This window comes from Cupriavidus sp. 8B, assembly GCF_054589115.1.
The window spans coordinates 129,189-180,750 of record NZ_BAAILO010000460.1; the positions used below are offsets into that span (position 1 = coordinate 129,189).

The window sequence follows — 51,562 nt, forward strand, 5'->3', positions numbered from 1 at the left end:
AAACGCCGTCTGAGCCAGATGGCGCCGCATGTGGAAATGTGCGAGATATCCGAGAATGCATTCGGAAGCCCGCCTGCTGCGTGAACCGTAGCGCAGGCTTACCCTTTCGCTATCCCGGACCTCTCCCTTTCGGAGACCATCATGCTAGACCTGCTGATCCTAATGGCTTCCTCCCTGGTGCTGGCTGTGCTCATCTTCAAGGGATAAGGCTGAAGGACGACGAGGAAGCTCAAAGCACAAGCCGCCTCAGGCTGCGGCCAGGGCCGCCTTCGTGCCACCCATCGTGCCCTCCTCGCGCAAGCGCGCGTGCCAGGCCAGCGCCTCTTCGATGAGGTGCGGCGTATGCCCGCCGCGGCGCGTGGCGCGCGCCGCGTAATCACGCAACAACTCCCGATACAGCGGATCGGCGCAATTGGCGATGACCTGCTGCGCGCGCTCGCGCGGCGCCAGGCCGCGCAGATCGGCCAGGCCGTGCTCGGTCACGATGATGTCGACATCATGCTCGGTATGATCCACGTGGGACACCATCGGCACGATGCTGGAGATGGCGCCGGCCTTGGCCACCGACTTGGTGACGAACACCGACAAATGCGCATTGCGCGCAAAGTCTCCCGACCCGCCGATCCCGTTCATCATGTGCGTGCCGCCCACATGCGTGGAGTTCACGTTGCCGTAGATATCGCACTCCAGCGCCGTGTTGATGGTGATCAGCCCGAGCCGGCGCAGCAGCTCCGGATGGTTGCTGATCTCCTGCGGGCGCAGGATCACACGGGTCTTGTAACGCTCCAGGTCTGCCAGGAAGCGCGCATAGACGGCGCCGGTCAAGGTCACCGACGACGCCGAGGCAAAGCGCAGCCGGCCGGCGTCGAGCAACTCGATGGTGCTGTCCTGCAGCACCTCCGAATACATCGTGAGGTCGCGGAAGGGGGAATCGATCAGGCCATGCAGCACGGCATTGGCGATCGTGCCGATGCCGGCCTGCAGCGGCTGCAGCGACGGCGCCAGCCGGCCTGTCCGCACTTCATGCGACAGGAAATCGTTCAGGTGCCCGGCGATCTGGCGCGTCTCCTGGTCGGGCGGCAGCGCATTGGACGGGCTGTCGTCCTTTTGCGTGATCACGATGGCGGCGATCTTCGCGGGGTCCACCGGGATATAGGGCAAGCCGATGCGCTGGTCCACCGAGACCAGCGCAATGGGCTGGCGATGGGGCCGCGGTGTCGGCAGGTAGATGTCGTGCAGGCCTTCCAGGCCGGCCGGCATATTGAGGTTGATCTCGACGATCACCTTCTGCGCCAGCATCGCGAAGCTCGCGGAGTTGCCGACCGAAGTCGACGGCACGATGCCGCCGGATTCGGTGATCGCAACCGCTTCCACCACCGCCACGTCCACCGGCGCGATCTGCCGCCCGCGCAGTTGCTCCACGGTTTCGGACAGGTGCTGGTCGACGAACATCACCTCGCCCGCGTTGATCTTGCGCCGCAAGGTGGCGTCCACCTGGAACGGCAGGCGCCGCGCCAGCACGTTGGCCTCGGCCAGCATCTTGTCGGTGTCGTTGCCCAGCGAGGCGCCGGTCATCAGCGTGATGCGCAGCGGCTCGTGCGCCGCGCGCTTTGCCAGCGCTTGCGGCACCGCCTTGCAGTCGCCTGCGCGGGTGAACCCGCTCATGCCGACGGTCATGCCGTCCCGGATCATCGCCGCCGCGGCCTCGGCTGGCATGACCTTGTCGAGCAGGCTGGCCACCCGGATACGTTCTTTGTACATCTTATGTCTCCATGATGCCTGTCCCGGCCAGTGAGGCCGTGCCGCGCGCCGCGGCAAGGCCCGGCGCCCAGCTCGGCTCGCGCTTCCTACCGGCGGGTAAGGCGCAGACAGGCAGTGTAGCCACGGCAGGTACATTCCTGCGGCGATATAAAATCATGAAAACCAGTCGTAAATCTCATACACCCCGACGCCCGCGCAGCCTGGCGCGGGCAAGGCCAGCCGGCCCTGCCCTGCAGCGCACTTTGTGCGCGGTGCCCCCCTTTATGCTCTACAGTAGTTAGCACGATCATGCTGCCAGGGCGCAGGCACCGCGCGACGCGCGTCGCGCGGGCCAGCGCCGGCAACCGACTGCCAAAAAACAGCCGTCTGGGGGAGACACCATGCTTGCGGAAAGCGAAGCGCGACTGGCCCAGTTGCTGGCCGACCTGATGCAGTTCGCCCAGGGGCGCCTGCCCGGCGACATGTTCGTCCAGGCCGAGCCATTCCTGCGGCACTACTACGACCTGGCGGACGCCGACGACCTGCTCAAGCGGGACGTAGCCGATCTCTACGGCGCGGTCATGGCGCACTGGCAGACCGCCCAGCGCTTTGTCCCGGGCAATGCACGGCTGCGCGTCTACAACCCCAACCTCGAGCAGCACGGCTGGCACTCCGACCACACAGTGGTGGAGATCGTCAACGACGACATGCCGTTCCTGGTCGACTCGGTCACCATGGAGATCAACCGGCTCGGGCTGGCCCTGCACTCCGCGATCCACCCCGTGTTCCGGGTCTGGCGCAACGCGGACGGCACCATCGCCAAGGTGGGACTGGGCAGCGAGGGCGATGTCGCCGCGAGCGAGCCCGCCGGTGGCCCCCGGCTCGAATCCTTCATCCATTTCGAAGTGGACCGCTGCGGCGACACCGCCACGCAGGAAGCCTTGCGCAACGGCATTGCCCGCGTGCTGGGCGATGTGCGCGCTGCGGTGCAAGACTGGCCGGCGATGACCGCCATCACCCGCGCCACCATCGACACGCTGGCGCAGGGCCCGGAGGGCAAGCAGCCCGAGACGCAGGAAGCCTGCGCCTTCCTGCAGTGGATGCTGGACGAGCACTTCACCTTCCTCGGCCAGCGCGACTATGAACTGGTTACCCAGAACGACCGCTTCTACCTGCGCGGCGTGCCCGGCTCTGGCGCCGGCATCCTGAGCGAGAGCCTGCGCCCGCCCGAGGCGGAAACGCTGACCGAGCTGCCCGCGGCGGCCACCTCGGTCATCGAAGGCAGATCGCCGATCTTCGTCACCAAGGCCAATTCGCGCTCCACCGTGCACCGGCCCGGCTACCTGGACTACATCGGCATCAAGCTGACCGACGCCAACGGCAAGCTCTTTGGCGAGCGGCGCTTCGTGGGCCTCTACACCTCCACCACCTACATGATGTCGTGCGCGGACATCCCGCTGCTGCGGCGCAAGTTCGCCAACATCCTGGCGCGCGCGGGCTTCCTGACCAAGGGCCATCTCTACAAGTCGCTGGTGACCATCATCGAGCAGTACCCGCGCGACGAACTGTTCCAGGCCGAGGAAGACGAACTGTTCCACATCACGCTGGGCATCCTGCGCCTGCAGGAGCATCAGCGCATCCGGCTGTTCGTGCGGCGCGACCGCTTCGACCGCTTCGTCTCCTGCCTGGTCTTCGTGCCGCGCGACAAGTACAACACGGACCTGCGCCAGCGCATCCAGAAGCTGCTGATGACCGCCTTTCGCGGCAACAGCTGCGAATTCACGCCGCAACTCTCCGAGTCGCCGCTCGCGCGCATCCAGCTGATCGTGCGCGGCGAGCCCGGCACCATGCCCGAGGTCAACCCGGACGAGCTGGAAGAGCGCATCTTGCAGGCCGCCCGCCGCTGGCAGGACGACCTTGCCGCCGCCCTGCTCGACAGCACCGGCGAGGAGCAAGGCAACCGCTTGCTGCGCCGCTACGGCGACTCCTTCCCGGCCGGCTACCGCGAGGACTACCCGGCCCGCACCGCCGTGCGGGATATCGAGCTGATGGAGGCGGCGCAGGCCACCGGCGGCATCGCCATGAACCTGTACCGGCCCATCGAAGCCGCGCCCGGCGCATTCCGCTTCAAGGTCTACCGCGCGCGCGAGCCGATCGCACTGTCGCTCAGCCTGCCGATGCTCGAGCACCTTGGCGTGCGCGTGGACGAAGAGCGTCCCTACCTGATCGAGCCCAACGGCGCGGCGCCGGTGTGGGTCCATGATTTCGGGCTGGAAATGGCCGATGGCGTCGCGGCCGGCATCGACCTCGGGGCCGATATCGCGCGCATCAAGGCGCTGTTCGAGGACGCCTTCGCGCGCGCCTGGAACGGCGAGATCGAGAACGACGACTTCAACCGCCTGGTGCTGCGCGCCGAGCTGGCCGCGCGCGACGTGACCATCCTGCGCGCCTATGCCCGCTATCTTCGCCAGGTCGGGTCGACCTTCAGCGATGCATACATCGAGCGGGCGCTGACCGGCAACCCGGCCATTGCCTCCCGCTTCGTGGAACTGTTCGTGGCGCGCTTCGACCCCGCCACGCAAGCCGCCCGCGCGGCGCGCTGCGAGCGCCTGCAGCAAGCCATCGGCACGGCGCTGGACCAGGTGCCCAACCTTGACGAAGACCGCATCCTGCGCCTGTTCCTGGGTGTGATCAACGCCACGGTGCGCACCAACTATTTCCGCAACGGTCCCGACGGCGGGCCGCGCCCTTACCTGTCGTTCAAGTTCAATCCCGCGCTGGTGCCTGGCCTGCCCCAGCCGCGCCCGATGTTCGAGATCTGGGTCTACTCCCCGCGCGTGGAAGGCGTGCACCTGCGCGGCGGCCCGGTGGCGCGCGGCGGCCTGCGCTGGTCCGACCGGCGCGAGGATTTCCGCACCGAAGTGCTGGGGCTGATGAAGGCGCAGATGGTGAAGAACACGGTGATCGTGCCGGTGGGCAGCAAGGGCGGGTTCGTGGTCAAGCGCCCGCCGCCGGCGAACGACCGCGACGCCTTCCTGCAGGAAGGCATTGCCTGCTACCAGACCTTCCTGCGCGGCCTGCTCGACGTCACCGACAACCGCGTCGCCGGCACCCTGGTGCCGCCGCCGGAAGTGGTGCGCGAAGATGGCGACGATCCCTACCTGGTGGTTGCGGCGGACAAAGGCACGGCCAGCTTCTCCGACTATGCCAACGCCATCTCCGCGGAGTACGGCTTCTGGCTCGGAGACGCCTTTGCCTCAGGCGGCTCGGTCGGCTACGACCACAAGAAGATGGCCATCACCGCGCGGGGTGCATGGGAATCGGTGAAGCGCCATTTCCGCGAGATGGGTACCGACATCCAGTCCACCGATTTCACCGTCGCCGGGATCGGCGACATGTCGGGCGATGTCTTCGGCAACGGCATGCTGCTGTCGCCCCACATCAAGCTGGTGGCCGCGTTCGACCATCGGCATATCTTTCTCGACCCCACCCCCGACCCCGCCACCAGCCTGCGCGAGCGCCAGCGCATCTTCGAGCTGCCGCGCTCCAGCTGGGCCGACTATGACATGAGCCTGGTCTCCGCCGGCGGCGGCTTGTTCCCGCGCACGGCCAAGACCATCGCGATCACACCCGAGGTGCAGGCCTGCCTTGGCATCAGCGCCACGACGCTCTCGCCCGCCGAACTGGTCCACGCGATCCTGCTGGCACCGGTCGACCTGCTCTACAACGGCGGTATCGGCACCTATGTGAAATCCAGCCACGAGAGCCACCTGCAAGTGGGCGACCGCAGCAACGACGCGGTGCGCGTCAACGGCGCCGAACTGCGCTGCAAGGTGGTGGGCGAAGGGGGCAACCTTGGCTTCACGCAGCTTGGCCGCATCGAGTTCGCGCTCAATGGCGGGCGCATCAACACCGATGCGATCGACAACTCCGCCGGCGTCGATTGCTCCGACCATGAGGTCAATATCAAGATCCTGCTGGGGCTGGTGGTGGCGGATGGCGAGATGACCGAGAAGCAACGCAACAAGCTGCTGGCGGAAATGACGGATGAAGTCGGCTTGCTGGTGCTCGAGGACAACTACTACCAGAGCCAGGCGCTGTCGGTTGCCGGGCGCAACGCCGCCGCGCTGCTCGACGCGGAAGGCCGGCTGATCCGCTGGCTGGAGCGCGCCGGCCGCCTCAAGCGCGCGCTGGAATTCCTCCCGACCGAGGACGAGCTGGGTGAGCGCAAGGCCGCCGGGCTTGGCCTCACCTCGCCCGAACGCGCGGTGCTGCTGGCCTACAGCAAGATGTGGCTGTACGACGAGTTGCTCACGTCGGCGCTGCCAGAGGACCCGCTGGTGGCCGGCCTCTTGCCCGCCTATTTCCCGCAGCCGCTGCGCCAGCGGCACGCCGACACCATGCTGCGCCATCCGCTGCGCCGGGAGATCCTGGCCACGCACCTCACCAACACGCTGGTCAACCGCATCGGCGCCACCTTTGTCCACCGCATGCAGGAGGAAACCGATGCGCGTCCCGCGGACATCGTGCGCGCCTGCCTGATTGCACGCGACGTGTTCGGCCTGGACCCGCTCTGGTTGCGCATCGACGCGCTGGACAACCGGGTCGACGACGACGTGCAGGCGCGCATGTTCGTCGCCGTGGGACGGCTGCTGGAACACGCCAGCCTGTGGTTCCTGCGGCATCCGCACGCGGGTGGCCCCACCGATGGCAACAGCGCGCGCTACGCCGAAGCCGCGGCCTGGCTCACACCGCAGCTGCCCGCGTTGCTGGCCGGGCCGGAGGCCACGGCGCTGGCGGAACGGCGGCAGGCTCTGAGCCAGTCCGGCGTGGACGATGAACTGGCCCTGTGCGTAGCCGCGGGGGAAATCTCCGCGGCGGCGCTGGATATCGCCGAGGTGGCAGGGGCTACGCAGCGCAGTCTGGCACTGGTGGCGGGCGTCTATTTTGCGCTCGATACGGAGTTCAGTTTTGGCTGGCTGCGCGAACGCGCCCTGGCCTTGCCCGCCGACAGCCACTGGGACCTGCTGGCGCGCACCACGACGCTGGAAGACCTCGGGCGCCTCAAGCGCGCGCTGACAGTCAGCGTGCTGGCGCAGCCGCAGGAACTGGATACGCCGGCACAGCTGATCGAGGCATGGCGCGGCGGGCGCCAGGCGCAGATCGAGCGCTTCTCGCGCATGCTGGCGGATCAGCGTGCATCGGGCGCGGCCGGCTTGTCGATGCTGTCGGTGGCGGTACGGGAAATCGGCTTGCTGGAGCGCAGCCAGCAAGCCGGGTAGACGCAGGCGCGGCCGATTGGAGACAATGGGGGCCTTAGCCAGCGCGCTTGCACCGGACACCCGATGAACAAACCCGTCAAAGCCGCGATTGCCGCGGTGATCGTCGTTGCTGCCACCAGCTACGCCAGCCCTTACTGGGCGCTCTACCAGATGCGCTCTGCCATCGAAGCGCGCGATGCTGACAAGTTCTCCCGCTATGTCGACTATCCGGCCCTGCGGGAAAGCCTGAAGGCGCAACTGACGCTGAGCCTGCAGCAGAAGCTCGGCACGCCCGCCTTGCAGAACACGCCCTTTGCCGGGATCGGGCAGGCAATCGGCCTGGCGGTCATCAACACCATGATCGACACCATGGTGTCGCCCGCCGGCGTCATGGCGCTCATGGCCGGCGAGAAGCCCGCGTCGACGCCGCAGCCAAAGCCCCCCGCGCCGCCTGCCCCGGCGGAAAACAAAGGCGAACCAGCGAGGCCGGCCAAGAAGGAGGAGGAGGCCGCCAAGGACGCGCTCAAGTACAGCTTGTCCTATCGGGCACTGAACACCGTGGAGGCCTCGGCCACCAAGGACAATGGCGAACGTATTCTCATTGGCCTGACGCGCCAAGGCATATGGACGTGGAAATGGAGCAGCGTCGTGCTGCCGGAGCTTTCCAAGCCTTAGGCCTTGATTGGCCTAAGGCTTTATCTGGCTTAGGCTTCAATGCCAGGCTTCACCGGCCCCATTTCGCCTCGAGCAGCACCGCCGCCTTGATCGCGTCGATGGTCTCCTCTTCGGTCTTGAAATCGCCCAGCAGCCGCTTTGACTTGCCGCTGAGCACCGCCTCCTGGAGTGCCTTGCCGGATGCCTCCGACGTGCCGGGACTCCAGCAATAACGCGCCGTCCATGTGCCGTCCTGCAAGCGCTCCGCCACCCAGATGACGCGAAAATCCTCGAACACTACCCCGAAAGGTTCGTCTTCGTCCATTGCAACCTCCACGACACGCGATCGCTCCCCTCGAACACCACGGCCGTGCGCGCGCGTGCCGTGTCAGCATCATCGCCAGGTCGGGATCGGCATCGGACCGGGCAATACGTCGCCGTCAGTGCGGCAATCTGGTTGATCAGGGCTAGCGCCACGCTGTGCCACCACCCTGCTTTCGCGTGATGCTAGCACGCAGCGTGGCCGTCGTGGCATCTATGGCGCACGTGGCGCGCCTGGCGCACCACCGCGTGGACTCTGTCTGGCGGCTAGTCGGCTGGAATCTCGTGGTTGCCATGCGCCAGGAGGCTGCCCGGGCTGTCGCCGAGCATGCGCGGCCTGCGCGGCTGCAACTCCAGGCCCAGGCGGATGAGCAGCTCGAACGCATCGGCCAGCAGATGCTGCTGGCGCGGCAACAAACTGGCATAGGGCATGTCGTAGATGGACTGGTGCGAGCCACGCGCACCCTTGAGGCCGCGATCGCGGGCCATGTCGGACAACAGCGCGGCAAAGCCGTTCAGGTCCTCAGCGGCCAGGGCGGTATTGAGCACCGCGGCCAGCACATGCGGCGGCGACGAGCCCCAACCCATGGCATCGGCGTTTGCGGCGCATTCTTCGGAAGCATCGAATGAGTTCATACCCGGATTAACGACAGCGATCCCGCGCCATGTAGGCTAGCCCGCAAAACTTCTGCGCGAGCCAAAGTATGGCCAGGCAGGCCGCCCGGACCAATCAATCAGCCCGCGGCATAGGCAACATGGTCCACCGTCGCGTCGATCAGCCGACAAGCGCGGGCCTGGGCCCGGTCGGCGACTTCCAGCAGTTCGCCCTGCTCATGCCCCACCCACGACTGCAGCGGCGACGGATTGCGCACCGCGCCTTTGGCCTCCTGGACAATCGAGGCACTAACAAGGCATCCGCGCTCATGCTGCTGCACCGAGATCAAAATCACGTAGCCTCGGTAATGCTGTGTTCTGGATTCATTCATTGCGTCTCCCTTTGCCGGCCATCGTAGCATGCCGCAGCGTCCGGCCAGCAGCCGTGGAAGATGCCGGGCCTAGGTCCGGTCCTGCGGGCGATCCTGTGGGCGGCGCCCCATGCGCCAGACATTGGGCGGCTCGCCGTGGGCGGCATTCTGGAACATCCAGGCGCCGCAGACCGTGCACCGCCAGGGCCGGTCCACCCAGCGCGAGTTGATGTTCATGCCAAGTGCGCCCGCACCCGATGCGGCCAGATTCTCATGCGGCTCCACCGTGGTCGGCGCACCAACGAGAAGATGGCAGAGATCGCAAGCGTGCATGACTTACTCCAACGAAACGCTCACTCCAGCGAGGGCGGAGTGCCAAAGGGATCAGCGCTTTGCTGGCCCGGCACCTCGGTCAGGTCGAACTCGTCACGCGCCTTGTCCACCACGACCCGGATACTCCGCTCATAGCCTGCGGCATTGCCGAAGGCCTTCATATCCCAGTTGCGCCCACGCGCATCGCGTGCATGCGCTTGCGGCGCCGGCACCCGGATCTTCGCGCCGTCCTCCACAATGTCATCGATACGCTGGATGCGCCGGCTCACCTCGTCCTGCAAGGACCTGGCAGCGCGCTCGCGTTTGGCCATCGTGTACTCCTATCGTATGCGCAACACACGGTAAACGGCATCCGGCCAAACCAGTGCCCCGGGACCACGCGCACAGCAAACGTCTACCTGAAGAGACATGCACACCGCGCGGTCCATGGCTTGATTGTAGAGTCCGCCGCCGCTTAGCGACAAACCTGATTGATTGGCGAAGGCTTCGCTAGTCCATCACGTCATTGGTCACCGCGACCGCCACGGGCGGGTGCATCTCACCGAACACGGATAGGCGAATGGGCATGCCGGCCAGTATGTTGGCAATGTCCTGCTCCGTGGGCTGCCAGAAAGAATGCATCACGCCATTCAGCGTATCCAGGTGCACCGGCAGCCCTGAGAATTCGCCCTGCCTGGCGGCATCCCAGTCGAGGGGTTCTCCGACCATGAGGTTGGTATGCTTGGTTTTCACGGGCGGCATCATGGCGCTCTCCACTGTGGAGCGAACTCCGTGATGTCAGGAGCTGCTCAGACCCCGGTGGATCGCCAACCGCGGCCATCACCCAATGGTGAAACATTTCGTCGGCAACGGCATCGGACAGATGCATTAGTTCGTTTAGCGCTACCGGCGCGACACCACCAGCGCCGCAAGGCAAGCGAGGATGATCAGGCCGGATATCCAGAAGTAGAAATTCTTCGCCGGGTTCCGGGTGTAGCCAATGTAATTGGCTACAGCGTCGGAAATCTGCGCTGCGAGAAAAACTAGAAATTCCCCCATTCTCACTCGCCGGATGGTCTGGACGCCGATACGTTAGCACAGGCGACCGAGGGCCTGGCTGGACGCAAATAGTCCGGCTATACTGTATATCTATACAGTGTTTTTTGAGTGAGGCTATGTTCACCTGCGATCCGGGCATCATCTATCTCTACACCCACGAAACTCACAACACCCACAACATCCGCGACACGCACGGCGTGGCCATCACGTGCCAGACCCTGACCGTGGACGACCCACTGCTCACGGCGGATACCTGGAACCCGGAAGCCGAGGCCGCCGCGCAGGCCGCCGGTGCAACGCTCTATCTGATGGGCATCGACACTGCCGCACTCAAGGCCCTGCCCCGTCCTATCGACAGCCTGGTGATCGAGCACGATGGAGCGCGGCTGCGCTTCGCGCTCGCGCAAGGCATCGATTTTCTCGACGCGAGATCGCTTCGCGTGCGCACACGTGGCGAGCGCCACTATGCCACGCTCGAGGAGCCGGCCGATCAGTACTGGACGACGGGGGGCAAGGCAACTTCACCGGCTTGGCGTGACTCGCCGACGATGTAGCGAAGGGATGGCTGCGTGGAAGCGGTGGCTGCATCGATTCGACTCGAAAAGACTAACGCGAATTCGATGACGCTTGTTGCCGCGTGTTTTTGTCGGGCTAAATGCAGGCGTTTTGAACAGGTAACAAAAAACCTCACACAAAAAATGCTGTGCGGGTTTTGCTTAATACTGGTCGGGGCGAGAGCATTGTTATCTCCATCCACCAGCAACCAAAAGGAGACCGATATGTCACTCGAACCTGCCGGCTGCCCTCTGTGCAAATCACCTGCAGAGCGAGCGCCCCTCCGCTCACACGACGGCTATTCGTATGTCTGCCCCTCCTGCGGCTCGTACCATATCGACGGCCTTGCCTATGGTAAGGCCACGCGCGGCCACGTCGCCGCTCATGTTCATGTCGACGTGCGTCGTCTGCAAGCCGAAGGGGAGCTCCCGCGCATCGAATTCAATGCGCCCGATTTCGTGGTCAAGCCGGTTGCCCGCGGGAAGCAATAAGCCATGACCACCTACCGTCCCGCGACCATCTCCCTCGAATCCCACTTCCCGCGCTGCAACCGCAAGGAAGGATCGTCCCCCAACCCGGCCGACTACCTGTGCGAATTGCCCGAGGATGGTTCGCTGATCAACCGCGCAGCCATCGCATTCATCCGCACCATCGCTGTGCCGCTTCCTGCGGACAGCGAGGAAAAAAAAGTGCGATGCCACGCTCCACACGGCAATCGATAGCCTGAACGACTGGATCACTGCCAACGCTCCCGGCGGCTGGATTGATGATCTTCGCGAGGATGCTCAGCGCTATCGATGGGCGCGCAATACCCCGGTGAGCATCGGCCGCAACGGCATCCTTATCGAGAACACGGGCACCAAGTTGGATGCCGCTGTCGATGCCGCGCGGATCGCTGCCTGACGCGCGCAACTGGCCGAGTAGCTGGGCACGATGTACACCTCGGCGCCGTGCGCTGGCGTGGCCTACTCGCTGAGCAAGAAGGAGCGCGAATGATCCGCCGAGAGCCTATGCCCTCCCACGCCGCACTTACGCGCCAACGGACCGAAGTTTTGGCGCGTCGCTCAATAGCTGCGCTGATCACCCCCGCGCTTGTCCTGATCATCCCGGCGTTCGCGCTGGTCGCCGCGTTCCGTGCGCTGGTCGCCGCGCCCGTCCTGCCGGTAGCCACTGCCCTGATCATAGCGACCCGGCCGCGAATCGCCAGGCGCCCATACGCAGCCACCAAGTGCAACTGCGACCAAAACCAGAGGCAAATTCCGAGTACGTTTCATAGCACTCTCCTCGTCGAACGCTCCCATCACTGGAGCCACGGCTTGAAGTCTAGGACACCGGGTGCTGGGCTCTGTGGCCGTGTGATGGGCACCACCCTGCTGCTGGCCGAGCCAGGCGAGACGTTCATGCTGCCGGCCACGCCGGTGTGAGGGTGCGGCCGGTGGCCGTGGCGCTGTCGGTGGCGCAACCTGCGAAGGTGATGCAATGGGCTATTTGCCGGATAACAAGCCAGCCACTGCCACAAATGCGGAAACGATAGCTATACCGAAGGCCCATTTGGAAATGCGGAGTGCTTGTCGCGCAGTCTCGGCTTGGTCTAGCGCTGCTCCCGCCGCCTGTTGCGTCGCCAGAAGCACCCGATCCTCGCGTATCTCCGCTCGCTGGCCGTCGATCCTCTCGAGATACGCCCGAGCGTACTCTAAACGCCTGTCGCCGAACGTGTGGTGCTCTACGTACTGCCGGAATTCGTCCTCGCTGTGTTTAGCAATCCAATCGAGTATTTCGGCATCGGTTTCGAAGTTCGCCATGGCTCGCCCCCTATCGCTCCAGAGGATCGTAGCATGAGCGAGATCGAGCCATACCCGAGGTTCGCCAAGCGGGATCCCCAGGACAAGCGCCTATGCATGAGCGGTTGCCACCATATGCACCACGTTACCTGGGCATGCGTCATTGAACCCTGCTACGGCTGGCGCTACCCGGTGACAAAAGTCGGCAAGAAGGCCGCCGGCCGCCTACGCGACGGCGTGCAGCACACGATAGCAATCCGGACGCGCGAGGTGGCTCGGCATGAACTCGGACAAAGCTCTTTCCCACGTAGCTCTAGCTCGCACCGTCCTCAGCATCAATGAAGCCCAATGGGTGCTTCCTGTCCTTCATGTTGACGGCGACGATGACGGAGCTATGCGGCACAAGAATCGTGGAGCCATTTTTCTGCAGCTCGACCATCGCGCCACTTGCATCAAATCCATCACAGAACACCTGGCTCCATTCATCCATTCGGCTGTGTTCTTGGAACACCACGTTGGAAATATTTCGCCAGTGCGAGCCAGAAAGAACCACGAACCAATTCATGACGAGCTCCTGCAGTGGAAGATCAAGGAAATCCTAGCATGACCAAAGAACACCCCATCCTCTTCAGCGGCGCCATGGTGCGCGCAATCCTGGACGGCCGGAAGACGCCGACTCGGCGTGTGGCGAAGGGCTTCCCGCTGGAGCTGCTCGCGCCGGACGGCTTCACGCCTGAGTATGTCGCGGATCCCGCTAACTCATTGTGCTCCTACGGCAAGCCAGGCGACCGCTTGTACGTGCGCGAGACCTGGGCAGCGGGTCCCGGCCACAACGAGGGCGAGAACGATGCCAATGCGGGTTCCCCGGTCTCTGCCGGGCGCTGGGCATTCTCGGCGCTCTGGAACTCCACCGGCGGCGACTGGGATGCCAACCCTTGGGTGTGGGTGGTCGAGTTCAGGAGGATTCAACCGTGAGCATCGACCCACTCCTTTGCCCATGCGATCCCTGCTGCGACCGCTGTCTCGAACGACGCGTAGTAACCAAGTGGCTCAGAACCCTCAAGGATCCGGCCGTCTTTCTCAACGGCACCCGTCGCTTCGAACATCCCATCAACCAGTGGTTTCGCGAAGCCGCGAACTGTGTATTCGTTGTAGCTTTCGATGGCCATAGCGCTCCCCAAACGTTCCTAAGGCTCCCAGTATGAAGCACCTAACCACGCAAATCATCGACGGCGAGGCCGGTGCGATCCTATCCGACTGCGAGCAGTACCGCTACCGCCTCTGGCGCGAATGGGACGCCGCCCGGCCGGCCCTGGGCTTCATCATGCTCAACCCGTCAACCGCCGATCACCAGGTCAACGACCCGACGATCACCCGCTGGCTGCAGCGCGCGCTGGCCAGCCGCCGCTATGGCCGCCTGGAGGTGGTGAACCTGTTCCCGTTGCGCTCGACCGACCCGGACGGCCTGCTGACGCACCCGGCGCCGCTTGGCTGCGTGGACACGGCCAACGGCTCGATCATGGATGCACTGGACCGCTGCTCGATGGTGATCTGCGCCTGGGGCGCGCACAAGGCGGCGCCGGCGCGCGCGGCGGAGGTGCTGCGCATAGTCAGGATGTGCGGCCGCGGCGCCCTGCTCCACCAACTCGGGCTGAACCAGGACGGGAGCCCGAAGCACCCGCTATACATCGCAGCCAAAGTTCGGCCGCAGCCATACAAGATATGAACGAAGCAGCACAACGCATGATTGGGACAACCCGGCAAGACTGGGAGAAGAAGCTGATGGGCACAAGATTGACGAGCGAGCAGGACCTGCATCGACGCCCTGCAGGTCGCTGGCGCCCATGCGGACCGCGCAACAACCGAGGGATATATTAAACAGCGCGACGTCCCGGTTTCAATGGTGCATTTACACCTTCCCGCTGCTTAATTGGATGTCATCCGGCAAAACGATTTAAATCGCTACCCTGCTCAGAAAGTAAAAAACCCGCACAGCCAATGACTGTGCGGGTTGTGTACTGGTCGGGGCGAGAGGATTTGAACCTCCGACCACCTGCACCCCATGCAGGTACGCTACCAGGCTGCGCTACGCCCCGAAAGAAAAAGATTATATCAGAAGCTTTTTGAAAATGGCTAGTCGTTAGTGCACTTTTTATTCGTGCTTCGCGATCTGTTGAAGCTGCGCGAGCAGGTGCTGCACTTCCACCAGTTCGTTGCGCAGGTTGCTGAGGTCGAGCGAAAAAACCGGCGCTTCACCGGCGGCCTCCGCAGCCAGCGCTTGCTCGTCTTCGGCGGCTGCATGGCTGTGCTGCCGTCCCTCGTCCAGGCGATTGCGCGCGCCATTGATCGTGAAGCCCTGCTCGTACAGCAAGTCGCGGATGCGCCGGATGAGCAGGACTTCGTGGTGCTGGTAGTAGCGCCGGTTGCCGCGCCGCTTGACGGGCTTGAGCTGCGTGAACTCCTGCTCCCAATAGCGCAGCACATGCGGCTTGACGGCGCATAGCTCGCTGACTTCACCAATGGTGAAGTAGCGTTTGGCGGGAATCGGCGGCAACAAAATGCGTTCGCTGGATCTTTCCGACATACGGTGAATGGGCGGGCTTCAGGCCGTGCCGGGAGAGGTTGTGGTGTTCGCGCGGGCTAGCGCGCGAACAAGCGTGATACACGAAACAAGCAGGATAACGAGTCGTCGTGCTGCTGGCAAACGATCAGCCGGGCACCGCTACCAGGCCGGCACGCTCTTCCACCAGGCCCTTGAGCTTCTGGCTGGCATGGAAGGTCACCACGCGTCGTGCCGTGATAGGAATGATCTCGCCCGTCTTGGGATTGCGGCCGGGACGTTGCGGCTTGTCGCGCAGCTGGAAATTGCCGAAGCCGGAGAGCTTGACGCTGTCGCCCTGTTCCAGCGCTTCGCGAATCACGTCGAAGAAAGCTTCGACCATGTCCTTGGACTCGCGCTTGTTGAGACCGACCTGGTCGAACAGCATTTCAGCGAGCTCGGCCTTGGTGAGGGTTGGTACTTCAGCGGCGCGGGCGTCGGACGTATCGTCGTCGAGCGAGGGTGCCTGGCGGTCGCCTGCTTCACCCATTGCAGAGGCCATGAGATACGCGTGTCGATCGTTCATTGTCATTCAGTGTGGCGATCCGCCCGGATGCGGAAGTCCGGGCGCTCCATTGTCATGTCAGCTGGTGGATCAGCCGCGCATCCGCGCCTGGAATGCAGCGCTGGCGGCGTCGACCATGCAACGCACCGCACTGTCGACGGTTTCGTCCTGGAGGGTCGCCCCAGTATCTTGCAAGGTCAGGCGGAACGCAAGGCTTTTCTCGTCCGCGCCGATGGCCGCCGAAGCCGCCTTCGGGCGGAACTCGTCGAACAGCACCAGGCTCTGGCAATAGCGGGCCAAGCCTTGTTTTTCCAGGGCCTCGCGCATGACGTCGAGCAGATCCTGCACACGCACCGACTGCTTCACCACCAGCGCCAGGTCGCGCACGGCGGCCGGGAACTTGGAGATTTCGGTGTAGCCGGGCAGGCCGACTTCACGCAGTGCCTGCAGGTCCAGCTCGAACACCACCGGCGCATGCGCCAACTCGTACTCCTGCAGCCAGCGCGGATGCAGCTCGCCGATCACGCCGGCCACCTTGCCGTCGATCACCACTTGCGCGGCGCGGCCCGGATGCAGCGCCGGGTGCGATACCGGCTCGAAGCGCGCCACGCGCGGGAACAGCAAGGACTCGACATCGCCCTTGACGTCGAAGAAGTCCACCGGGCGGGTGGCAATGCCCCACTGCTCCTCGAAGGCCGGACCGTAGGCGATGCCGCCGGCAACCATCGGCTGGTGATAGCCGGCCACCGTCAGGCCGCCATCGGCGACCGTTGCGTCGCGACGGAACACGCGACCCACTTCGAACATCCGCACGCGCGATGCCTTGCGGTTGAGGTTGTAGCGCACCTTATCGAGCAGGCCGCCGATCAGCGTGGAACGCATCACCGCCAGCTGGCTGGCGATCGGGTTCAGCAGGCGGATCGGGTTGTCGTTGTTGGCAAAGTCACGCTCCCACTTCTCTTCGACAAAGGCGAAGTTGATCACCTCCTGGTAGTCGCACGCGGCAATCGCGTGGCGCACGGCATGGGTCGAGCGGCGTGCTTCGTCGGTCGGGCGCATCTCGCTTTCGGCGATCGGCGGACGTGCCGGGATGCGCTCGAAGCCGTAGATGCGGGCCACTTCCTCGATCAGGTCTTCCTCGATCTCGATGTCGAAGCGATAGCTCGGCGGCGTGACCACGAACACTTCGCCGTGCGCGCCCTGCTCGCGTGTGAACGGCAGTTGCAAGCGCTGGAACACGTCGGCGATGACCGCCGGCGACAGCTCGATGCCGAGCACGCGCTCGGCGCGCGCCACGCGCAAGCGCACCGGCTTGCGCTGCGGCAAGTTGACGATCTGGTCGTCGACCGGGCCGGCCTGGCCGCCGCAGATCTCGAGGATCAGCGCGCTGATGCGCTCGATATGCTCAACCGTGGTGGCGTAGTCCACGCCACGCTCGAAGCGATGCCCGGCATCGGTCGAGAAGTTGAAGCGGCGCGAGCGGCCCTGGATGGCTTGCGGCCACCAGAAGGCGGCTTCCAGGTAGATGTTGGTGGTGTCCAGCGTCACGGCGGTGCTGTCGCCGCCCATGATGCCGGCCAGGCTCTCGATCTCCTTGTCGTCGGCGATCACGCCGACCTGCTCGTCGAGCTCCACGGTATTGCCGTTGAGCAGCTTGAGCTGTTCGCCCTTGCGGCCCCAGCGCACATCCAGCCCGCCGTGGATCTTGTCCAGGTCGAACACGTGCGACGGACGGCCGAGCTCCAGCATCACGTAGTTGGAGATGTCGACCAGCGCGGAGAGGCTGCGCTGCCCTGCCCGCTCCAGGCGCTGCACCATCCATGCCGGCGTGGCCGCGTGCGCGTTCACGCCGCGGATCACGCGGCCGGAGAAGCGGCCGCACAGGTCGGGCGCCGAAATTTTCACAGGCAGCTTGTCGGCCAGCGTCACAGCCACCGGCTTCATTTCCGGCAAGTGCAGCTCGGCGCCGGTCAGCGCGGCAACTTCGCGCGCCACGCCGTGGATCGACAGGCAGTCAGCCTTGTTGGGGGTGAGCTTGATGACGAAGACCTGGTCATCGAGATCCAGGTACTCGCGGATGTCCATGCCGATCCTGGCATCTTCGGGCAGCAGCATCAGGCCGCCGTGGTCTTCCGACAGCTTGAGTTCGCGCGCCGAGCAAAGCATGCCATAGCTGTCCACGCCGCGCAGCTTGCCCACCTTGATCTCGAACGGCTTGCCGCCCGCCTCTGACGGCGGCAGCACCGCGCCGACCAGCGCGCACGGCACCAGCACGCCGGGCGCCACATTGGGCGCGCCGCAAACGATCTGCAGGGTCTCGCCGGTGCCGGCATCGACCTGGCAAACGTTGAGGCGATCCGCGTTGGGATGGCGCTCGGTGGAGAGCACGCGCGCCACCACCACCTTGTTGAAGGGCGGCGCAACGGGGCCGACCTCTTCCACTTCCAGCCCGGCCATGGTCAGGCTGTGCGAGAGCGCATCGGTGGAGATCTTGTCGGGATTGACGAAACTGCGAAGCCAGGATTCCGAGAATTGCATGGCGCTTCTGATCCGGTAAGTATTCTGTTCTGTGGTGTCGGTGACGATGTGCTCTGGCGCGCGTGCGCGCCTCAGGCGAACTGGCGCAGGAAACGCGCGTCGCCTTCGAAGAACAGGCGCAGATCGTTGATGCCGTAGCGGAGCATGGTCAGGCGTTCAAGGCCGGAACCGAAGGCAAAGCCGATATAGCGCTCGGGGTCCAGGCCCATATTGCGCAGCACGTTGGGGTGCACCTGGCCCGAGCCGGAAATCTCCAGCCACTTGCCATTGCCGAAGGCCATGTCGATTTCCGCCGACGGCTCGGTGAACGGGAAGTACGAGGGGCGGAAACGCACCTGGATGTCATCGCGCTCGAAGAACTTGCGCAGGAAATCGGTGTACACGCCCTTCAGATCCGCAAAGCTCACGTCGTCGCCGATCCACAGCCCTTCGACCTGGTTGAACATCGGCGAGTGCGTGGCATCGCTGTCGACGCGGTAGGTACGGCCCGGGCAGATCACCTTGATCGGCGGCATCTCGCGGCCCTTGTACTTCTCCACGTGCATGCGTGCGTAGCGCACCTGCATCGGGCTGGTGTGGGTACGCAGCAGCAGCAGCTTGCCTTCGCTGTCGCGGCCGTCCACGTAGAAGGTGTCCTGCATCGAACGGGCCGGATGGTTGTCCGGGTTGTTCAACGCGGTGAAGTTCATCCAGTCGGTTTCGATCTCGGGGCCATCGGCCACGTCGAAGCCGACCGAGCCGAAGATCTGCTCGACCCGCTCCCAGGTACGCATCACCGGATGCAGGCTGCCGCGGGCAACGGCCCGGCCCGGCAGCGTGACGTCGATGGCCTCGGCGGCCAGCCGCGCGTTCATCAGCGCATCGGCCAGCGCCTGGCGGCGCGCCTGCAGCGCGGCCTCGACCTGCTGCTTGGCCTGGTTGATGCGCGCGCCTTCGCTCTTGCGCGTTTCCGGGTCGAGCTTGCCGAGGCTCTTGAGCAGCTCGGTGAGCGCGCCGGTCTTGCCGAGAAAGCGGGCTTTCTCGTTTTCCAGCGTGGCGTTGTCGTTGGCTGCAGCGAAGGCGGCCTGGGCGTCGGCGACGATTTGATCCGGATCCAGAGACATGGCGGCGGTCGGCGATAAATTTGGCGTCCGGGTCACGCTGGGCCCGGGCGTGGGTTGGCACTAGGTGCGATGTGGGTGCAGAGTCCGCGCGGCACCGGGGGCGGCGCGGGCTTCGTTTCGGATGTCGTCTACGATGCAAAACGGCATTCGAAATAAAAACGGGGCTCGGTGAGGAGCCCCGTTTCTGCAGGTCCGGCTGAATCGCCGTCGCGGCGACGAGCGCTGCTCAGGCAAATTCAGCGGAAATGCTGTCGACCTTGCGGTCGGTGCTTGCCCGGGAATCCACGCTAGACACTAGCGCGGCACCCCGGAGCCGGCATCAGGCAACGGTGGCTTTCACCTGGTTGACGATGGCGGCAAAGGCAGGCTTGTCATGGATAGCCATGTCCGACAGCACCTTGCGGTCCAGCTCAATCGAAGCCCGCTTCAGGCCGTTCATGAACACGCTGTAGGTCATGCCATGCTCACGCGAAGCAGCATTGATACGCGCAATCCAGAGAGCGCGGAATACGCGCTTCTTGTTGCGGCGATCGCGGTATGCGTACTGGCCAGCACGCATGACTGCCTGCTTGGCGATACGGTAGACGTTATTGCGGCGGCCGCGGAAACCCTTGGCAGCGACGATGACTTTCTTGTGGCGGGCCCGTGCAGTGACCCCACGTTTTACTCGAGGCATGTAATGCTCCTTTCGTTTTCGTTAGGGTTATGCGTAAGGCATCATTGCGCGAACGGACTTCAGGTTCGTCTCATGGACGTCCTGGGTGCCGCGCAACTGGCGCTTGTTCTTGGTGGTCTTCTTGGTCAAGATGTGACGCTTGAAGGCCTGGCCACGCTTGAACGAACCATTCGGACGCGCAGTAAAGCGCTTGGAGGCGCTTTTCTTGGTCTTCATCTTCGGCATGAAATACTCCAGCTTCTATGACATGCATGCAGGTGGCCAGCTGGCGCCGACACTTGCAAAACCCGCATCCACTTATTGTTGCGCTAAAGCCGCGTGCGGCCTCTGCGCTGCTTTCGCACGACGCCGCGCCCGGAGGGATTCCCCTCCGGGCCGCGGCGACGCGCAAAATCTTACTTCTTCTTCTTGGGAGACAGCACCATCACCATCTGGCGGCCTTCCATCTTCGGCATCTGCTCGACCTGGCCAACTTCTTCCAGGTCCGCCTTCAGGCGTTCGAGCACGCGCGCGCCGATTTCCTGGTGCGCCATCTCACGGCCGCGGAAACGCAGCGTGATCTTGGTCTTGTCGCCGTCTTCGAGGAAGCGCTTCAGGTTGCGCAGCTTGACGTTGTAGTCGCCATCATCCGTACCCGGCCGGAACTTGACTTCCTTGACCTGGATGATCTTCTGCTTCAGCTTGGCGTCGTGCGCGCGCTTGGCTTCCTCGTACTTGAACTTGCCGTAATCCATGATACGGGCAACCGGCGGCACCGCTGTAGGAGCGATTTCCACCAAGTCCAAGTCCTTATCCTCAGCCAGGCGGAGCGCGTCCATGAACTTGACGATGCCGAGCTGCTCGTTATCAACCCCGACCAGGCGCAATTCGGGTGCGCTGATTTCGCGATTGATGCGATGACCTTTGTCTGTAGCGATGTTGCGTTACCTCAAGAAGACAAAAAACAAGCCGTGCTCATCCCATCAGGCTTTGCTGGCAACGTCCTGTTGCAGACGCTCCACAAACGCGGAAACGGGCATAACGCCCAGATCCACGTTGCCACGGGCACGCACGGCCACTTGACTGGCATCCCGTTCTTTGTCGCCCACTACCAGCAGGTAGGGAATCTTCTGAAGGGAATGCTCGCGGATTTTATACGTAATTTTCTCGTTACGCAAATCCGCCTTAGCCCTAAATCCTTGTTTTTGCAGCAGTTGCACGACGTTTTCGGCATATTCCGCCTGCGAGTCGGCAATATTCAACACCACGACCTGCTCCGGCGCCAGCCAGGCAGGCAGCGCGCCGGCATGGTTTTCCAGCAAGATGCCCAGGAAGCGCTCGAAAGAGCCCAGGATGGCCCGGTGCAGCATGACCGGGCGCTTGCGCGAGTTGTCTTCCGAGACGTATTCGGCATGCAGGCGCTCCGGCAGCACCAGGTCCAGCTGCAGCGTGCCGCATTGCCAGGACCGGCCGATGGCGTCCTTGATATGGTATTCCACCTTGGGGCCGTAGAAGGCGCCCTCGCCCGGCAGCTCTTCCCACTCCACGCCGCAGGCGCGCAGCGCCAGGCGCAGGCCTTCCTCGGCATGGTCCCAGACCTCGTCGGAACCGGCGCGCTGGTCAGGGCGCAGCGACAGCTTGACGGCAATGTCCTTGAAGCCGAAATCGTCGTACACGGAGAACGCCAGTTCGTTGAAGGCCTTGGCCTCTGCAACGATCTGCTCTTCCGTGCAGAAAATGTGCGCATCATCCTGCACAAAGCCGCGCACGCGCATCAGGCCATGCAGCGCACCGGAGGGCTCGTTGCGATGGCAGGCGCCGAACTCGGCCAGGCGCAGCGGCAGGTCGCGGTACGAACGCAGGCCGTGATTGAAAATCTGCACATGGCCGGGGCAGTTCATTGGCTTGATCGCGTAGTCGCGCTTCTCCGACTCCGTGACGAACATGTTCTCCTTGTAGTTCTGCCAGTGACCCGACTTTTCCCATAGCGAACGATCCATCACTTGCGGTGTGCGCACCTCTTCATAGCCAGCCTGCGTCAGGCGGCCGCGCATGTACTGCTCCACCGCCTGCCACACCTGCCAGCCCTTCGGGTGCCAGAACACCATGCCCGGCGCCTCTTCCTGCAGGTGGAACAGGTCGAGCAGCTTGCCCAGCTTGCGGTGGTCGCGCTTCTCGGCCTCTTCCAGCATGTGCAGGTAGGCTTCCTGGTCTTCCTTCCTGGCCCAGGCCGTGCCATAGATGCGCTGGAGCATCTCGTTCTTGGCGTCGCCGCGCCAGTAGGCGCCAGCCACCTTCATCAGCTTGAAGACCTTGAGCTTGCCCGTGGACGGCACGTGCGGGCCACGGCAGAGGTCGACGAACTTGCCTTCGCGGTACAGGCCGATCTCCTGGTCCTGCGGAATCGAGGCGATGATTTCGGCCTTGTACTTCTCGCCCATCGACTCGAACAGCTTCACGGCTTCATCGCGGCTCCAGACCTCGCGCGTTACCTTCTCGTCCTTCTTGGCGAGCTCGGCCATCTTCTTCTCGATGGCAACCAGGTCCTCGGGCGTGAAGGGGCGCTTGTAGGCGAAGTCGTAGTAGAAGCCGTTCTCGATCACCGGGCCGATCGTCACCTGCGCCTCGGGATACAGTTCCTTGACGGCGTAGGCCAGCAAGTGGGCCGTCGAGTGACGGATCACATCAACGCCGTCGGCATCCTTGTCCGTGACGATGGCGAGAGCTGCATCGCGCTCGATGAGGAAGCTGGTGTCGACCGTCTGACCATCCACCTTGCCCGCGAGGGCAGCCTTGGCCAGGCCTGAGCCAATGCTCTGCGCCACTTCGGCCACCGTCACCGGGCCGGGGAATTCGCGTCGGGAACCATCCGGCAGCGTGATTGCGATCATCTTGCACCTCATCAGAATTCCACCCGCCGGCGCCGTTGCGCCGGCAAGCGAATAAAAAGCATCTTGTAGCGCCGGGCTCATGCCACTTTGTCAAACCAGCATGGACCCGGCAGCGGGGACTTCGCTCGGATCCACCCACGGGCGATCGAGCAGGATAGCAGGGAGCCAAGAAGCGACAGACGAAAAAAAACGCAGCCAAGGCTGCGTTGTTTTTCGATTCAACCCCAATCCACCGGGTCCGAAGGCGCACCTCGACTACTGTCGCTAATTAGCGGTAGTAGTTCGCTGTGTCTTGAACATGGCGCCTTTTCCGTTCCAGGTTATCGGGATCAACCGGACTGCTTCGGTACTGCTTGATTTACTGCTTTTACCACTACTGCTTTAACACTTACTGCTATGCGTTGGTAGGCTCGATTGGACTCGAACCAACGACCCCCACCATGTCAAGGTGGTGCTCTAACCAGCTGAGCTACGAGCCTATGGTACTGCTTAAACGGTACTGCTTAAACTTTACTGCCGAAGTTTTACTGCCGAAGTTTTACTGCCGAAGTCCTGCTGCAATGACTTCTTACTGCTTGTTCGTTGGTAGGCTCGATTGGACTCGAACCAACGACCCCCACCATGTCAAGGTGGTGCTCTAACCAGCTGAGCTACGAGCCTACGGAGAACGAAAGTATAGCATCACTTTCTTTTCGCCTGCAAGACCCCCACCACATCTTCGATCAAACCGAGTGCGCGTTGCAGTTGCGTGGCCTCCGAAACCTCGGCGGTGAACTGCATCCGCGCGACGCCTTTGCTCGATAGCGTCTTCACGCCGGTGACGTTGATCTTCTCGCGCGACAGCACTTCGGAGATGTCGCGCAGCAGCCCTTGCCGGTCGATCGCCTCCACCTGGATGTCGACCGGATACACGGCATCGCTGCGCTTGCCCCACTCGGTATGGATCACGCGCTCCGGCGCGCGCGCCGAGAGCTGCCCGAAGGTGTGGCAGGTGCGGCGATGAATGGAGACGCCGCGCCCGCGCGTGACAAAGCCCACGATCTCGTCCGGCGGTGCGGGCTTGCAGCATTTGGACATCTGCGTGAGCAGCGAATCCACGCCCACCACCAGCACGCCGCTCTTGGCGCCGCGCGCCACGCTGGTCGCGCGGCTCTTCTTGGTGACGGCCTCTTCCTCGCTCTGCACCACCGCGGCTTCGCCCTCGGGGTGCCGCAGCGCCTGCTCCACATGCCGCAGGCTGAACTCATCCTTGGCGACCGCGGCGAACAAATCGTCCGGCGTCTTGAAGCCGAGCCGCGTGGCAAGGTCATCCAGGTTGACCGCGGTCTTGCCCTCGCGCTGCAAGGTCTTGTCGATCAGCGCGCGGCCTTGCGACATGGTCTCCTGCGAGTCCAGCGCATTGAACCAGGCCCGCACCTTGGCGCGCGCCCGTGGGCTGGCCAGGTAGCCCAGTTCCGCGTTGAGCCAGTCGCGCGACGGCCCGCCCTGCTTGACGGCGATGATGTCCACCGTCTGCCCGTTCTTGAGCGGCGTGTTCAGCGGCACCATGGTGCCATCCACGCGTGCGCCGCGGCAGCGATGACCGAGGTCCGTATGCAGGTAATACGCAAAATCCACCGGCGTAGCGCCCTGCGGCAGCGCCACCACGCGTGCCTGTGGCGTCAGCACATAGATGTGGTCGTCGATGGCCGCGTGCTTGAGCTGCTCCCAAGGCGACTCGTCGTGCGCCACCGAATGATCGGCGTCGTCCTTCCACGCCAGCAGCTGGCGCAGCCACGCGATCTTCTCGTCGTAGCGCTCGCTGGCGGAGAACTGGCCACTATAGCCCTTGCTGCCCGCTTCCTTGTAGCGCCAGTGCGCGGCCACGCCGTACTCGGCGAAATGATGCATCTCCTGGGTGCGGATCTGCACCTCGAAGGCGCGCCCGTCGTCGCCGATCACCACCGTGTGCAGCGACTTGTAGCCGTTCGACTTGGGCCGGGAAATATAGTCATCGAACTCGCGCGGGATCGGCTGCCAGATATGGTGCACGATGCCCAGCACGGTGTAGCAATCCTTGATGTCCTCGACGATCACGCGAAACGCGCGCACGTCATAGAGATCGGCAAAGTCGAGCTCCTTGCCGCGCATCTTCTTCCAGATGCTGTAGATATGCTTGGGGCGCCCGCTCACCTCGGCGCGGATGTCGGCCGATGCCAGCTCGGACTGCAGCCGCGCGATGGCGCTGGCGATATAGCCTTCGCGCTCGATGCGTTTTTCGTCGAGCAGTCGCGCGATGCGCTTGTAGGTGTCGGGTTGCTCGAAGCGGAATGCCAGGTCCTCCAGCTCCCACTTCATCTGCCAGATCCCCAGCCGGTTGGCCAGCGGCGCGTAGATGTCCAGCGTTTCGCGCGCAACGCCCGGCAGCGGCTGCGCCTTGACCAGCGCCAGCCAGCGCAGCGTCTGCAGGCGCGAGGCGAGGCGCACCAGCACCACGCGGATGTCCTGCGCGAAGGCCAGCAGCATCTTGCGCAGCGCCTCCACCTGCTCCTGGCGCGCGGCGATTTCGTCCTTGGTGGTCTCGGGCGCGCCGCTGTGGCCCACCGCGATCGCGCCGATGCGCAACAACTGCCGCACGCCCTTGACGAGCCCCGCCACCTCTTCGCCGAAGAGCGGTTCGATTTCCACTTCGCTGCCAGGCACGAACGCGGCCAGCGCAAACAGGCAGGCCGCCGCGCGCGCGGCATCGTCGACGCGCAGGCCATCGAGAATGCGCAGCATGCCCTCGGCATGCGAGAGCACGGTTTCGCCGGTGGGCAGCAACGCGGCGCTGCCGCGCTCGCGCACGAACGCCAGGGCGCGCTCCACCAGCCCGGCATCGGGTGTGCCGGCAATCTGCCCGGTCAGGTCAGTCGACGTCACCATCTCGCTGCCCCGGCCTCACTTGAGCGCGGCGGTGACCACCACTTCGATCAGGTATTGCGGATTGGCCAGGCGTGCCTCCACGGTGGCGCGCGGGGGCGTATTGCCCTGCACCACCCACTCGTCCCAGACCTCGTTCATGATGCCGATCTGGTCGACGTCGGTGAGGAAGATCTGGCACGAGAGAATCCGGCTCTTGTCGCTGCCGGCTTCGTTCAGCAGGCGCTCGATATGGCCCAGCACCTCGCGGGTCTGGCCACGCAGGTCCGCGGTGGGATCGACTTCCGGCACCTGGCCGGCGAGGTAGACCACGCCATTGTGGATCGCGTATTCGGACAGGCGCTTGCCCACATGGGCGCGCTTCAGTTCATTGGTACTCATGGCAATACTTTAGTCGTCGGGTAAAACATCAAAGGCATCGGATCCGGGCCGCGGCCGCATCAGGCTTCAAACCTCAGGCCGCACCCAGGAAAAACTGCTTGGCGATGGCCACTTGCGCGGGATCGATGAACGTCGGGGCATGCCCCACATCCGGCACCTCCACCGAGGTCACGTTGCGCCCGCGCGCCACCATCTCCGCCACCGTCTCGCGCGTGAGCAGGTCGGACTGCGCGCCGCGCACCACCAGCGTGGGCGCCTGGATGGCCTCGAACATCTGCCACAGCGCCACTTCGCCGGCGCTCACCTGCTCGGGCGTGGTTTCGCGGAACGGCAGCGCCATCGCCAGATCGTAATGCAAGCCCCATTCCAGGCCTTCGGCACCCTGCACCGGCTTGAGGATGGCGCCGTTGAGCTCGCGCCATTGCTCGGGCGTGTGACGGCCAAAAGACGCGCTGATGGTCTGCAGGTACGCCAGGCCTTCCTCGAAGGTCTTGAAGCGCACCGGCAGGCCCAGGTAAGCGCCGATCCGCTCCACCGCCGAGGCGGCGATGCGCGGGCCCACGTCGTTGAGCAGCAGCTTGCGCACCGGCGACTTGGGCAGCCCCGCCAGGCCCATGCCGATCAGGCCGCCCATCGAGGTGCCGAACCAGTCGAGCTGCTCGACATTGAGCCGGGCGATCAGGGTGACCATATCGGACACATACTGCGGCACCACGTAGCGGCGCGGGTCCGCGAGCCAGTCCGAGCGGCCGCGCCCGACCACGTCGGGGCACACCACGCGGTACTCGCCGCACAAGGCGGCGGCCACCGTGTCGAAGTCACGGCCGGTGCGCGTCAGGCCATGCACGCACATCAGCACCCGGGGATTGGTCGGCTCGCCCCATTCGTGATAGGCCATGCGGTGAAGGCCCGCCGGGCTGATGCACTGGACGAAGCCGAGGCGCGGACTGACTGACGACATCTGAACTCCCTGGCAAGACGGTAGCAAGAACGGGGCCGCCGGCATGGCGGCGCCCGGGTTGGGCAAAGCTGGATTGTACGCTGCAGCAGTTACAATGCCACAGCATCGGGGTTCTCGCCGCCATGCCTTTGCCGCTGGCGCGCGACGGGTCCTTCGCGCAGTCCAAATCCAACGTCCAAAACACTCCGACGAAGAGGCAAACATGCTTAAAGGCAAGACGGCACTGGTCACGGGTTCCACCAGCGGTATCGGGCTCGGCATCGCTCAGGCGCTCGCCGCCCAGGGCGCCAACATCATCGTCAACGGCTTCGGCGACTCGGACGCCGCCAAGCGCGAGATCGCGCAGGCCGGCGCGGGTATCCGCGTGGGCTATCACGGCGCGGACATGAGCAAGTCCGCCGAGATCGCGGACATGATGCGCTACGCCGACGCGGAATTCGGCGGCGCCGACATCCTGGTCAATAACGCCGGCATCCAGCACGTGGCCAATATCGAGGACTTTCCGCCCGAGCGCTGGGACGCGATCATCGCCATCAACCTGACCTCCGCCTTCCACACCACCCGCCTCGCCCTGCCCGGCATGAAGCGCAAGGACTGGGGCCGCATCATCAATATCGCCTCCGCCCACGGGCTGGTGGCCTCCGCGCAGAAATCCGCCTACGTGGCCGCCAAGCACGGCATCGTCGGCCTGACCAAGGTCACCGCGCTGGAAACCGCGCAGACCGGCGTGACCGCCAATGCGATCTGCCCGGGCTGGGTGCTGACCCCACTGGTGCAAAAGCAGGTGGAAGCGCGCGCCCAGAAGGACGGCATTCCCGTTGAGCAGGCCAAGCACGAACTGGTGATCGAGAAGCAGCCTTCCGGCCAGTTCGTCACCCCCGACGAGCTTGGCGCGCTGGCCGTGTTCCTGGCCAGCGACGCGGCCCGCCAGGTGCGCGGCGTGGCCTGGAACATGGATGGCGGCTGGGTGGCGCAATGAGCGCAATGACAGGAAAGCCACGAACCATGCAACGACGCCACTTTCTCCGTGCCCTGGCCATGGGCGCCACCGTCTCGCTGGGGCTGCGCGCCGGCGCGAGCGCCGCCGCGGCACCGCTCGCCATCGAGGTCTACAAGAGCCCGCAATGCGGCTGCTGCGAGGGCTGGGTCGAGCACCTGCGCGCGAACGGCTTTGCCGTGACCGTGCGCGACGTGGAAGACACCGGCGTCTATCGCGCCCGCTTCGGCATTCCCGAGCGCTTCGGCTCCTGCCATACCGGCCGCATCGCAGGCTATGCGGTCGAAGGCCACGTGCCCGCTGCCGACATCAAGCGGCTGGTGGCCAGCAAGCCCAAGGCCGTGGGCCTGGCGGTGCCCGCCATGCCGGTCGGCTCGCCGGGCATGGAACAGGGCTCGCGCAAGGACCCGTTCGATGTCCTGCTGGTCCGCGCCGATGGTGGCGCATCGGTCTTCGCCAGCTACAACAAGCGCAGCGCCTGAAAATGGCCAAGGCGCTCAGGCGCCGTGAATAAAAAAACCCCGCGAACGCAAGCTCGCGGGGTTTTTTACTACGGCAGCAGCGGATCAGAGCAGCGGTGCGCCCGTCTTGCTCTGGATCTCCTCGCGGCTCACGCCCGGCGCGGTCTCCACCAGCTTGAGGCCGGCTTCGGTCACGTCGATCACGCCGAGGTCCGTGATGATGCGGTTGACCACGCCCACGCCGGTCAGCGGCAACGCGCACGACGCCAGGATCTTGATGTCCTCGCTGCCGTCCTTCTTCTTGGCGGTGTGTTCCATCAGCACCACCACGCGGCCCACGCCGGCCACCAGGTCCATCGCGCCGCCCATGCCCTTGACCATCTTGCCCGGGATCATCCAGTTAGCCAGGTCGCCCTTCTCGCTGACCTGCATGGCGCCCAGGATGGCCAGGTTGATATGGCCACCGCGAATCATCCCGAAGGAATCCGCCGAGGAGAAGATCGACGAGCCCGGCAGGGTGGTCACGGTCTGCTTGCCGGCGTTGATCATGTCGGCGTCGACCTCGGCCTCGGTCGGGAACGGGCCGATGCCCAGCAGGCCGTTCTCGGATTGCAGCCACACTTCCATGCCTTGCGGGACATGGTTGGCCACCAGCGTCGGCAGGCCGATGCCCAGGTTCACATAGAAGCCATCCTGCAGCTCGCTCGCGGCGCGCGCCGCCATTTCGTCACGTGTCCATGCCATGATGTTTCTCCTTAGCCCGCGGCACGCACGGTGCGCTGCTCGATGCGTTTCTCGGGGTTGGCGTTCAGCACGATGCGCTGCACGAAGATGCCCGGAGTGTGAACCTCATCCGGATCCAGCGTGCCGGTATCGACCAGGTGCTCGACCTCGACGATGGTGACCTTGCCCGCCATCGCGCACATCGGGTTGAAGTTGCGCGCGGTGCGGCGGAACACCAGGTTGCCGGCGCGATCCGCCTTGTAGGCCTTGACCAGGGCCACGTCGGCGGTCAGCGCGCGCTCCATCACGTACTGCTGGCCATCGAACTCGCGGATTTCCTTGCCGTCGGCCACGATGGTGCCCACGCCGGTCTTGGTGAAGAAGGCCGGGATGCCCGAGCCGCCGGCGCGCAGCTTCTCGGCCAGCGTGCCCTGCGGGGTGAACTCCAGCTCCAGTTCGCCGGCCAGGTACTGGCGCTCGAACTCCTTGTTCTCGCCCACGTACGACGAAATCATCTTCTTGATCTGGCGCGTGGCGAGCAGCAGGCCCAGGCCGAAACCGTCCACGCCAGCGTTATTCGAGATGCAGGTAAGCTGCTTGGCGCCGCTGTCGCGCAGCGCGGCAATCAGCGCCTCCGGGATGCCGCACAGACCGAAACCGCCAACCGCGATCGTCTGGCCGTCGCGAACGACGCCCGCGAGCGCCTCCGCGGCGCTGGCGTAGACCTTGTTCATGTTTGCTCCTTCCTCGGTGATTTCCTGTCATTGCGCCCGCCTCCGGGTGATGCCGGCGAGTCACGCAGGGAAATTGTAACGGTACAATCGGACGGAGATCGTCCGGCTGCCAACCGTCCGACAGCATACGCAAGCGTTGCATCCCACGCCAATACGTACAATTACATAAGCAAATGCCCGCTATCGACTACCAGACCGCCTTCCAGCTCGCCCCGGTCGGCCTCGTGCTGTCGCGCGAGCGCATGATCGAGGATTGCAACGACGAGCTCTGCCGCATCTTCGGCACCACCCGGGGCGCCCTGATCGGCGAGTCGTTCCAGGTACTCTATCCCACCGCCGACGAGTTCGAACGCACGGGCGCGCGCATCGTGCCGATCATGAACGCCAAGGGCACCTATTCCGACGAGCGCATCATGAAGCGCGCCGGCGGCGACCTGTTCTGGTGCCATGTCACCGGGCGCGCGCTGGACCGCCGGCAGCCGCTGGGCGCCGGCATCTGGACTTTCGAGGACCTTTCGCAGAAGCGCCCGGTCACCGCCGAGCTGACGGCGCGCGAGCGCGACATCGCCGCGCAGCTGGTGGACGGCAAGACCAGCAAGCAGATCGGCAAGCTGCTGTCCATCAGCCCGCGCACGGTGGACATCTACCGGGCCCGGCTGATGAAGAAGTACGGGGCCCATACCTCGGTCGACCTGGTGCAGCGCCTGGTCAACCACTAGTCCGCGGCCTAGGGCCACTGCCCTACTCCATCAGCGCCCGGAGCGCCGCCGGCACGGGCACCGATTTCTCGGCCCCGTAGTCGCACCAGACCACCTTGGCGCCGCCCTCGGCATACACCACGTCCGGCTGGTCGGTGCGCAGTATCTCCATGCGGGTCTCGAAGCTCGTGCGGCCCAGCTCGCCGGCAAACATCCGGCATTCGATATCCCCGGGATAGCGCAACTGCTTCAGGAAGCTCATGTGGGCGTTGATGATGACCGGCCCGCAACCGCTGGCATCCTTGCCGCCGTGGCCAAGCGACTCGAACCAGGCGATGCGCGCCTGTTCCAGGTAGCGGAAGTAGACCGTGTTGTTGACATGGCCCATGGCGTCCATGTCGCCCCACCGGATGGGCATGCGCAGAGTGAATACGGGTTTCATGGACCCGAGCCTACCACGGCGACGCGCCGTTTCCTCTCGGCGGAAACGACGGTTCCGCCGCGCCGAGCCAGGGATGCCGTCTCAGTCGTCGATCAATTGTCGATCAAGCGGGCGTGCCCGGGGAGTTCGAAGCGCATTTCGGGCGGCAGGAAGGCCACCGCGTTCGGGCGCAGGTCGATATCCGGCGCGGGGGGAAGCGGCGGGTCGCCGGCCTCGGCGCGCGGATGCGGGATGCTGCTGGCGTATGCGGCCGGGGCGGCCAGGACGGGCGCGGCGCGGGGCCGCCTGGATGGCGGCGCCGCAAGGGCAACCGCTTGCGTGCGGGGCGCCGCATGGGTGTCCGGCAACGCCACCATGCCCAGTGCGCGGCTTTCACGGACCCGCACCCGGTCCCGCGGGTCCATGATCATGGGTTCGTCGATGGCGGACGGGGCGGCCTGCGGGCTGGCGCTTTCCGCCAGCGAGGGCGCGAAAGGCTCGGGCGGCGCGAGCGGAGCCACCGCTGCCACGGCCGCCGGGATGTCGGCCTGCGCTTCGGCCGCCGCCGAAGCGGCCAACGGATTTGGCTTGGGCCTGAGCTCAGGGCTCGCCAGCATGACCGCGGCGAACCATGCGAGCAGCACGGCCGCAGCACCGCCGAGGGCGCCGGTGGCCATTCCCCGCTGGCGTTCGCGGCGCAATGCCTGGGCATGGACAGGCGCCGTGGCCACGAGATGGTCCCGGATGGCCTCGCTGCGCAATGTCTTCAGCGTGTCGCGCACATCGAAACTCGTCCCCCACGGGGGCGGCACATCGAGCGTGGGAGGCGGAGATGGAGACGGGTATGGGGAACGGGACACGGGGAAACGAGACACGGCTCACCTCTGCAGCGCATGCGAGACCCGGCCGCGCCGGCCTATCCGGACGATAGCGGGTCAGCGAAAAATCATAGCGCCGCAGTCCCTGCGGAGAAATCAGACGAATCTCTTTCTGGGTACGGAAAATTCCTCAATCGGGACCTGCAAGCAAGTGCGTGACAAGGAACGGGGGGCGAGCGTGGGCCATCCTGGCCGTAGGAGAAAGACCGGACAACCGGCGGCTTGGGCCGCCGGCATGGCAAAGTGACTTACTGGCGGCGGGCCGGGCGGTTGCCATCCGGCACCTGGCCGGGAACGGCGAGGCCGGAGTCCGCCAGCGACGACTCCATGCGGCGAATCTGCTGCTGCAGCTGCTCCAGGCGGATACGCGAGGCACGGCTTTCGATTTCCGCGCTCTGGACCTCGGCGCGAGACGCCTTCTGCTCCTCGGCGATGCGCTGGCGCTGTGCCTGCATCACGCGCACATCCTCATTGAGCGCATTGGCGCGCGCCTCGGTTTCATGCAAAGCCTTGTCGAATGCCCGCTTCTGCGAAGCCAGCACCTGGCGGCGGATATCGTCGCTGGCCCAGGTTGCACTTTGCTGGGTCACCTGGCGATAAGCCTGCTCGGCCGGGCCGATCGATTCGAATCGGAACACCCGCCACAGGTTCTTCTGATAGAACAGCGCCACGTAGCAAACCACCTGGTCGTCCGCCAGCATCAGCGTGGTGCCGTAATCGCCGTTGTAGCTGGTGCGCAGCTCACGCACCGACCGGTCGCGCAGGCGCTGCTGGAGCTCCGATACCAGTCCCAGTGACGAGGCGGAGGCCTGGGGACCGCTAGCGATGGCCGTCAGCGGCGCCGGTGCGGCGAAGGGAGGTATGGGCTCGCCCGCTGCCAGTACGCCGGAGGCGGACAAGGACAGGGCCAAGCCGATGAGGCTGGCAAGCAAGGGGGCGCGGCAGGAATGATTCAACATGGCGTTCCGGCTTGGACAGGCACGATGGTTCAAGAAAATCGGGGTGCGCCATGCGACACCCGGACTGGGCGATGATGCGCTTCGCGCACCCCGCCGATCGCGGATTGTAACAAGCTTGCCCGCCTCAGGCCGCGTTTTGTAACAATTGCCAGCATGACGGTGCCATTCCCGCAACACCCCCGGGCGGTGGGGGAGCATTGACGCCGCCCCCAGCGCTCCGGCCCCGGCTCAGCGCTTGGCGATGGAGGCTTCCGCCTTGCTCACCAGCTCCACGCCGATCTGCTTCTTCCACTTCTCATAGACCTTGCCGGTAGCCTTGCGGAAGGCGTCGTGCTCGGCCGGCGTCAGTTGCGAAACCTTGACGCCATGGGCTTCCATGTCCTTCCAGCCCGGCGCGCCCGCCTCCACCAGGCCCTTGCGGGCCAGTGCCGTTTCCTGCTTGCCGGCGTCGATGGCAGCTTGCTTGACGATCTCGCGGTCGGCCGGGGTCCAGCTTTCCCAGATCTGCTTGTTGACCACGAAGATCAGCGGGTCGGCCACGTAGCCCCAGGTGGTCACGTACTTCTGGCCCACCGTGTAGAGCTTGGCGGCTGCGAACACCGATTGCGGATTTTCCTGGCCATCCACCGCGCCCGAGGCCATGGCCGGCTGCGCGTCGGCCCAGCTCATCTGGGTCGGGTTGGCGCCGAGCGCATTGAAGGTCTCGATATACAGCGGCGAGCCCACCACACGCAGCTTCATGCCCTTCAAATCTTCCGGCTTGCGGATTTCGCGCTTGGAGTTGGAGACTTCGCGAAAGCCGTTCTCGCCCCAGGCCAGCGGCACCACGCCGGACTTGTCCAGGGTCGCGAAGATCGACTTGCCGACTTCGCCTTGCGTAAGCGCATCCAGTGCCTTGTAGTCGGGCATCAGGAACGGCAGCGAGAACAGGTTCAGTTCCTTGACCTGCGGCGACCAGTTGATGGTCGAGCCGACCGCCATGTCAATCACGCCCTGGCGGATCGCCGAGAACTCGCGGGTCTGGTCGCCGGCCACCAGCGAGGTGCCTGGGTACAGCTTGATGTTGATGCGGCCGCTGGTGCGCTGGCGCACCAGGTCAGCCCAGATCTCGCCGCCTTTACCCCACGGGAAGGCCGGGCCGAGCACCAGCGACATCTTGTATTCGGCTTTGTAGCTCTGCGCCATGGCGCCAGCGGGCGCGAGGGCGGCAGCGGCGATGGTGGCTGCCAGCGACAGCATCAAGGCACGACGTTTCATGCGTTCTCTCCTCTCAGGATCTGTTGTGTGTTTCTTATGGGCAACGAAGACTTCAATACGTCAATACGTCGATACTTCAATAACCGAGGTAGTCAGGCAGCCAGGTCGCCAGCGGCGGGAAGGCCAGCACCATCAGCATGGCGACGAACATCGCCAGCAGCATCCACACCACCCAGGGCACAGTCTCTTCCATGCGCACGCGCGCAATCCGGCACGAGACCATCAGGTTCACCGCCAGCGGCGGCGTGAACTGGCCGAGCGCCACCTTGAGCGTCAGCACCACGCCGAACCACACCGGGTTCCAGTGGAAGGCATTGGCGATCGGCAGCAGCAGCGGCACGAAGATCAGGAAGATGGAGATGCCGTCGAGGAACATCCCCACCGTCATCAGCAAGGCCACGATCAGCGCCAGCACGCCGTATTCGCCCAGTCCCGAATGCGCGATGGCATTGGCCAGCGGATCGATCACGCCCAGCGTGGACAGCGCGTAGGCAAATATGCCGGCCAGCGCCACCACCAGCAGGATCACCGCGGAAGTCTCCGCCGCCTCCTGGAAGATCACGAACAAATCGCGCATGCCGATGCTGCGGTAGATCACCATGCCGACGAACAGGCCGTAGACCACCGCCACCACGGCGGCTTCGGTCGGCGTGAACCAGCCCGCGCGCATGCCGCCCAGGATCAGGAACGGCGCGACCAGGCCCCAGGCCGCTTCGCGCAGGCTCTTCCAGAACGGCGGACGCGGCAAGCCGGCCTCGATGGCGCCCATATTGTGCTTGCGCGCCAGCCAGACGGCCGGCACGATCAGCGCCACGCCGGCCAGGATGCCGGGGATCATGCCGGCGGCGAACAGTGCCGGCACCGAGGCGCCGGGCACCAGCACGCTGTAGATGATGAACGCAACGGACGGCGGGATCAGGATATCGGTCGCGGCGGCAGCGCCAACCACGGCCGCGCTGTACGCGCCGGGATAGCCGGCCCGCGACATCGCCGCGATCATCACCCCGCCCACCGCGGCCGCATTGGCCGGGCCGGAGCCGGAGATGCCGCCCAGGAACATCGCGACCAGGATGGCCACCAGCGGCAGCATGCCGGGACCGCGCCCGACGATGGCAATGGCAAAGGTCACCAGCCGCTGCGCCACGCCGGAACGGTCGAAGATCGAGCCGACCAGCACGAACATCGGGATCGCCAGCAGCGGGTACTTGCCCAGGCCGGCGTAGAAATTCTGCGGCACGGCCAGCAGGCCGAACATCTGGGTGTCCAGGTTGGACAGGCCAATTGCCACCAGGCCGCCGAGGCCCAGCGACACGCCGATCGGCACGCCCAGCATCATCAGGCCAAGGAACACCACGAACAGGGTAATGGCAATCAGCGTCATGGCGCGGCCTCCGAAGCCGCCACGCCATTCAGGCGCTCGGCATGCAGGGCCTTGAGCGCGCGCAGGTTGCGCACCGCTACGCCGAGCGCCCGCAGCGCGATGGCGGCGGACAGCACCGGCAGCCAGACCGAGTACCACCAGCTAGGCACGCCAATGCCCGGCGAGGTCTCGCCAAACGTGTATTCGTCCCACGCCACGCGAGCGCCCAGCACCGCCAGCGCGATGAACATGACCGCAACGGCCACCGCCGACAACACCGCCAGGCGCCGCTGCCGCGCCGCGCTGCCGCGATCGAAGAAGAACTCGATGCGGATGTTGCGGTCGCGCGCCACGGCCGCGCTGCCTGCCACGAGGGCCAGCACGATCATCAGGAAGACCGAGAATTCCTCGGTCCAGGCAAACGATTCATCAGTGAAATAACGGACCACCACGTTGGCGAAGGTGATGCACACCAGCAGCACCATGACGATCACGCCAACCCAGTCTTCAATCCGCGGCGATACCTTGAAGCCGCTGTCCTCTTGCTGGCTGGCGCCAGTCTCGTCCGGCATGGCCGTGACGTGTTTTGGGTCGGCATCGCGCCGCCCCTCCTGTTCTGCTTGCATCTCCCCGGCCTCCGGTCCGGTCCGCGCGGCGCCGCAGGCTGCGCGCGGATTTTCTCTTTGAATTATGTAAAGACTTAATCTCAAGACATGGCGGATTATGCCAAGACTTGCAGAACGCGCGGGAACTTTTGCTCCATTGCGCGCGTCGCGCCTGTTGGACAGGGGCACCCATGCGCCCCGCACTGGCTCGCGCCAACTGGCGGCCTTCGGGCCATTGGGGCGACCCGGCAGGTCATCGATTCCGCAAGGTGCCCAAGGGGACCGGATAAGCCCGGGAACCGAGAATCGCAGGCCCCGCCCCCGCTTTTGGCGCGGGCCAGGGCCGACCTGCCGGCAAGCGCACGCAAGGGTGCGCCGCCCCTTGCGACGGTCACACCATGCCGTCGTCGGCGGTGATGATCGCGCCGTTGATGAATGCCGACTGGTCGGACGCCAGCAGCAACAGCAGGCCGTCCAGGTCCTCGGGCTTGCCCACGCGCTTGCGGGGCAGCATCTGGATCAGTTTCTGGCCGGCGTCGGTGTCCCAATGGTGGTGGTTGATATCGGTATCGATATAGCCGGGGCAGATGGCGTTGACGTTGATGCCATGGCGCGCCCACTCCAGCGCCATCGACTTGGTCATGTGCACTACCGAGGCCTTGCTCATGCAGTACACGCCGATCTGCGACAGCACCTTGAGCCCGGCGACCGACGCGATATTGACGATGCGCGACTGCGGCAGCGGATTGCCGTTCTTCTCGGCGCCCTTGGCGCGCGCAATCATGCGCTTGGCCACTTCCTGCGCCACGAAGAAAGCGCCCCGGGTATTGGTGTCGAAGACGAAATCGAAGTCGTCGGGGGTCACGTCGGTCAGGCGCTGGGTGGTGGAGACGCCCGAGTTATTGACCAGGATGTCGATCGCACCGGCCTCGGTCTCGGCATGCGCCACCGCCGAGCGGATGCTGTCGTGGTCGGTCACGTCGAGCTGCACCACGTGCGCGCTGCCGCCCTCGGCCTCGATCGCGGCACGCAGCTCCTTGAGCCGCTCGGTGCGCCGCGACGCCAGGATGACCTTGGCGCCGGCGCTCGCCAGGACGTGGGCAAACCGCGTGCCCAGACCGCTCGAAGCGCCTGTCACCAGCGCGACCTTGCCTTCCAGATTGATCGACAAACCCATAATGGCCTCTATGTTCGGGAGCCCCCGGCGCCGCCTGCCATGGCCACGGCCAACGGGCGCTCCTCGCGAAATCTGCCTGCTGAAACCGAAGGCAGCATATCAAAAAAAAGAACGGTCGTTCCAAAAAAAATCTTGCCTGACCATGGCGAGTCCCGGACAATGCCGGAGATTCTAAGAACTCGGGCCACAAAGGGAAAGAGGAAAAACGCGCATGGCAGCCACGATTTAGCGCCCGCGCCGCCCCGCCCCTGCCCCAAGTTCCCCCCGATCATCGCATCCCCGGTACCACGAACACGGCATTTCCCACAATTGCGCGCAAGTTGCCAAGAATAGAGGGTTAGAGACAATGAATCAGCAACAGCTCCTGGAGCAGTACGGCCCCCGCGAGGCCATGGAATACGACGTAGTCATCGTTGGCGGCGGCCCCGCCGGCCTGGCAACCGCCATCCGCCTGAAGCAACTCGCCCAGGAGAAAGGCACCGAGGTCAATGTCTGCGTGCTGGAGAAGGGCTCCGAACCCGGCGCCCACATCCTGTCCGGCGCCATCATGGACCCGTGTGCGCTGAACGAGCTGATCCCCAACTGGAAGGAACTCGGCGCCCCGCTGAACCAACCGGTCGCTGAAGACAAGTTCCTGTTCCTCAACGAAACCGGTTCCAAGGCCACGCCGTCCGCCCTGCTGCCGGAATGCTTCCACAACCACGGCAACTACATCATCAGCCTGTCCAACTTCACGCGCTGGCTGGGGCAGCAGGCCGAAGGCCTGGGCGTCGAGATCTTCCCCGGCTTCCCCGCTGCCGAAGTGCTCTACAACGACGACGGCTCGGTCAAGGGCGTGGCCACCGGCAACCTGGGCATCAACAAGGAAGGCGAGCCTACCGAGAACTTCCAGCTCGGCATGGAGCTGCACGCCAAGTACACCATCTTCGCCGAAGGCTCGCGCGGCCACCTGGGCAAGCAGCTGATCGCGAAATACAAGCTCGACGACGGCAAGGATCCGCAAAGCTACGGCATTGGCCTGAAAGAGCTGTGGGAGATCGATCCCGCCAAGCACCAGCCAGGCCTGGTGGTGCACACCGCCGGCTGGCCGCTGGACCCGGCCACCTACGGCGGTTCCTTCCTGTACCACATGGAAGACAACAAGGTCGCGGTGGGATTCGTGGTAGGCCTGGACTACACCAACCCCTGGCTGTCTCCCTTCGAGGAATTCCAGCGCTTCAAGACGCACCCGGAAATCCGCAAGTATTTCGAAGGCGGCAAGCGCATCAGCTACGGCGCGCGTGCCATCACGGCAGGCGGCCTGCTGTCGCTGCCCAAGACCGTATTCCCGGGTGGCGCCCTGGTTGGCTGCGACGCCGGCTACCTCAACGCCTCGCGCATCAAGGGCAGCCACGCCGCCATCAAGACCGGCATGATGGCCGCCGAAGCCGCCTACGATGCGCTGCAGGCCGGCCGCCAGCACGACGAACTCGCGGCCTACCCGACCGCCTTCGAGAACAGCTGGCTGCACAAGGAACTGCTGCAAGCCAAGAACTTCAAGCAGTGGTTCAAGAAGGGCCGCACCACCGCCACGCTGATGACCGGCATCGAGCAATGGCTGCTGCCCAAGCTGGGCATCCGCAACCCGCCCTGGACCATCCACCGCGAGAAGCCCGACCACGTCTACCTCAAGCCGGCGGCCGAGTGCCCGCAGATCGCCTATCCCAAGCCGGACGGCAAGCTGACCTTCGACCGCCTCAGCTCGGTGTTCATCAGCAACACCAACCATGAGGAAAACCAGCCGGCCCACCTGACGCTCAAGGATGCCAGCGTCCCCGTCAACGTCAACTGGGACAAGTTTGCCGGCCCCGAAAGCCGATACTGCCCGGCCGGCGTGTACGAATTCGTGCAGAACGAAGACGGCAAGGAACGCCTGCAGATCAACGCGCAGAACTGCGTGCACTGCAAGACCTGTGACATCAAGGATCCCACGCAGAACATCGTCTGGGTGACGCCGGAAGGCGGCGGCGGCCCGAACTACGTGGGCATGTAAGTTCGCCGCATGGCAAGAAAAACGGCACCGGATTCGGTGCCGTTTTTTTTGCCTCAGACCTGCGGGCTCGACGTCGCGGGCGACGCCAGCGAATCGTGGTAGAGCGGCTTGTCGTCCGCCACGCTCTGATACCAGCCGATCACATCGGCCACGCCGGCAATCAGCGTGATGAGTGCCGGTCCGGCGAGCGGCACCTGCCCGATCCCGTCGATCAGGGCAAGCACCACATCCGTCATGCCCCCAGCCTCGCGCGGCTTGCCGAGGGCGGTGGCCGCGGCCACGTCCAGGGGCGACATCCCGACCAGCAGGCGCGCACCGTCAGTGCCGGCGTCGCTGCTGGCAGGCTTGCCAGCGCTTGAGAAAGCTTCCAGCCCCAGCGCGCGCTCCTCCATCGACAATGTGCTCGCCTGGCCCGCTCCCTGCGCGACATTGCCCATGGCGGGCATGGCCACGGTCAGCAGGGCCGCCAGGATGGGCGCGCGCAGGCGCGCGCCGAAGCGCGGGTTCCGCTTCATGCTGTCTCCTCGTGATGGTGGTCGGACATCGGCATTCCGAAATGCCATATCCGCATTTTTGCAGGAGGACAGTAGAGACGAGGAAGCGGGCTTCGGGCAAGAGGCTGCGTTAGCAGGTTTACTCCAAACACCGGCATCAGGCGCTGACCTGCATGCTGGCGCCTGCCAGCAACTGCTCATAGATAAAGCACTGGAGCAGCGTCAGCTCGCGCTCGCCGAGCGCATCGAACGCAACGCCGAACGTGGGAAACTCCGCGTCGCCCTCGGCGGGCGACGCGTTACGCACCACGCCGTCGACCATGATCTCGCTGTCCAGCGCAGCGGTGCGCAGATGGAAGCACAAGCGCACCGCCGCGCCAGGCGCCGGCACCGCGCCGGCGATCTGGATCTGCGCGCCACCGGTGCTCAGGTCGGTCAGCAGCACCAGCCGGGCTGGCTGGTGAGAGGCCGGCGCATCGTCGTCCGTGCCGCCGGGATCCACCAGGTAGGCCGCCAGCCGTGTCGGCACGCGGGTCGCCTTGCGCACCGGCATCTGCTGCGGATCGGCCGGCGCCGACAACACCAGGTAACGGAAGGGACTGCGGCAGATCGCGGTCACCGTCGACTCGAAGCTGAGGATGGCGTGACCGGAAAAACCGCGCAGCAGCACCTTCTCGCCAGGCTGAAGCTGCAACTCCTTGCCGCCCAGCTGCGGCCAGGTCGCGAACAGGCCCTGCTCGACAAAGCCGATCAGCCGGCTGGCAGCGGCGCGCCCTGCCTGCCCCGGCGACTTGATCTGCAGCAGGGTGCCAACCTGCAGGCCGAGCGGCCCCACATTGGCAAACCGGCCGCTATCCACCGGCTCGCCCGGCTCGTCCTCCGGCCGGCACACCGTGCCATGCCGGAACACCAGCGCAACGTCGCGGTCCTCGGGGATCACGCTGCCGCTGCCGAGCACGAGGTTGCCCGCCTCGTCCAGCAAGGACCAGGGCAAGGGCTGGCCGACGGGGAGATCGTTAGGGGTAAGTGCAATCATGGGAAGCCCCGGTGAACGCCCAGGCAGCAGGCGTGGCAGATCCAACGGCGGCCACGGGAACGCACGAATGTACGGCCCGGCCACCACCTAGCGAGGCGCTCAGTGCACAGCGAGGCAGGCGCGGCTGCTGTGGGCTGCCGCGAGGTACCAGGTGAATAGCGCATCTCATTCAGCTTGCTATCGGCGCATTCCTAGTAAACCTTGAGGACGATCCGCAAATCCATGGCGCAGTCTTGCCTTGACGCCGCCCTGCTTTCCTCGCAAAATCCCACCACAAGCTGTCAGACAGCCTTACATATTTATCGATGACCGTCCTGAGCCGCCCCGCCTCGCTTGCCGCACGTATCGCCGACGCCCTGCGCGCCGACATCGCGGCCGGCCGTTTTGCCGCCGGCGCCCGGCTCCCGGCCGAAGCCGCCCTTGGCGAGACCTTCGGCGTGAGCCGCCCCATCGTCAGGGAGGCCATTGCACAGCTGAAGGCGGACGGGCTGCTGGTCACGCGCAAAGGCTCGGGCGCCTATGTATCGGACATGCCCGGCGGCCAGGTATGGCGCATGGCCCCCGAACTGCAAGGCGGCCCGACTCCAGCCCAGTTGTTCGAGTTGCGCATGGTGGTGGAATGCGCCTGCGCCGAAATGGCCGCGCTGCGCCGCACCGACGACGACCTGCGCGCCATCCACGCCGCGCTGTGCGCGATGCGCGAGCACGCTGAAGATTTCACCAGCGCCGCAGCCGCCGACGTGGCGTTCCACCACGCCATCGCGCAGGCCGCGCACAACCCCTGCTTTACCGGCCTGACCGATTTTGTTGGCCAGCACATGCTGGCGGCGCGGCAGACGGCTTGGGAAAACGCCGCGCGCTTTCGCGGCGGCTCGCAGGGCGCGGACAGCGAGCACGCCGCGCTTGTTGCGGCCATCGCCGCCGGCAACGCCAGCGCGGCGCGCCAGGCCGCCCGCCGGCACCTCGGTGCGGCGGCCAAGCGCATGGGGCTGACATTGAGCTAAGCCCTGGCGCAAGGCACAGGGCCAATCGACGGCACAACACAATCCAGGGACCCGCGGCACGCATGGCATGACAGGCGCAGGCCGCAACAGCAGAGAACAACAATGGAACAAGTAGATTGCGTGGTAATCGGCGCGGGCGTGGTTGGCCTGGCCGTGGCGAGACAACTGGCCATGCAGGGCCGCGAAGTCATCATCCTGGAAGCCGAGAACGCCTTCGGCACCATCACCAGCGCGCGCAACAGCGAAGTGATCCATGCCGGCATCTACTATCCGGCCGGCTCGCTCAAGGCAGCGATGTGCGTGCGTGGCAAGTCCATGCTGTACGACTACTGCGCCTCGCATCACATCCACCACCAGCGCTGCGGCAAGCTCATCGTCGCCACCACCGAGGCCCAGGTAGCCACGCTGGAAGCCATCCGCGCCAAGGCCGCGGCCAATGGCGTGCACGACCTGCAATGGCTTGGCCAGGCCGAGGCGCAGGCGCTGGAGCCGAACCTGCAATGCCGCGCCGCCCTGCTCTCGCCGTCTACCGGCATCGTCGACAGCCATGGCCTGATGCTGGCGTTGCTGGGCGATGCCGAGAATGCCGGTGCCATGCTGGCGGTGCAGTCGCCCGTGGCAGGCGGCGCGGTGACGCCGGATGGCATCCGCCTCGACGTGGGCAGCCAGGATGACGCGGCGGGCACCACGCTGCTGGCCCGTACCGTGATCAACTCGGCTGGCCTGACCGCGCCGGCGCTGGCGCGTAGCATCGAGGGCATGCCTGCCGAACACATTCCGCCGCAGTACTACGCCAAGGGCTGCTATTTCACGCTGGCCGGGCGTGCGCCATTCTCGCGCCTGATCTACCCGGTGCCGGAGGCCGCCGGCCTGGGCGTGCACCTGACCATCGACCTGGGCGGCCAGGCGCGCTTCGGCCCCAACGTGCGCTGGATTGACCAGATCGAGTACGGCGTGGATCCGGCCGATGCCGACAGCTTTTACGGGGAAGTGCGGAATTACTGGCCGGGGCTGGCCGATGGCGCGCTGCAGCCGGGTTACGCTGGCATCCGCCCCAAGATCAGCGGGCCGGGCGAGCCGGCGGCGGATTTCCGCATCGATGGCCCCGCCACCCATGGCGTGCCGGGGCTGGTCAACCTGTTCGGCATCGAGTCGCCCGGGCTGACCTCCTCGCTGGCTTTGGCCGAGCACGTGGCAAGCCTGCTCTGAAGCCCTGGCCTCAGCAAACGCCGGCGCCAGTCAGCGCCCGGCTGTGGCAGCGTCCGCCTTGGCGTCCGAAGCCGCCTCCGTACGGAACGTCATGAACGCGCACAGCGCGCCGCCCGCCGCTGCCAGCGCCGCCAGCCCGAACGTGTGGGCGGGCCCAAGCGCCTTCCACGTCCACCCCATCGCCAGGCCGCCGCAGGTGCCGCCAAGGCCGTAGGAAAGGCCGGTGTAGAGTGCCTGGCCGCGTCCCTGCAGCGGCCCGGCGAACCAGCGCTGCAGGCGCTTCAGGCTGGCGCTATGGTGCGCGCCGAAGGTGGCCGCGTGCAGGACCTGCACCAGCGCCATCAGCCATGACAACTGGGCAAAATAGCCGGTCAGGCCGAAGCGGATCGCGGCCAGCACGAAGGTGCCGGCGAGGATGGTGCGCAGCGGGACGCTGCCGAACAGCCGTCCCTGGTAGAAAAAGAAAACGATCTCGGCCACCACGCCGATGGTCCACATCACACCGATGGAAAACTTGCTGTAGCCAAGCTGTTCCAGGTACAGCGAATAGAACACGTACAGCGCGGCGTGGGCGAACATCATCAGGAACGCCGAGCCGAAGAACCAGCTCACATCGGGACGGCGCAGCAGCGGCAGCGCCGGGGGCGGCTTGACGCGTGGCCCCTCGTCGGGCGCATCGCGCATGCCTAACACCACCACAAGGAACAGCGCCAGCATGGCGCTCGCCAGCCACGGGAACACCTCCATGCCGTAGCGCTCGAACAGCGCCCCGCCCAGCAGCACGGCCGCGATAAAGCCGGCCGAGCCGAACATGCGGATGCGCCCGTAGCGGTGATCGAAGGCGCCGTAGCGGCGCAGCGTGGAGATGGTGAGCGCGTCGCCCAGCGGCGACATGGCGCTGGTGATCAGGTTCAGCCCGATCATCATCGCCATCATGCCGCCGTAGCTGGTGACGCCGGGCACCATCAGGAACGCCAGCAAGGAAGTCACGGCGGCCAGGCGCAGCAGGCGCACCCGGGTGTGCATCACGTCCGACAGCCAGCCCCAGAAATACGGGCCGACGATGCGGCTGACCTGGAAGCAGGCCATCAGCACGCCGATCTGCACCGGGGAGTAACCGCGCCCGGCGAAAAACAGGCTCACATAGGGAGAGATGACGCCGACGTAGCCGTAGTAGCCGAGGTAAAACAGGCCAAAGCGCGTCTCGGAGACACGCCCGGCGCCCGCGGCACGGGCGTGTTGTTCCGCCTGCGCCAACTCAGCGCGACTGGCCGGACTGCGGCGACTGGGCGGGAATGCGCGGGGTATCGACCTTGACGTCGCCGCACTGGGCACGGTGGCGCAGCGCGTGGTCCATCAACACCAGCGCCAGCATGGCCTCAGCGATGGGGGTGGCGCGGATGCCCACGCAGGGATCGTGGCGGCCGAAGGTTTCCACCGTGGCGGGCTGGCCGGCCTTGTCGATGGATTCGCGCGGGGTGCGGATGCTGGAGGTAGGCTTGATCGCCAGCGAGACGGTGACGTCCTGGCCGGTCGAGATGCCGCCAAGCATGCCGCCGGCGTTATTGCCGCGGAAGCCTTCCGCGCTGAGCGAGTCGCCATGCACGCTGCCGCGCTGGCTGACACTCTCGAACCCCGCGCCGATCTCTACACCCTTGACGGCGTTGATACCCATCATGGCATGCGCGATATCGGCATCGAGCTTGTCGAACAGCGGCTCGCCCAGGCCCACCGGCACATTGCTCGCCACCACCTCGATGCGCGCGCCGACGGAGTCGCCGTCGCGGCGCAGCGCGTCCATATAGGTTTCCAGCTCCGGCACGATCTCCGCATTGGGCGCGAAGAAGGGATTCTCCGGCACTTCCGCCCAGTCCACGAACGGCACGCGGACTTCGCCCAGCTGCGACATATAGCCCCGGATCTCGGTGCCATATTGCTCGCGCAGCCACTTCCTGGCCACGGCCGCCGCCGCCACCACCGGCGCAGTCAGGCGCGCCGACGAACGGCCGCCGCCGCGATAGTCGCGGATGCCGTACTTTTGCCAGTAGGTGTAGTCGGCATGGCCCGGGCGGAAGGTCTCGACGATATTGCCGTAGTCCTTGCTGCGCTGGTCGGTATTGCGGATCAGCAGGCAGATCGGCGTGCCGGTGGTCTTGCCCTCGAACACGCCGGACAGGATCTCGACCTGGTCGGGCTCCTGGCGCTGCGTGACGTGGCGCGAGGTGCCGGGCTTGCGGCGATCCAGGTCAATCTGGATGTCGGCCTCGGTCAGGGACATGCCCGGCGGGCAGCCATCCACCACCGCACCGATGGCCGGCCCGTGCGATTCGCCGAAAGTGGTGACAGTAAAGAGCAGGCCGAGTGTATTGCCGGACATGATGGGAGACCGCGCGGGGCGTGAGAATTGGGGAACGGGCTACATTGTAAGGCTTTTGCCGCCCTTCCGGCCCGCCCCGGCTCGCGCTCAGCGCGCTGGCGCCGCCTGCAGGTCTGGATAGTAGCGCTCGCGCATGCGCGCCACGTAGGCCACCAGGTTGGGGTGGGATTCAGCCGCGGTGCGGATCGGCGTGTCGAACAACGGGCACAGCGCGCCGGCCATGAAGGCGAACACGGTGGCGTCGGCGCCGCAAGGCTTGTCGCCCATCAGGTAAGGCTGCTCGCCCAGCACGTCGGCCACGGCCGCCACATCGCGGCCGGCGATCGCGGCCAGGTCGGCAGGGCTATGGCGCCCGAGCCCCTGCGTCCACAGGATGCGGCGGATCTTCGAGCGCACAAAACGGATCGCCAGCCCGCGCAGCGGCCAGGGCACGGCGCGGAAAAACGTCGCCGGGCCCCGGGCAAAATTGGCGTCGTGGTTCCAGCGCGCGTCGGCCACCGCCCAGTAGAAGTTATCTTCCAGCATCTTCTCGACCGCCCAGGCCGTGCCGCGCTGGGACTGCGTCAGCCCTGCGTCGAAGTCGATGTGGTAGGTCTTCTCCAGGTGCCAGCGGATCAGCGTGGAGTCCGCCACCACGCGGCCCTCGTCGTCGAGATACGGCAGCTTGCCCTTGGGCGCGCGCCGCAATCCGCCCTGGGCGCAGCGGTGCGGCAGCCCTCCGAGCTTGAGCAGCATGTCGGCCTTGGTGACGAAGGGGCTGGCATCGGGCAGGCCGAAGGCCGGCCCAAAGGTGTAAAGGGTGATCATGGTTGCCGCCTTCCGCTTGTCGTTAGCGCCACTCGCCGCGCAGGCCCTGCACCACCTGCTGCAGCCCCTCCGGCGTGGCCAGTTCCGGCGCAATCGGGTCGCCCACGACCAGCTCCAGCCGGTTGAGGATGCCGCGCCGGAATGGCCGGGACATGGCGTTGCCGCCCTTGCGGGAGAAGAAACTGCCCCACAGCCCGCGCAGCGCCATCGGCACGACCGGCACGGGGGTGCGCCGGATGATCTGCTGCACGCCCTGCTTGAAGGGATTGAGCTCGCCGGTGGCCGTGATCTTGCCCTCCGGGAAGATGCAGACCAGGTCGCCGTCGGCCAGCGCGCGCGCGACTTCGTCGTAGGCGCGCTCCAGCATGACCGGGTCCTCGTGCGCAGGAGCGATCGGGATAGCCTTGGCCTGGCGGAAGAACCACGACATCAGCGGCACCTTGAAGATGCGGTGATCCATCAGGAAACGCACCGGACGCGGGCTGGCGGCCATCAGCACCACCGCATCGGCAAAGCTGACGTGGTTGCACACCAGCACCGCCGCACCCTCGGTCGGAATGTGCTCGGCATTGACGCGCTTCAGGCGATACACCGTGTGCACCAGGATCCAGGCAATGAAGCGCAGCAGGAACTCCGGCACCAGCGAGTAAATGTAGATGGCGACCACCGCGTTGAGCAGCCCCACCACCAGGAACAGCTGCGCAATGCTGAAGCCGGCCTGGGTCAGCACCACCGCCAGCAGCGAGGAGCCGATCATGAAAAAGCTGTTGAGGATGTTGTTGGCGGCGATGATGCGGGCCCGGTGCGTCGGCGCGCAGCGGCTTTGGATCAGCGCGTACAGCGGCACGCTGTAGAAGCCGCCGAACATCGCCAGCAGGAACAGGTCGATCAGCACGCGCCAGTGGCGAGGGTCGGCGGCGAAGCCGGCCAGCCCGGATAGTTCTGCATGATGCTCGCCGTTGCTGGCGAAGAACAGGTCGACCGCGAACACCGTCATGCCGATCGAGCCAAACGGCACCAGACCGATCTCCACCTGACGCCCGGACAGCCGCTCGCACAGCAGCGAGCCGGTGCCGATGCCGACCGAGAACACCGCCAGCAGCAGCGTCACCACATTCTGGTCGCCGCCCAGCACGTCCTTGGCAAAGCTGAAAAACGAGGTGAGGAATGTCGCGCCCAAAAACCAGAGCCAGGAAATCCCCAGCAGGCTCAGGAACACCGTGCGGTCGGTCCGCGCCAGCTTGAGGTTGCGCCAGGTTTCGGAGAACGGGTTCCAGTTGATGCGCAGGTCAGGCTGCGGCGCCGGCGAATCCGGCACGCGCGCGGACACCATGCGCCCGGCCAGCGCCAGCAGCACGCAGGCGGCGCCGACATAGAGCGGCCCCACGATCTCCTCGCCATGGGTCAGGCCGGCCAGTTCGCCGCCCAGCAGGGTGCCAAGCAGGATGGCGACGAAGGTGCCCATCTCCACCAGCCCGTTACCGCCCACGAGTTCGGTCTCGTCCAGGTGCTGCGGCAGGTAGGCGAACTTGACCGGGCCGAACAGCGTCGAGTGCAGCCCCATCAGGAAGGTACCCGTGTAGAGCAAGGGCGCGCTGTGCATGGCAAAGCCCGCCAGGCCCAGCAGCATGATGGCGATTTCCAGCGTCTTCACCAGCCGGATCAGGCGGGATTTCTCGATCTTGTCGGCGATCTGGCCGCTGGTGGCCGAGAACAGCACGAACGGCGCAATAAAGATGGCCGAGATCAGGAACGCCGCGCTCTTGGCGTCAACGCCGTCGAACAGGGCCGTATGGTAAGTGACAAGGGAGGTGAAGGCGACCTTGAACAGGTTGTCGTTCATGGCGCCCAGGAACTGGGTCCAGAAGAACGGCGCGAAGCGGCGCGTGCGGAGCAGACGGAACTGGTTTTGTTGGCTCATGTAGCGCTCATGTAGCGGTCGGCTCAAAAAGATGCCGCGTCGTTGCGCGGCATTTATCATTTATACGGATTACGGGCCGTGCCCCAGGAGGGTGCACATGCTGCCGGACCAGGGCAACCCGCAGCACCTCGATCGGCCAAGGCCGCCGCCCGCCGCTACTTGGCGCCTGCGCGCCACGAGCGGCTTACTCGGTCTTTTCTTCTGGCCAGTCGCGGATGTAGGCCTTGAGCATGCGGTTCTCGAAGCTCTGCTCTTCCACCACGGCCTTGGCCACGTCGTAAAACGAAATCACGCCCATCAGCGTCCGGTTGTCCAGCACCGGCAGGTAACGGGTGTGGCGCTCCAGCATCATGCGGCGGACTTCATTGACGTCCGTCTCCATGGTGCAGGTCAGCGGCGCGTCGTCCATGACCTTGCGCAGGCTGGTGGTGCCGACGTTGCCGCCGTTGGCGGAGAGCGTCTTGATGATCTCGCGGAAGGTCAGCATGCCGACCAGGTCGCCGTATTCCATCACCACCAGCGAGCCGATATCGTGCTCGGCCATGATGTTGACCGCCAGCAGCAGTGACGTTTCCGGCTTCACCGTATAGAGCGTGTTGCCCTTGATCTGCAGGATGTCGCTGACTTTCATGATGGTCTCCGCTTGCTGAATCTGCTGTTTTGCTGTTTATTGCCTGCCGCTGCCGGCATGGCCTGATGCGCCGATCCTAGCCGAAACCAGCCGCCCAAGTAAAGCACGGGCCGCCGCCGGGGCCGCCAGGGCTATTTGCCGTGCTCCGCGGCGGCAGCGGATGCTACGATGCGCTCCGGAGACAACTCTAGCCCTTGAAGCCATGTCCGGTACCCGTTTCGACACCCTGGCGCTGCATGCTGGCGCCGCCCCCGACCCCGCCACGGGGGCGCGGGCCACGCCCATCCACCTGACGACATCCTTCGTCTTCAAAGACAGCGAGCACGCCGCCTCGCTGTTCAACATGGAACGCGCGGGCCACGTCTACTCACGCATCTCCAACCCCACGGTCGCCGTCTTCGAAGAGCGCGTCGCCGCCCTGGAGAACGGCGCCGGCGCGATCGGCGTGGCTTCGGGCCAGGCCGCGCTGCATCTGGCGGTGGCTACGCTGATGGGTGCGGGCTCGCACATCGTGGCATCCAGCGCCCTGTACGGCGGCTCGCACAACCTGCTGCACTACACGTTGCGCCGCTTCGGCATCGAGACCACCTTCGTGCAGGCGCGCGACATCGACGCCTGGCGCGCCGCCATCCGGCCCGAGACCAAGCTGCTGTTCGGCGAGACCCTGGGCAACCCCGGGCTGGACGTGCTCGACATCCCGACCCTGGCGCAGCTCGGCCAGGACAACGGCATCCCGCTGCTGGTCGACTCCACCTTCACCACGCCCTACCTGCTCAAGCCCTTCGACCTGGGCGCCGGCCTGCTCTATCACTCGGCCACCAAGTTCCTGGGCGGCCACGGCACCACCATCGGCGGCGTGCTGGCCGAAGGAGGCACCTTCGACTTCGACGCCTCGGGGCGCTTCCCCGAGCTGTCCGAGCCCTACGCGGGCTTCCACAACATGGTGTTTACCGAGGAAAGCACGGTGGCCCCGTTCCTGCTGCGCGCGCGCCGCGAAGGCCTGCGCGACTTCGGCGCCTGCCTGAGCCCGATGGCCGCCTGGCAACTGCTGCAGGGCATCGAGACGCTGCCGCTGCGCATGGCCCGCCACGTGGAGAACGCGCGCCGGGTGGTGCAGTTCCTGGTGTCGCACCCGATGGTCGAGTCGGTGGCCTATCCGGAGCTGGAATCGCACCCTGACTATGAGCTCGCCAAGCGCCTGCTGCCGCGCGGCGCGGGCGCCGTGTTCAGCTTCAACCTCAAGGGCAACCGCGCCGCGGGCCAGCGTTTCATCGAAAACCTGGCGCTGTTCTCGCACCTGGCCAACGTGGGCGATGCCCGCTCGCTGGTGATCCACCCCGCCTCCACCACCCACTTCCGCATGGACGCCGCGGCGCTGCAGGCGGCCGGCATCAGCGAAGGCACCATCCGCCTGTCGGTCGGCCTGGAAGACCCGGACGACCTCATCGACGACCTCAAGCGCGGCCTCAAGGCCGCCGAGAAAGCCATGAGCGCCAAGGGAGGGCAAGCCTGATGGAACTGACGATCGCAGGCCGCAAGGCCTACGCCTACACCGGTGGCAAACCCTTCGACCCGGCCCTGCCCTGCGCCGTGTTCGTGCACGGCGCGCAGAACGACCATAGCGTCTGGGCCCTGCAGACGCGCTGGTTCGCCAACCATGGCTTCAGCGTGCTGGCGGTCGACCTGCCCGGCCACAACCGTAGCGAGGGCGCGCCCCTCAAGACGGTCGAGGCCATGGCCGACTGGGTGGTCGAGCTGGTGCGCGCGGCCGGGGTCAGCGCCCCCGCGCTGGTCTTCGGGCACAGCATGGGCTCGTTGATCGCGCTGGAAACCGCCGCCCGCCACCCGGACGCGGTGCGCGCCATCGCCCTGCTCGCCACGGCCTACCCGATGAAAGTCGCCGACGCCCTGCTCGACGCCTCGCTCAACCACGTGGACCAGGCCATCGCCATGGTCAACGCCTGGTCCCACTCCAGCCTAGCCAACAAGCCTTCCTCGCCGGGACCGGGTTCGTGGATGCAAGGCGGCAGCCAGCGCCTGATGGAACGCGTGGCACAACGCAACCCCGAAGGCCACGTCTTCCACAACGACTTCTCCGCCTGCAACGCCTACGCCAACGGCGACGCCGCCGTGGCCGGCGTGCGTTGCCCCGCCCTGTTCATCAGCGGCAGCAAGGACATGATGACCTCGCCCAAAGCCGCGCAAGCACTCGCGGCCAAGATGGCCTCGGCCAGCACGGTCACGGTGCCCTGCGGGCATGCGCTGATGGGGGAAAGGCCGGACGAGGTACTCGACGCACTGGCGGCGTTCGCGCGCAAGGTGGTAGCGGCAGGTTGAACGCTGCGGCGTAGCGAGCGCCCGCCCTCTCCCCCGGCCCCTCTCCCACAAGTGGGAGAGGGGAGCCAACCAGCGGCAAGATCAACCAACTGGTGTAGCCGTGTGAAGCGCCCGAAGGGCGGGCCACACCCCAGCGCGATGCGAAGCGAGCCGTCAAGGTGTGCAGAGGCCGTATGGGGCGCCTCGGGATTCGGCGAAAAGAGCGGAAAAGAGGGACCCATGTCTGAGTATCGCCTTAAGGCGATGCGAGTTTGGGTCCCGG

At 65.4% G+C, this 51,562-nt stretch carries 54 protein-coding genes and 3 tRNA genes; 15 read left to right on the plus strand and 42 right to left on the minus strand.

Annotated features, from left to right (window positions below):
• Positions 1–246: 246 nt before the first annotated feature.
• A complete protein-coding gene (locus tag ACYP5B_RS44195) occupies positions 247–1,761 on the minus strand; it encodes an acetyl-CoA hydrolase/transferase family protein (protein ID WP_459573818.1) in 1,515 nt (504 codons plus the stop codon).
• 380 nt (positions 1,762–2,141) lie between these two features.
• On the opposite strand from ACYP5B_RS44195, the gene ACYP5B_RS44200 reads away from it, so the two are divergent.
• Together ACYP5B_RS44200 and ACYP5B_RS44205 are read left to right on the plus strand one after the other, a co-directional pair.
• Entirely contained in the window at positions 2,142–7,022 is a 4,881-nt protein-coding gene (locus ACYP5B_RS44200; protein WP_400093680.1) for an NAD-glutamate dehydrogenase, read from the plus strand.
• A gap of 63 nt (positions 7,023–7,085) precedes the next feature.
• Positions 7,086–7,676 carry a DUF2939 domain-containing protein gene (locus tag ACYP5B_RS44205; protein WP_459573819.1) on the plus strand — a complete coding sequence of 197 codons (591 nt, stop codon included), beginning with the start codon at positions 7,086–7,088 and terminating at the stop codon, positions 7,674–7,676.
• A 49-nt stretch (positions 7,677–7,725) separates the two neighbouring features.
• Here the strand turns inward: ACYP5B_RS44205 and ACYP5B_RS44210 are convergent, their stop codons facing one another.
• From ACYP5B_RS44210 to ACYP5B_RS44240, 7 genes are all read right to left on the minus strand, one after another.
• Complete coding sequence (locus ACYP5B_RS44210) at positions 7,726–7,980, minus strand: hypothetical protein (RefSeq protein ID WP_267606210.1); 255 nt, start codon at positions 7,978–7,980, stop codon at positions 7,726–7,728.
• Between the two features lie 263 nt (positions 7,981–8,243).
• Positions 8,244–8,612, minus strand: a complete 369-nt coding sequence (locus ACYP5B_RS44215) for a hypothetical protein (protein ID WP_400093684.1) — start codon at positions 8,610–8,612, stop codon at positions 8,244–8,246.
• A gap of 98 nt (positions 8,613–8,710) precedes the next feature.
• A complete protein-coding gene (locus ACYP5B_RS44220) occupies positions 8,711–8,962 on the minus strand; it encodes a hypothetical protein (protein WP_267606208.1) in 252 nt (83 codons plus the stop codon).
• Positions 8,963–9,031: 69 nt separating this feature from the next.
• A complete protein-coding gene (locus ACYP5B_RS44225) occupies positions 9,032–9,274 on the minus strand; it encodes a hypothetical protein (RefSeq protein WP_400093685.1) in 243 nt (80 codons plus the stop codon).
• Between the two features lie 20 nt (positions 9,275–9,294).
• Positions 9,295–9,585: a hypothetical protein gene (locus ACYP5B_RS44230; protein WP_400093687.1), complete on the minus strand. Its 291-nt coding sequence runs from the start codon at positions 9,583–9,585 to the stop codon at positions 9,295–9,297.
• Positions 9,586–9,763: 178 nt separating this feature from the next.
• Complete coding sequence (locus ACYP5B_RS44235) at positions 9,764–10,018, minus strand: hypothetical protein (RefSeq protein ID WP_459573820.1); 255 nt, start codon at positions 10,016–10,018, stop codon at positions 9,764–9,766.
• Between the two features lie 138 nt (positions 10,019–10,156).
• A complete protein-coding gene (locus tag ACYP5B_RS44240) occupies positions 10,157–10,312 on the minus strand; it encodes a hypothetical protein (protein ID WP_400093690.1) in 156 nt (51 codons plus the stop codon).
• Between the two features lie 116 nt (positions 10,313–10,428).
• On the opposite strand from ACYP5B_RS44240, the gene ACYP5B_RS44245 reads away from it, so the two are divergent.
• From ACYP5B_RS44245 to ACYP5B_RS44255, 3 genes are all read left to right on the plus strand, one after another.
• A complete protein-coding gene (locus tag ACYP5B_RS44245) occupies positions 10,429–10,866 on the plus strand; it encodes a hypothetical protein (protein WP_400093691.1) in 438 nt (145 codons plus the stop codon).
• Between the two features lie 225 nt (positions 10,867–11,091).
• Complete coding sequence (locus tag ACYP5B_RS44250; RefSeq protein ID WP_459573821.1) at positions 11,092–11,358, plus strand: hypothetical protein; 267 nt, start codon at positions 11,092–11,094, stop codon at positions 11,356–11,358.
• A 3-nt stretch (positions 11,359–11,361) separates the two neighbouring features.
• A complete protein-coding gene (locus tag ACYP5B_RS44255; protein WP_400093694.1) occupies positions 11,362–11,589 on the plus strand; it encodes a hypothetical protein in 228 nt (75 codons plus the stop codon).
• A 342-nt stretch (positions 11,590–11,931) separates the two neighbouring features.
• Here ACYP5B_RS44255 and ACYP5B_RS44260 read toward each other — a convergent pair whose 3' ends face one another.
• The 3 genes from ACYP5B_RS44260 to ACYP5B_RS44270 form a co-directional block, all read right to left on the minus strand.
• Positions 11,932–12,141, minus strand: a complete 210-nt coding sequence (locus ACYP5B_RS44260) for a hypothetical protein (RefSeq protein WP_400093695.1) — start codon at positions 12,139–12,141, stop codon at positions 11,932–11,934.
• Positions 12,142–12,351: 210 nt separating this feature from the next.
• Positions 12,352–12,669 carry a hypothetical protein gene (locus tag ACYP5B_RS44265; protein ID WP_400093696.1) on the minus strand — a complete coding sequence of 106 codons (318 nt, stop codon included), beginning with the start codon at positions 12,667–12,669 and terminating at the stop codon, positions 12,352–12,354.
• 292 nt (positions 12,670–12,961) lie between these two features.
• Positions 12,962–13,213, minus strand: a complete 252-nt coding sequence (locus ACYP5B_RS44270) for a hypothetical protein (protein WP_318235668.1) — start codon at positions 13,211–13,213, stop codon at positions 12,962–12,964.
• A 38-nt stretch (positions 13,214–13,251) separates the two neighbouring features.
• On the opposite strand from ACYP5B_RS44270, the gene ACYP5B_RS44275 reads away from it, so the two are divergent.
• Complete coding sequence (locus tag ACYP5B_RS44275; RefSeq protein WP_400093698.1) at positions 13,252–13,623, plus strand: hypothetical protein; 372 nt, start codon at positions 13,252–13,254, stop codon at positions 13,621–13,623.
• Here the strand turns inward: ACYP5B_RS44275 and ACYP5B_RS44280 are convergent.
• Positions 13,614–13,817, minus strand: a complete 204-nt coding sequence (locus tag ACYP5B_RS44280; RefSeq protein ID WP_400093699.1) for a hypothetical protein — start codon at positions 13,815–13,817, stop codon at positions 13,614–13,616. The two genes, ACYP5B_RS44275 and ACYP5B_RS44280, sit on opposite strands and share 10 nt — an antisense overlap.
• A 32-nt stretch (positions 13,818–13,849) precedes the next feature.
• On the opposite strand from ACYP5B_RS44280, the gene ACYP5B_RS44285 reads away from it, so the two are divergent.
• Positions 13,850–14,374 (plus strand): DUF1643 domain-containing protein, encoded by a 525-nt coding sequence (locus ACYP5B_RS44285; RefSeq protein WP_459573822.1) that lies wholly within the window; start codon positions 13,850–13,852, stop codon positions 14,372–14,374.
• Between the two features lie 293 nt (positions 14,375–14,667).
• Here ACYP5B_RS44285 and ACYP5B_RS44290 read toward each other — a convergent pair.
• From ACYP5B_RS44290 to ACYP5B_RS44355, 14 genes are all read right to left on the minus strand, one after another.
• Positions 14,668–14,744 (minus strand) — tRNA-Pro (locus tag ACYP5B_RS44290).
• 56 nt (positions 14,745–14,800) lie between these two features.
• Positions 14,801–15,232 carry a MerR family transcriptional regulator gene (locus ACYP5B_RS44295; protein WP_267606195.1) on the minus strand — a complete coding sequence of 144 codons (432 nt, stop codon included), beginning with the start codon at positions 15,230–15,232 and terminating at the stop codon, positions 14,801–14,803.
• Positions 15,233–15,356: 124 nt separating this feature from the next.
• A complete protein-coding gene (locus tag ACYP5B_RS44300) occupies positions 15,357–15,737 on the minus strand; it encodes an integration host factor subunit alpha (protein WP_400093731.1) in 381 nt (126 codons plus the stop codon).
• Between the two features lie 105 nt (positions 15,738–15,842).
• Positions 15,843–18,290: a phenylalanine--tRNA ligase subunit beta gene (pheT, locus tag ACYP5B_RS44305; RefSeq protein WP_459573823.1), complete on the minus strand. Its 2,448-nt coding sequence runs from the start codon at positions 18,288–18,290 to the stop codon at positions 15,843–15,845.
• A 71-nt stretch (positions 18,291–18,361) separates the two neighbouring features.
• Entirely contained in the window at positions 18,362–19,393 is a 1,032-nt protein-coding gene (pheS, locus tag ACYP5B_RS44310) for a phenylalanine--tRNA ligase subunit alpha (protein WP_267606192.1), read from the minus strand.
• A 319-nt stretch (positions 19,394–19,712) separates the two neighbouring features.
• Positions 19,713–20,069, minus strand: coding sequence for a 50S ribosomal protein L20 (gene rplT / locus ACYP5B_RS44315; RefSeq protein ID WP_006163216.1), 357 nt, complete (start codon positions 20,067–20,069; stop codon positions 19,713–19,715).
• Between the two features lie 27 nt (positions 20,070–20,096).
• Positions 20,097–20,294 carry a 50S ribosomal protein L35 gene (gene rpmI / locus ACYP5B_RS44320; protein ID WP_006575466.1) on the minus strand — a complete coding sequence of 66 codons (198 nt, stop codon included), beginning with the start codon at positions 20,292–20,294 and terminating at the stop codon, positions 20,097–20,099.
• A 170-nt stretch (positions 20,295–20,464) separates the two neighbouring features.
• On the minus strand, positions 20,465–20,986 hold the full coding sequence (gene infC, locus ACYP5B_RS44325) for a translation initiation factor IF-3 (RefSeq protein ID WP_081488948.1): 522 nt from the start codon (positions 20,984–20,986) through the stop codon (positions 20,465–20,467).
• Between the two features lie 45 nt (positions 20,987–21,031).
• Positions 21,032–22,939, minus strand: coding sequence for a threonine--tRNA ligase (gene thrS, locus ACYP5B_RS44330; protein WP_459573824.1), 1,908 nt, complete (start codon positions 22,937–22,939; stop codon positions 21,032–21,034).
• A 402-nt stretch (positions 22,940–23,341) separates the two neighbouring features.
• Positions 23,342–23,418, minus strand: a tRNA-Val gene (locus ACYP5B_RS44335).
• Between the two features lie 104 nt (positions 23,419–23,522).
• Positions 23,523–23,599 (minus strand) — tRNA-Val (locus ACYP5B_RS44340).
• Positions 23,600–23,620: 21 nt separating this feature from the next.
• Entirely contained in the window at positions 23,621–25,843 is a 2,223-nt protein-coding gene (locus ACYP5B_RS44345; protein ID WP_459573825.1) for a RelA/SpoT family protein, read from the minus strand.
• A 15-nt stretch (positions 25,844–25,858) separates the two neighbouring features.
• Positions 25,859–26,221: a RidA family protein gene (locus ACYP5B_RS44350; protein ID WP_400093706.1), complete on the minus strand. Its 363-nt coding sequence runs from the start codon at positions 26,219–26,221 to the stop codon at positions 25,859–25,861.
• Between the two features lie 73 nt (positions 26,222–26,294).
• A complete protein-coding gene (locus ACYP5B_RS44355) occupies positions 26,295–27,182 on the minus strand; it encodes an alpha/beta fold hydrolase (protein WP_318235659.1) in 888 nt (295 codons plus the stop codon).
• A gap of 202 nt (positions 27,183–27,384) precedes the next feature.
• Between ACYP5B_RS44355 and ACYP5B_RS44360 the strand changes: the two genes are divergently transcribed.
• Positions 27,385–28,161, plus strand: coding sequence for a 3-hydroxybutyrate dehydrogenase (locus tag ACYP5B_RS44360; RefSeq protein WP_459573826.1), 777 nt, complete (start codon positions 27,385–27,387; stop codon positions 28,159–28,161).
• 26 nt (positions 28,162–28,187) lie between these two features.
• Complete coding sequence (locus tag ACYP5B_RS44365) at positions 28,188–28,661, plus strand: DUF411 domain-containing protein (protein ID WP_459573827.1); 474 nt, start codon at positions 28,188–28,190, stop codon at positions 28,659–28,661.
• Between the two features lie 84 nt (positions 28,662–28,745).
• On the opposite strand, the gene ACYP5B_RS44370 is transcribed toward ACYP5B_RS44365, so the two are convergent.
• Both ACYP5B_RS44370 and ACYP5B_RS44375 read right to left on the minus strand, forming a co-directional pair.
• Positions 28,746–29,384 (minus strand): CoA transferase subunit B, encoded by a 639-nt coding sequence (locus tag ACYP5B_RS44370; protein WP_267606185.1) that lies wholly within the window; start codon positions 29,382–29,384, stop codon positions 28,746–28,748.
• An 11-nt stretch (positions 29,385–29,395) separates the two neighbouring features.
• Positions 29,396–30,097, minus strand: a complete 702-nt coding sequence (locus ACYP5B_RS44375; RefSeq protein WP_043345022.1) for a CoA transferase subunit A — start codon at positions 30,095–30,097, stop codon at positions 29,396–29,398.
• A gap of 173 nt (positions 30,098–30,270) precedes the next feature.
• On the opposite strand from ACYP5B_RS44375, the gene ACYP5B_RS44380 reads away from it, so the two are divergent.
• The gene (locus tag ACYP5B_RS44380) at positions 30,271–30,816 is read left to right on the plus strand and encodes a LuxR C-terminal-related transcriptional regulator (RefSeq protein WP_400093709.1); all 546 of its coding nucleotides are present in this window, start codon (positions 30,271–30,273) and stop codon (positions 30,814–30,816) included.
• 22 nt (positions 30,817–30,838) lie between these two features.
• Here ACYP5B_RS44380 and ACYP5B_RS44385 read toward each other — a convergent pair whose 3' ends face one another.
• The 7 genes from ACYP5B_RS44385 to ACYP5B_RS44415 all read right to left on the minus strand — a co-directional run bounded on the left by ACYP5B_RS44385 (position 30,839) and on the right by ACYP5B_RS44415 (position 37,452).
• Complete coding sequence (locus tag ACYP5B_RS44385) at positions 30,839–31,237, minus strand: acyl-CoA thioesterase (protein ID WP_459573828.1); 399 nt, start codon at positions 31,235–31,237, stop codon at positions 30,839–30,841.
• Positions 31,238–31,329: 92 nt separating this feature from the next.
• Positions 31,330–31,998 (minus strand): hypothetical protein, encoded by a 669-nt coding sequence (locus ACYP5B_RS44390; protein WP_459573829.1) that lies wholly within the window; start codon positions 31,996–31,998, stop codon positions 31,330–31,332.
• Between the two features lie 344 nt (positions 31,999–32,342).
• Positions 32,343–33,053 (minus strand): DUF2968 domain-containing protein, encoded by a 711-nt coding sequence (locus tag ACYP5B_RS44395; protein WP_459573830.1) that lies wholly within the window; start codon positions 33,051–33,053, stop codon positions 32,343–32,345.
• A 228-nt stretch (positions 33,054–33,281) separates the two neighbouring features.
• Positions 33,282–34,310, minus strand: coding sequence for a DctP family TRAP transporter solute-binding subunit (locus tag ACYP5B_RS44400; RefSeq protein ID WP_318235654.1), 1,029 nt, complete (start codon positions 34,308–34,310; stop codon positions 33,282–33,284).
• A gap of 76 nt (positions 34,311–34,386) precedes the next feature.
• Entirely contained in the window at positions 34,387–35,691 is a 1,305-nt protein-coding gene (locus ACYP5B_RS44405) for a TRAP transporter large permease (protein ID WP_267606180.1), read from the minus strand.
• Positions 35,688–36,296, minus strand: a complete 609-nt coding sequence (locus tag ACYP5B_RS44410; RefSeq protein WP_267606179.1) for a TRAP transporter small permease — start codon at positions 36,294–36,296, stop codon at positions 35,688–35,690. Before ACYP5B_RS44410 ends, ACYP5B_RS44405 begins: the two co-directional genes overlap by 4 nt.
• A gap of 370 nt (positions 36,297–36,666) precedes the next feature.
• A complete protein-coding gene (locus ACYP5B_RS44415) occupies positions 36,667–37,452 on the minus strand; it encodes an SDR family oxidoreductase (protein WP_267606178.1) in 786 nt (261 codons plus the stop codon).
• Positions 37,453–37,798: 346 nt separating this feature from the next.
• On the opposite strand from ACYP5B_RS44415, the gene ACYP5B_RS44420 reads away from it, so the two are divergent.
• Complete coding sequence (locus ACYP5B_RS44420; protein WP_267606177.1) at positions 37,799–39,484, plus strand: electron transfer flavoprotein-ubiquinone oxidoreductase; 1,686 nt, start codon at positions 37,799–37,801, stop codon at positions 39,482–39,484.
• A gap of 53 nt (positions 39,485–39,537) precedes the next feature.
• Here ACYP5B_RS44420 and ACYP5B_RS44425 read toward each other — a convergent pair whose 3' ends face one another.
• Positions 39,538–39,999 (minus strand): hypothetical protein, encoded by a 462-nt coding sequence (locus ACYP5B_RS44425; RefSeq protein WP_400093714.1) that lies wholly within the window; start codon positions 39,997–39,999, stop codon positions 39,538–39,540.
• Positions 40,000–40,135: 136 nt separating this feature from the next.
• On the minus strand, positions 40,136–41,014 hold the full coding sequence (locus ACYP5B_RS44430; RefSeq protein ID WP_400093716.1) for a flagellar brake protein: 879 nt from the start codon (positions 41,012–41,014) through the stop codon (positions 40,136–40,138).
• A gap of 305 nt (positions 41,015–41,319) precedes the next feature.
• On the opposite strand from ACYP5B_RS44430, the gene ACYP5B_RS44435 reads away from it, so the two are divergent.
• Both ACYP5B_RS44435 and ACYP5B_RS44440 read left to right on the plus strand, forming a co-directional pair.
• Positions 41,320–42,018, plus strand: a complete 699-nt coding sequence (locus ACYP5B_RS44435) for a FadR/GntR family transcriptional regulator (RefSeq protein ID WP_400093718.1) — start codon at positions 41,320–41,322, stop codon at positions 42,016–42,018.
• A gap of 102 nt (positions 42,019–42,120) precedes the next feature.
• Complete coding sequence (locus ACYP5B_RS44440) at positions 42,121–43,227, plus strand: NAD(P)/FAD-dependent oxidoreductase (protein ID WP_400093719.1); 1,107 nt, start codon at positions 42,121–42,123, stop codon at positions 43,225–43,227.
• A 30-nt stretch (positions 43,228–43,257) separates the two neighbouring features.
• Here the strand turns inward: ACYP5B_RS44440 and ACYP5B_RS44445 are convergent, their stop codons facing one another.
• The 5 genes from ACYP5B_RS44445 to ACYP5B_RS44465 form a co-directional block, all read right to left on the minus strand.
• Positions 43,258–44,484: an MFS transporter gene (locus ACYP5B_RS44445; RefSeq protein ID WP_400093721.1), complete on the minus strand. Its 1,227-nt coding sequence runs from the start codon at positions 44,482–44,484 to the stop codon at positions 43,258–43,260.
• A gap of 1 nt (position 44,485) precedes the next feature.
• Positions 44,486–45,604, minus strand: a complete 1,119-nt coding sequence (aroC, locus tag ACYP5B_RS44450) for a chorismate synthase (protein WP_267606171.1) — start codon at positions 45,602–45,604, stop codon at positions 44,486–44,488.
• An 87-nt stretch (positions 45,605–45,691) separates the two neighbouring features.
• Positions 45,692–46,411 (minus strand): glutathione S-transferase C-terminal domain-containing protein, encoded by a 720-nt coding sequence (locus tag ACYP5B_RS44455; protein ID WP_318235648.1) that lies wholly within the window; start codon positions 46,409–46,411, stop codon positions 45,692–45,694.
• A 22-nt stretch (positions 46,412–46,433) separates the two neighbouring features.
• Positions 46,434–48,332, minus strand: a complete 1,899-nt coding sequence (locus tag ACYP5B_RS44460) for an MFS transporter (protein ID WP_400093724.1) — start codon at positions 48,330–48,332, stop codon at positions 46,434–46,436.
• 184 nt (positions 48,333–48,516) lie between these two features.
• A complete protein-coding gene (locus ACYP5B_RS44465; protein ID WP_267606169.1) occupies positions 48,517–48,963 on the minus strand; it encodes a CBS domain-containing protein in 447 nt (148 codons plus the stop codon).
• A 202-nt stretch (positions 48,964–49,165) separates the two neighbouring features.
• Here ACYP5B_RS44465 and ACYP5B_RS44470 point away from each other — a divergent pair, with 202 nt between their 5' ends.
• Positions 49,166–50,476: an O-acetylhomoserine aminocarboxypropyltransferase gene (locus ACYP5B_RS44470; RefSeq protein WP_267606168.1), complete on the plus strand. Its 1,311-nt coding sequence runs from the start codon at positions 49,166–49,168 to the stop codon at positions 50,474–50,476.
• Positions 50,476–51,300, plus strand: a complete 825-nt coding sequence (locus tag ACYP5B_RS44475) for an alpha/beta fold hydrolase (RefSeq protein WP_400093725.1) — start codon at positions 50,476–50,478, stop codon at positions 51,298–51,300. Before ACYP5B_RS44470 ends, ACYP5B_RS44475 begins: the two co-directional genes overlap by 1 nt.
• The last annotated feature ends 262 nt before the right edge of the window (positions 51,301–51,562 follow it).

Bases quoted from the DNA above. Each gene is read 5' to 3' on its own strand.
- ACYP5B_RS44195 (WP_459573818.1), bottom strand. From the start codon at position 1,761: ATGTACAAAGAACGTATCCGGGTGGCCAGCCTGCTCGACAAGGTCATG.
- ACYP5B_RS44200 (WP_400093680.1), top strand. From the start codon at position 2,142: ATGCTTGCGGAAAGCGAAGCGCGACTGGCCCAGTTGCTGGCCGACCTG.
- ACYP5B_RS44205 (WP_459573819.1), top strand. From the start codon at position 7,086: ATGAACAAACCCGTCAAAGCCGCGATTGCCGCGGTGATCGTCGTTGCT.
- ACYP5B_RS44210 (WP_267606210.1), bottom strand. From the start codon at position 7,980: ATGGACGAAGACGAACCTTTCGGGGTAGTGTTCGAGGATTTTCGCGTC.
- ACYP5B_RS44215 (WP_400093684.1), bottom strand. From the start codon at position 8,612: ATGAACTCATTCGATGCTTCCGAAGAATGCGCCGCAAACGCCGATGCC.
- ACYP5B_RS44220 (WP_267606208.1), bottom strand. From the start codon at position 8,962: ATGAATGAATCCAGAACACAGCATTACCGAGGCTACGTGATTTTGATC.
- ACYP5B_RS44225 (WP_400093685.1), bottom strand. From the start codon at position 9,274: ATGCACGCTTGCGATCTCTGCCATCTTCTCGTTGGTGCGCCGACCACG.
- ACYP5B_RS44230 (WP_400093687.1), bottom strand. From the start codon at position 9,585: ATGGCCAAACGCGAGCGCGCTGCCAGGTCCTTGCAGGACGAGGTGAGC.
- ACYP5B_RS44235 (WP_459573820.1), bottom strand. From the start codon at position 10,018: ATGATGCCGCCCGTGAAAACCAAGCATACCAACCTCATGGTCGGAGAA.
- ACYP5B_RS44240 (WP_400093690.1), bottom strand. From the start codon at position 10,312: ATGGGGGAATTTCTAGTTTTTCTCGCAGCGCAGATTTCCGACGCTGTA.
- ACYP5B_RS44245 (WP_400093691.1), top strand. From the start codon at position 10,429: ATGTTCACCTGCGATCCGGGCATCATCTATCTCTACACCCACGAAACT.
- ACYP5B_RS44250 (WP_459573821.1), top strand. From the start codon at position 11,092: ATGTCACTCGAACCTGCCGGCTGCCCTCTGTGCAAATCACCTGCAGAG.
- ACYP5B_RS44255 (WP_400093694.1), top strand. From the start codon at position 11,362: ATGACCACCTACCGTCCCGCGACCATCTCCCTCGAATCCCACTTCCCG.
- ACYP5B_RS44260 (WP_400093695.1), bottom strand. From the start codon at position 12,141: ATGAAACGTACTCGGAATTTGCCTCTGGTTTTGGTCGCAGTTGCACTT.
- ACYP5B_RS44265 (WP_400093696.1), bottom strand. From the start codon at position 12,669: ATGGCGAACTTCGAAACCGATGCCGAAATACTCGATTGGATTGCTAAA.
- ACYP5B_RS44270 (WP_318235668.1), bottom strand. From the start codon at position 13,213: ATGAATTGGTTCGTGGTTCTTTCTGGCTCGCACTGGCGAAATATTTCC.
- ACYP5B_RS44275 (WP_400093698.1), top strand. From the start codon at position 13,252: ATGACCAAAGAACACCCCATCCTCTTCAGCGGCGCCATGGTGCGCGCA.
- ACYP5B_RS44280 (WP_400093699.1), bottom strand. From the start codon at position 13,817: ATGGCCATCGAAAGCTACAACGAATACACAGTTCGCGGCTTCGCGAAA.
- ACYP5B_RS44285 (WP_459573822.1), top strand. From the start codon at position 13,850: ATGAAGCACCTAACCACGCAAATCATCGACGGCGAGGCCGGTGCGATC.
- ACYP5B_RS44295 (WP_267606195.1), bottom strand. From the start codon at position 15,232: ATGTCGGAAAGATCCAGCGAACGCATTTTGTTGCCGCCGATTCCCGCC.
- ACYP5B_RS44300 (WP_400093731.1), bottom strand. From the start codon at position 15,737: ATGGGTGAAGCAGGCGACCGCCAGGCACCCTCGCTCGACGACGATACG.
- pheT (WP_459573823.1), bottom strand. From the start codon at position 18,290: ATGCAATTCTCGGAATCCTGGCTTCGCAGTTTCGTCAATCCCGACAAG.
- pheS (WP_267606192.1), bottom strand. From the start codon at position 19,393: ATGTCTCTGGATCCGGATCAAATCGTCGCCGACGCCCAGGCCGCCTTC.
- rplT (WP_006163216.1), bottom strand. From the start codon at position 20,069: ATGCCTCGAGTAAAACGTGGGGTCACTGCACGGGCCCGCCACAAGAAA.
- rpmI (WP_006575466.1), bottom strand. From the start codon at position 20,294: ATGCCGAAGATGAAGACCAAGAAAAGCGCCTCCAAGCGCTTTACTGCG.
- thrS (WP_459573824.1), bottom strand. From the start codon at position 22,939: ATGATCGCAATCACGCTGCCGGATGGTTCCCGACGCGAATTCCCCGGC.
- ACYP5B_RS44345 (WP_459573825.1), bottom strand. From the start codon at position 25,843: ATGGTGACGTCGACTGACCTGACCGGGCAGATTGCCGGCACACCCGAT.
- ACYP5B_RS44350 (WP_400093706.1), bottom strand. From the start codon at position 26,221: ATGAGTACCAATGAACTGAAGCGCGCCCATGTGGGCAAGCGCCTGTCC.
- ACYP5B_RS44355 (WP_318235659.1), bottom strand. From the start codon at position 27,182: ATGTCGTCAGTCAGTCCGCGCCTCGGCTTCGTCCAGTGCATCAGCCCG.
- ACYP5B_RS44360 (WP_459573826.1), top strand. From the start codon at position 27,385: ATGCTTAAAGGCAAGACGGCACTGGTCACGGGTTCCACCAGCGGTATC.
- ACYP5B_RS44365 (WP_459573827.1), top strand. From the start codon at position 28,188: ATGCAACGACGCCACTTTCTCCGTGCCCTGGCCATGGGCGCCACCGTC.
- ACYP5B_RS44370 (WP_267606185.1), bottom strand. From the start codon at position 29,384: ATGGCATGGACACGTGACGAAATGGCGGCGCGCGCCGCGAGCGAGCTG.
- ACYP5B_RS44375 (WP_043345022.1), bottom strand. From the start codon at position 30,097: ATGAACAAGGTCTACGCCAGCGCCGCGGAGGCGCTCGCGGGCGTCGTT.
- ACYP5B_RS44380 (WP_400093709.1), top strand. From the start codon at position 30,271: ATGCCCGCTATCGACTACCAGACCGCCTTCCAGCTCGCCCCGGTCGGC.
- ACYP5B_RS44385 (WP_459573828.1), bottom strand. From the start codon at position 31,237: ATGAAACCCGTATTCACTCTGCGCATGCCCATCCGGTGGGGCGACATG.
- ACYP5B_RS44395 (WP_459573830.1), bottom strand. From the start codon at position 33,053: ATGTTGAATCATTCCTGCCGCGCCCCCTTGCTTGCCAGCCTCATCGGC.
- ACYP5B_RS44400 (WP_318235654.1), bottom strand. From the start codon at position 34,310: ATGAAACGTCGTGCCTTGATGCTGTCGCTGGCAGCCACCATCGCCGCT.
- ACYP5B_RS44405 (WP_267606180.1), bottom strand. From the start codon at position 35,691: ATGACGCTGATTGCCATTACCCTGTTCGTGGTGTTCCTTGGCCTGATG.
- ACYP5B_RS44410 (WP_267606179.1), bottom strand. From the start codon at position 36,296: ATGCAAGCAGAACAGGAGGGGCGGCGCGATGCCGACCCAAAACACGTC.
- ACYP5B_RS44415 (WP_267606178.1), bottom strand. From the start codon at position 37,452: ATGGGTTTGTCGATCAATCTGGAAGGCAAGGTCGCGCTGGTGACAGGC.
- ACYP5B_RS44420 (WP_267606177.1), top strand. From the start codon at position 37,799: ATGAATCAGCAACAGCTCCTGGAGCAGTACGGCCCCCGCGAGGCCATG.
- ACYP5B_RS44425 (WP_400093714.1), bottom strand. From the start codon at position 39,999: ATGAAGCGGAACCCGCGCTTCGGCGCGCGCCTGCGCGCGCCCATCCTG.
- ACYP5B_RS44430 (WP_400093716.1), bottom strand. From the start codon at position 41,014: ATGATTGCACTTACCCCTAACGATCTCCCCGTCGGCCAGCCCTTGCCC.
- ACYP5B_RS44435 (WP_400093718.1), top strand. From the start codon at position 41,320: ATGACCGTCCTGAGCCGCCCCGCCTCGCTTGCCGCACGTATCGCCGAC.
- ACYP5B_RS44440 (WP_400093719.1), top strand. From the start codon at position 42,121: ATGGAACAAGTAGATTGCGTGGTAATCGGCGCGGGCGTGGTTGGCCTG.
- aroC (WP_267606171.1), bottom strand. From the start codon at position 45,604: ATGTCCGGCAATACACTCGGCCTGCTCTTTACTGTCACCACTTTCGGC.
- ACYP5B_RS44455 (WP_318235648.1), bottom strand. From the start codon at position 46,411: ATGATCACCCTTTACACCTTTGGGCCGGCCTTCGGCCTGCCCGATGCC.
- ACYP5B_RS44460 (WP_400093724.1), bottom strand. From the start codon at position 48,332: ATGAGCCAACAAAACCAGTTCCGTCTGCTCCGCACGCGCCGCTTCGCG.
- ACYP5B_RS44465 (WP_267606169.1), bottom strand. From the start codon at position 48,963: ATGAAAGTCAGCGACATCCTGCAGATCAAGGGCAACACGCTCTATACG.
- ACYP5B_RS44470 (WP_267606168.1), top strand. From the start codon at position 49,166: ATGTCCGGTACCCGTTTCGACACCCTGGCGCTGCATGCTGGCGCCGCC.
- ACYP5B_RS44475 (WP_400093725.1), top strand. From the start codon at position 50,476: ATGGAACTGACGATCGCAGGCCGCAAGGCCTACGCCTACACCGGTGGC.